Origin of the sequence: Pseudomonas chaetocerotis, from assembly GCF_015712105.2 — a bacterium.
GTDB classification, from domain to species: Bacteria; Pseudomonadota; Gammaproteobacteria; order Pseudomonadales; family Pseudomonadaceae; genus Aquipseudomonas; species Aquipseudomonas chaetocerotis.
The window spans coordinates 338,986-394,183 of sequence record NZ_JACFYX020000003.1 but is presented as its reverse complement, the minus strand read 5'-3'; the positions used below and the strand labels follow the sequence as shown (position 1 = coordinate 394,183).

Sequence of the window (55,198 nt, the reverse complement as noted above, 5' to 3'; positions counted from 1 at the left end):
TGCTGCAACTCCTGGAGTGCCGTCTGGACAACGTGGTTTACCGTATGGGTTTTGGCGCTACTCGTGCCGAGTCCCGTCAGCTGGTTTCGCACAAAGCGATCAGCGTCAACGGTCAGACCGTAAACGTACCGTCCTACCAAGTTAAGGCTGGCGACGTCGTTGCTGTTCGCGAGAAATCGCGCAATCAGCTGCGCATCGCTCAGGCTCTCGAGCTCTGCGCCCAGCGTGGCCGTGTTGAGTGGGTAGAAGTAGACGCCGAGAAGAAGTCTGGTGTGTTCAAGAACGTACCGGCTCGTGGCGATCTGTCCGCCGACATCAACGAGAGCCTGATTGTCGAGCTCTACTCCAAGTAAGGGCTAGAAAATAGGTGCATCCATGCAGATTTCGGTAAATGAGTTCCTGACCCCCCGTCACATCGATGTGCAGGAGGTCAGTCCGACCCGCGCCAAGATCACCCTCGAACCTCTCGAGCGTGGCTTTGGCCATACCCTGGGCAACGCGCTGCGTCGCATCCTGTTGTCCTCCATGCCTGGCTGTGCAGTAGTCGAGGCCGAGATCGATGGTGTACTCCATGAGTACTCCGCGATCGAAGGTGTGCAGGAAGATGTCATCGAGATCCTGCTCAACCTGAAAGGTCTGGCTATCAAGCTGCACGGCCGTGACGAAGTGACCCTGACTCTGGCTAAGAAGGGCCCGGGCGTAGTTACCGCTGCCGATATTCAGCTGGATCACGATGTCGAAATCGTCAATGGCGACCACGTAATCGCCAACCTGGCCTCCAATGGCGCGCTGAACATGAAGCTCACCGTGGCTCGTGGTCGCGGCTATGAGCCGGCTGACGCGCGTCAGAGCGACGAAGATGAAAGCCGCAGCATTGGTCGCTTGCAGCTGGATGCTTCGTTCAGCCCTGTGCGTCGGGTTGCTTACGTGGTGGAAAACGCCCGTGTCGAGCAGCGTACTAACCTGGACAAACTGGTTATCGACCTGGAAACCAACGGTACTCTGGACCCTGAAGAGGCTATCCGTCGTGCCGCGACCATCCTGCAGCAGCAGCTGGCCGCGTTCGTCGACCTCAAAGGTGACAGTGAGCCAGTGGTGGTCGAGCAGGAAGACGAGATTGATCCGATCCTGCTGCGTCCTGTCGATGACCTGGAACTGACCGTACGTTCGGCCAACTGCCTCAAGGCAGAGAACATCTACTACATCGGTGACCTGATTCAGCGCACCGAAGTAGAGCTGCTCAAAACCCCGAACCTGGGCAAGAAATCCCTGACCGAAATCAAGGATGTTCTGGCTTCTCGCGGTCTGTCCCTCGGTATGCGCCTCGACAACTGGCCGCCGGCAAGTCTGAAGAAAGACGATAAGGCCACTGCCTGATCGTCATCATCACCGAACGAACAAGTTTGGTAAGGAATTGAACCATGCGTCATCGTAAAAGTGGCCGTCACCTCAGCCGCACCAGCGCTCACCGCAAGGCCATGTTCCAGAACATGGCGGTCTCGCTGTTCGAGCACGAGCTGATCAAAACTACCCTGCCGAAAGCCAAGGAACTGCGTCGCGTTGCCGAGCCGCTGATCACCCTGGCCAAGGAAGACAGCGTTGCCAACCGTCGTCTGGCCTTCGACCGCACCCGTTCGAAAGCTATCGTAGGCAAGCTGTTCAACGATCTGGGCAAGCGCTACGCCACCCGTAACGGCGGCTACCTGCGCATCCTCAAGTGCGGTTTCCGCGCTGGCGACAACGCTCCGATGGCTTACGTTGAACTGGTCGACCGTCCGGTCGGCGGTTCGGTAGAAGCTGCCGAGTAAGTTGCTGGTTGTACAAGAAACCGGGCCTCGTGCCCGGTTTTTTGTTGCCTCTGATTCGCCGAGTCGGTGATGGGGCCTTTGTGGTGTGAATATTTTTCCGCACGTATTGTTTGATATTGTGTACGGCATGGTGCTCGGGTAAGGTGCGGCAGTCCCCGCTTCGCCGCTGCGCCGGCCCCAACAAGAACAATTGCTGATCATGTCCGAACCTACTGCTTTGAGTCTCATCCCTCCTGTCGTTGTCCTGACCCTCGCCATCTGGTTGCGTCGCCCTATCCTTGCCTTGCTGGTCGGTGCCTGCAGCGGTCTGTTGCTGCTCTCGCCCCAGGATGCGCTGGGTAGCTTCGCGGAAATCTCGCTGAAGGTTATGCAGGACGAAACCATCGGTTGGCTCATCCTGGTGTGCGGCAGCTTCGGTGCGTTGATCGCCCTGCTGGTGCGTACCGGTGGTGCCCTGGCCTTCGGTCGCAGCGCGCTGAAGCTGGCCAAGGGGCGTCGCTCCTCGCTGTTGATGACTTTCGTGCTCGGCGTGGTGATCTTCGTCGACGACTACCTCAATGCCTTGACGGTGGGCGAGACCATGAAACGCGTCACCGACCGTTTCAGTGTTTCGCGCGAAAAGCTGGCTTACGTGGTGGATTCCACCGCTGCACCGATTTGCGTACTGGTTCCGCTGTCCACCTGGGCGGTGTTCTTTGGCGGCCTGCTGGAGAACAATGGCATCGCCGAGAGTGGTCAGGGCATAAATGTCTATATCCAGGCCATTCCCTACATGCTTTACGCCTGGGCTGCGGTACTGCTGGTGTTGCTGGTGGCTGCTGGGTTGTTCCCGGATATCGGGCCCATGCGCAAGGCCGAGTTGCAGGCGCGCCACGGCTCCGCCGGTGCCATGCACGTTGGCGAGCTGAGCCCCGAGCACAATTACTCGATGAAATCACTGGAAGAGGAGTTCGAGGGGGCCGACAAGGAGGGGGGCAAGCTGCATAACTTCCTGGTGCCGCTGGCCATGCTGGTCGGCTTCACCGTGTATTTCGACATCGACGTGTGGATGGGCATGATCGCCACCATGTTGCTGACTCTGCCGTTCTATCTGGTACAGCGCTTGATGCCGCTTTCAGAGATGCTCGATCAGATGGTCGACGGCTTCAAGACGATGCTTCCGGCCATCGGCATCTGCGTGGCGGCTTTCGTCTTCAAGGATGTCTGCGATCAACTGATGCTGCCGCAGTACGTGGTCGAGACGCTCAAACCTTACATGACGCCGCAGATGCTACCGGCCATGGTGTTCCTGTGCATGGCGGTGCTGTCGTTCGCCACTGGCTCGTCCTGGGGCATCTTCGCCGTGACCATCCCGATCGTCATGCCCCTGGCCTATGCCCTGGGTGCGGACATTCCACTGGTGATCGGCGCACTGATGTCGGCCGCCGCCTTTGGCAGTCAGGCCTGCTTCTACAGCGACTCCACTGTTCTGGCGGCGCAGGGCTCGGGCTGCAACCTGATCAGCCATGCGATCACTCAGTTGCCTTATACGCTGGTCGCCGCCGCAGCGGCTTTTGTGGGCTTCATTATCGTCGCCTGAATCTCGTTGCTCATCCTTGGAAAAGCGGGCCCTGGTTGCCCGTTTTTTCATGGCGTGCTCGAAAGAAAATAACTATCGCGCCGTTACGCTTCATGAATTGGTTCGCTTGGCAAAGCGGGTCTAGGCTTGTCCCATTGTTGGTCGCACTCGCTGGGACCGACCCGATGAGGAGAAGGAGAGAACCATGTCGAACCAAGGTAAATGTCCGTTCAACCACGTCGCTGGTGGAGGCACGACCAACAAAGATTGGTGGCCGAATCAGCTGCGTGTGGATTTGCTCAATCAGCACTCCGACCGATCCAATCCACTGGGTGAAACATTCAACTACGCCGAAGCCTTCAAGAAGCTCGATTACAAGGCACTCAAGGCTGATCTGGTCAGGCTGATGACCGACAGCCAGGACTGGTGGCCCGCCGACTTCGGTCACTACGGGCCGCAGTTCATCCGCATGGCCTGGCACTCTGCCGGTACCTATCGCACCACCGATGGCCGTGGTGGTGGCGGCCGTGGCCAGCAGCGTTTCGCGCCGCTCAACTCCTGGCCGGACAACGTCAACATCGACAAGTCGCGTCGCCTGTTGTGGCCGATCAAGCAGAAGTATGGCCAGTCCATTTCCTGGGCCGACCTGTACATCCTCGCCGGTAACGTCGCACTGGAATCCATGGGTTTCCGCACCTTCGGCTTCGGTGCCGGTCGCGAAGACGTCTGGGAACCGGATCAGGACGTCAACTGGGGCGCCGAAGTCGCCTGGCTGGGTGTCGACCCCAAGCGCGTCAATGACGAACGCGAGCTGACCGCACCCTTCGGCGCCACCCACATGGGGCTGATCTACGTGAACCCGGAGGGCCCCAATGCCAGCGGCGACTACCTGGCCGCAGCCAAAGACATTCGTGCCACGTTCTATCGCATGGCGATGGACGACGAGGAAATCGTCGCGTTGATCGCTGGCGGCCACACCTTTGGCAAGGCACACGGCGCAGCGCCGGAGTCGCACAAGGGACCGGAGCCCGAGGCCGGACCTATCGAAGCCCAGGGCCTGGGTTGGACCAGCAACTTCGGCAGTGGCTTCGGCAAGGACACGGTTTCCAGTGGCCTGGAAGTGACCTGGACGAAGACGCCGGCACTGTGGAGCAACAACTTCTTCGAGAACCTGTTCAAGTTCGAATGGGAGCTGACCAAGTCGCCAGCTGGCGCAAAGCAGTGGGTGGCCAAGGATGCACCGGAGATCATCCCGGACGCGCACGTGCCGGGCAAATTCCACAAGCCGACCATGCTCACCACCGACCTGACCCTGCGCTTCGACCCTGAGTTCGGCAAGATCTCCAAGCACTTCTATGAAGATCCGCAGGCCTTCGCCGATGCCTTCGCGCGCGCCTGGTACAAGCTGACCCACCGCGACATGGGACCGAAAGCCCGTTACCTGGGCCCGGAAGTGCCGAAAGAGGACCTGATCTGGCAAGACCCGCTGCCTGCTGCCACCCACAACCCGAGCGCTGCCGATATTGCCGATCTGAAAGCGAAGATCGCTGCTTCCGGGCTGTCGGTGGGTGATCTGGTGTCCGTGGCCTGGGCTTCGGCCTCGACCTTCCGCGGTGGCGACAAGCGCGGCGGTGCCAACGGTGCGCGCCTGGCGCTGGCGCCGCAGAAGGATTGGGCTGCCAACCAGCGGGCGATCAAGGTGCTGCCGAAACTGGTGGAAATCCAGCAGGCATCCGGCAAGGCCTCCCTGGCTGACGTGATCGTGCTGGCCGGTAATGTCGGTGTCGAACTGGCCGCCAAGGCTGCCGGTGTAACGGTAGACGTGCCTTTCGCGCCGGGCCGTGTCGATGCGCGTCAGGATCAGACCGATGTCGACTCCTTCGATGTGCTGGAGTCTGCCGCCGATGGTTTCCGTAACTACAGCAAAGGCAACCTGGGCGTGCCCACCGAGACGATGCTGATCGACAAGGCGCAGATGTTGACACTGACCGCGCCGGAGATGACTGCACTGGTCGGCGGCCTGCGTGTGCTGGGTGCCAACCACGACGGCAGCCAGCATGGCGTGTTCACCGACAAGGTCGGCGTGCTGTCCAATGACTTCTTCGTCAACCTGCTGGATATGGGCACCGTATGGAAGGCAGCCGATGACAGCAATGAAGTATTCGAAGGACGTACACGCAAGGATGGGCAGGTGAAATACACTGCCACCCGCAACGACCTGGTGTTCGGTTCAAACTCGGTACTGCGTGCCTACGCCGAGGTCTATGCCAGTGCTGACGGCAAGGAGAAGCTGGTCAAGGACTTCGTCGCCGCCTGGACCAAAGTGATGAACCTGGATCGCTTCGATCTGGCCTGAGCCTGAGTGGCGCACCGACGGTGCGTCAGTGAACCGCAGCGCCTCCCTCGTGGAGGCGTTGTGCTTTTGCTTGACCGAACCGGGCCTCAGGCGGAGCATTGCCCTCTGCTCACGAACGCAACAAGGATTGCCGGCATGAAAGGCCATAGCGAAGTCATCGACTATCTCAAATACCTGCTCAAGGGCGAACTGGCTGCGCGCGACCAGTACTTCATCCATTCGCGGCTGTATGAGGATTGGGGCTTCAGCAAACTCTACGAGCGCATCAACCACGAGATGGAAGAGGAAACCCAGCACGCCGATGCCCTGCTCAAGCGCATCATCTTTCTTGAGGGCGTGCCGGACATGGCACCCAACCCCTTCAAGTACGGGCAGACCGTGCCCGAAGCGCTGAAGCTGGATCTGGCGCTGGAATACGAAGTGCGCGCTGCCCTGAGCAAGGGCATCGAGCTGTGCGAGAAACACCAGGATTATCAGACCCGCGACATCCTCATGGTCCAGCTCAAGGACACCGAGGAAGACCACGCCTACTGGCTGGAGATTCAGCTGCAGCTGATCGACAAACTGGGGCTGGAGAAGTACCTGCAGAGCCAGATGTAATGTAGGGTGCGCCGTGCGCACCGATACTTGGGTTGAGGTGCGCGCAGCGTACCCTACGGTGGGTTGTCCATCATGAAAGAGCCCCGCATGTGCGGGGCTCTTTCTTGTCAGGCGCGGTCGCGTTCCAGCAATGGCTTGAGGAAGTGCCCGGTATGCGATGCCGGGTTGTCGGCCACGTCTTCCGGTGTGCCGGTGGCGATGATCATGCCACCCTTGGAGCCGCCCTCAGGGCCAAGATCCACCAGCCAGTCTGCGGTCTTGATCACGTCCAGGTTGTGCTCGATCACCACCACGGTGTTGCCGTGGTCGCGAAGACGGTGCAGCACATCCAGCAGTTGCTGGATGTCCGCGAAGTGCAGGCCGGTGGTCGGTTCGTCGAGGATGTACAGGGTCTTGCCGGTATCGCGCTTGCTCAGCTCGCGACTCAGCTTGACCCGCTGCGCCTCGCCGCCGGACAGGGTGGTCGCGCTCTGGCCCAGCTTGATATAGGACAGGCCGACGTCCATCAGCGTCTGCAGCTTGCGGGCGATGGCTGGTACAGCGTCGAAGAAGGTGCGGGCCTCCTCGATGGTCATGTCCAGCACTTCGGTGATGCTCTTGCCCTTGTACTTCACTTCCAGGGTTTCGCGGTTGTAGCGCTTGCCCTTGCACACGTCGCACGGCACGTAGATGTCCGGCAGGAAGTGCATCTCCACCTTGATCACGCCATCGCCCTGGCACGCTTCGCAGCGCCCGCCCTTGACGTTGAAGGAAAAGCGGCCCGGGCCATAGCCGCGCGAGCGTGATTCCGGCACGCCAGCGAACAGCTCGCGAATCGGTGTGAACAGGCCGGTATAGGTGGCGGGGTTGGAACGCGGCGTGCGGCCGATCGGGCTCTGGTCGATGTCGACCACCTTGTCCAGATGCTGCAGGCCGTCGAAGGAGTCGTGCGGCGCCGCTTCCAGGGTGGTCGCACCGTTCAGTGCCGTGGCGGTCAGCGGGAACAGGGTGTTGTTGATCAGCGTCGACTTGCCCGAGCCGGACACGCCGGTGACGCAGGTAAGCAGACCTACCGGAATCTCAAGATCGACATTGCGCAGGTTGTTGCCCCGTGCGCCCTTGAGCTTGAGCAGTTTCTTTTTGTCGCGCGGGGTGCGCTGCGCTGGATAGCGGATCTTCTCGCGGCCGGACAGGTATTTGCCAGTCAGCGAGTCGGGGTGATTCATCACCTCGTCCGGCGTGCCTTCGGCCACGATGCGTCCGCCGTGCACGCCAGCGCCCGGGCCGATATCGACCACGTAATCGGCCATGCGGATGGCGTCTTCGTCGTGTTCGACCACGATCACCGTATTGCCCAGGTTGCGTAGATGGTTGAGGGTGCCCAGCAGGCGCTCGTTGTCGCGCTGGTGCAGTCCGATGGACGGCTCGTCGAGGATGTACATCACGCCCACCAGACCGGCACCGATCTGGCTGGCCAGGCGGATACGCTGCGCTTCGCCGCCGGACAGGGTGTCGGCGCTGCGGTCCAGGGTCAGGTAGTCGAGGCCGACGTTGACCAGGAACTGCAGACGCTCGCGGATTTCCTTGAGGATCTTCTCGGCGATCTCGCCGCGGCGGCCGGTCAGGTGCAGGTTGGCGACGTAATCGCAGGCATCGCCGACCGGCAGGCCGGTCACTGCCGGCAGGGTCTTCTCGCCGACCCACACATGCCGTGCTTCACGGCGTAGGCGCGTGCCACGGCAATCGGGGCAGGGCTGGGTGCTGAGGAACTTGGCCAGCTCCTCGCGCACGCTGGCCGACTCGGTCTCGCGGTAGCGCCGTTCGAGGTTGGGAATGATGCCCTCGAAGGGGTGCGAACGTTTGACGATGTCGCCGCGGTCGTTGAGGTACTTGAAATCGACACTCTGCGCACCGCTGCCGAACAGAATGACTTTCTGGTGTTCGGCGGCCAGCTCGTCAAAGGGCTCTTCCAGGCTGAAGCCGTAGTGCGCGGCCAGCGAACCGAGCATCTGGAAGTAGTAGACATTGCGCCGATCCCAGCCGCGTATGGCGCCTTCGGCCAGGGTCAGTTCGCCATTGACCAGGCGCTTGACGTCGAAGAACTGCTTCACGCCCAGGCCATCGCAGGTCGGACAGGCGCCGGCCGGGTTGTTGAAGGAGAACAGCTTGGGTTCCAGCTCGCTGATCGAGTGGCCGCAATGCGGGCAGGCGAAGCGCGCGGAGAAGATGATCTCTTCGCCAGGCTCATCATCCATGGGGGCGATCAGGGCGATACCGTCGGCCAGGCCGAGCGCGGTTTCGAAGGACTCGGCGAGGCGCTGCTGGAGGTCTTCACGGACCTTGAAACGGTCCACCACCACATCGATGGAGTGCTTCTTCTGCTTGTCCAGCTTGGGCAACTCGTCCAGTTCGAACAGCTTGCCGTTGACGCGTGCGCGGACGAAACCCTGGGCGCGCAGCTCCTCGAATACCGACAGGTGTTCGCCTTTGCGCTCGCGGATCACCGGCGCCAGCAGCATCAGCTTGCGACCTTCCGGCAGGGTCAGCACCTGGTCGACCATCTGGCTGACGGTCTGCGCTTCGAGTGGCACATCGTGATCCGGGCAGCGCGGAATGCCGGCGCGGGCATAGAGCAGGCGCAGGTAGTCGTAGATTTCGGTGATGGTACCGACGGTCGAGCGCGGGTTGTGCGAGGTGGATTTCTGTTCGATGGAAATCGCCGGTGACAGGCCTTCGATGGTGTCGACATCAGGCTTTTCCATCATCGACAGAAACTGCCGGGCGTAAGCCGACAGCGACTCGACGTAACGGCGCTGGCCTTCCGCGTAAAGGGTATCGAAAGCCAGAGAGGACTTGCCGGAGCCGGACAGACCGGTGATCACGATCAGTTTGTCGCGCGGCAGGGTCAGGTCGATGTTCTTGAGATTGTGGGTACGAGCCCCACGGATCAGAATCTTGTCCACTTAGGGAACCTCTAAAAGCTATCTGCGTTGCAAGCGCTGCGTTGAAAGTAGGCTCAGAATGCTCATTTACAGCTCGTAAACTGCGCTTCTTCGCCTACTTTCGCCTTGCGCTAGCTGCCTCGCTAACGCTTTTACAGGCTCCCTACAACGGCCTCGCTGGGCGGGCGGAAAACGGTCGAGTATAGGGCCTGGCGCTACCCTGCGGCAAAGTGTGCGCCTGTGCCGAAACGACGACGGCTGCTAGAATCGCCGGCTGATTTCCTCAGGGTTTATTCGATGCACGATCCGCACAGCGAGCGCATGAGTAGTAGCGAGACCCGCGCGGCCGGCGGCCTGGCTATGGTGTTCGCGTTTCGTATGCTGGGTATGTTCATGGTACTGCCGGTGCTGGCCACCTACGGCATGGATCTGGCGGGCAGCACGCCTGCGCTGATCGGCCTGGCCATCGGTGCCTATGGCCTGACCCAGGCTGTGCTGCAAATTCCCTTCGGCATGCTCAGTGACCGTATTGGCCGACGTCCGGTGATCTACGCCGGCTTGCTGATTTTTGCTGCAGGCAGCGTGCTGGCGGCCAATGCTGATTCGATCTGGGGCGTGATCGCCGGGCGTGTGCTGCAGGGCGCCGGTGCGATTTCTGCAGCGGTAATGGCGCTGTTGTCGGATCTGACCCGTGAGCAGCACCGGACCAAGGCCATGGCCATGATCGGCATGAGCATTGGCCTGTCGTTCGCTGTGGCCATGGTCGTTGGTCCGCTGCTGACTCGCGCCTTTGGTTTGTCCGGGCTGTTCTGGGCGACGGCGGTGATGGCGTTGCTCGGCATTCTGATCGTCGCCGGCATCGTGCCGAAAGACGCTGGCCCGCTGCAGCATCGTGAATCAGGCGTGGCGGCGCAGGCGCTGTGGCCGACCCTCAGGCACACCGACCTGCTGCGTCTGGACTTCGCCATCCTGGCTCTGCATGCGGTGCTCATGGCCAGTTTCGTCGCCCTGCCGCTGGCGCTGGTGGAGCAGGGCGGGTTGGTCAAGGAAGAGCACTGGTGGGTGTATCTCACCGCGCTGTTGATCGGTTTCTTCGGCATGGTGCCGTTCATCATCTATGGCGAGAAAAAGCGCCAGATGAAGCGCGTGCTGCTCGGTGCTGTCAGCGTGTTGTTGGCTTGCGAGCTCTACTTCGCCTTCTTCGGCAGCAGCCTCCGGGCGCTGGTACTGGGTATCGTGGCGTTCTTCACAGCCTTCAACCTGCTCGAAGCCTCGCTGCCGTCGCTGGTCAGCAAGGTGGCGCCGGCAGGCGGCAAGGGCACTGCGATGGGCGTCTATTCCACCAGCCAGTTCCTCGGCGCAGCCTTGGGCGGCATTCTCGGCGGCTGGCTTTACCAACACATAGGCCTGAGCGGTGTGTTCATCGGCTGCGCCGCGCTCTGTGCAATTTGGCTGGCTATTGCTGTTACTATGCGCGAACCGCCGTACGTGACCAGTTTGCGCCTGCCGCTCGATGCCGCGGCACTGGCCGATGTCGGACTGGTCGAACGCCTCAAGGCAACGCCGGGAGTGGCGGACGCCGTGGTGGTGGTCGACGAAGCGGCCATCTATATCAAAGTCGATACCCAACAAGTGGATCGCACGACGCTGGAAAGCCTGATCATATCGGCACCAGCGGCGTGCCGAGTCTAGGAGAACGTTATGGCCCGTGGGGTTAACAAAGTCATTCTGGTCGGTACCTGCGGCCAGGACCCGGAAACACGCTACCTGCCCAGCGGCAACGCGGTCACCAACCTGAGCCTGGCCACCAGCGAGCAGTGGACCGACAAGCAGACCGGGCAGAAGGTCGAGAAGACCGAATGGCACCGCGTCGCCCTGTTCGGCAAGGTCGCCGAGATCGCCGGCGAGTACCTGCGCAAGGGTTCGCAGGTGTACATCGAAGGCAAGCTGCAGACCCGCGAGTGGGAAAAGGACGGCATCAAGCGCTACACCACCGAGATCATCGTCGACATGCAGGGCACCATGCAGCTGCTGGGTGGACGTCCGAGCGGTGATGAAGGCGGCGCCCCGCGTCAGTCGCGTCCGGCCCCGCAGCGCGAGCAGCAACAGGCCCCGCGTCAGGAGCGTCCGGCTCCGCAGCAGGCCCAGCCAGCGCCTGACTACGACAGTTTCGATGACGATATCCCGTTCTAAGCGCGCTATCGAGCCGATACGAAAACCCCGAGCCAGGCTCGGGGTTTTCTTTTTTGTGTCAAATCAGGCCTTCGGCCTTCAGGGCTTCGATCACCTTCGGGCGGGTGCCAATACGCGAGCGGTATGCCTGCAGGCTCGGCCAAGGGGCGAGGGAGAAACCGACCGGCCCTGCCCAGCCCAGAACGGTGAACAGGTAGCCGTCGGCCACGGTGAAGCGATCACCGAGCAGAAACTCGCTCTCGCCGAGTTCGCCGACCAGCCAGTCGAGGCGCTTGTTGAGCAGGGCCTGCGCCGCCGCCTTCCAGTCTTGGCTCTGCGCCGGGTTGAACATGCTGGCGAGCGGTTTGTGCAGCTCGCTGGAGATGAAGCTCAGCCAGCTCTGCAGTTCGTAACGCGCTTCGCTGCCATTGGTCGGGGCGAGGCCGCTCTCGGGCTTGAGGTCGGCGATGTATTGCACGATCGCCGCGCCTTCGGTCAGCACCTTGCCATTGTCCAGTTGTAGGGCGGGGATGTAGCCCTTGCCATTTACCTGCATGAAGTTTGCGCCCGACTCTGTGTGCTTGGTCTGCAGATCGACGGCTTCCATCTCGAATTCGATACCGGCTTCGCGCAGGGCGATGTGTGGCGAGAGTGAGCAGGCGCCGGCTTTGTAGTAAAGCTTCATGCGAGATTCCTTGTGTTCATGGGTGGAGGATGGGCGCGAAAGAGCTTACTCTTTGCTTTCTTTTGAGCAAGTACCCACCTACTGGTAAGTATTGGAGTCGCTGCGATGCCCGATAACGTCCGCCTCGGCAATGTATTCAGTGGCGTTTGCCCGGCGCGTCATGTGCTCGCAGTGATCGCCGACAAGTGGTCGCTGCTGCTGATCCACGCGCTGGCGCATGGCGGCACCTTGCGCACCGCCGAGTTGCGTCGGCGTGTCGAGGGCATCTCGGAGAAGATGCTGATTCAGACGATTCGCCGCCTGGAGCGCTTTGGTCTAGTCGCACGCCAGGCCTACGCCGAGGTGCCACCTCGCGTGGAGTACTCGTTGACGCCGCTGGGGCATTCGCTCAGCGAGCCGATTCGCGCCATCGACCACTGGGTGGAGCGCAATGTCGCCGAGATCACCCGGGCGCAGCAAGCCTTCGATCAGGCCGGAGAACCTGCTACCGATCCACTGCAGCGCGTGATTGCAGGGTGACGACACCGGGTAAAACCAGCAGAATATCGGCCATCATCGCCGCCACACCGGCTGGCAGAACAATTCTGGAGTCACCCGAACCACCATGCGAATGCGCCTGATGCTGCTGGGCGGCGGTAGCGCCCTGGGGCAAGCGCTGATCCGTCTTGGCGCCGAGGAAGACATCGGCTTCCTCGCGCCACGCCCGCCGGAAGACGGTTGGGACGCCGCCAGTCTGACCGAGCTGCTCGACGAGACCCGCCCGGATGCACTGATCAACCTGGCCTACTACTTCGACTGGTTCCAGGCCGAGTCGGTGGTCGAGTCGCGCCTGCATACGCAGGAGCGCGCGGTGGAGCGTCTGGCAGAGCTGTGCCAGCACCATTCCATCGTGTTACTGCAGCCGTCCAGCTATCGGGTCTTCGATGGTTCGCGGGTTACTGCTTACAGTGAAAAGGAAGAGCCGATCCCCCTCGGGCTGCGTGGCCAGGCGCTATGGCGTCTGGAGCAGAGCGTGCGAGCGATCTGTCCGCGTCATGTGTTGCTGCGCTTTGGCTGGCTGCTCGATGACAGTCGTGAGGGACTACTGGGGCGCTTTCTGCTGCGCGCCGAGCGCGATGATGCCCTCTATCTCGCCGATGACCGGCGCGGTAATCCGACGCCGGTGGACGATGCTGCGCGGGTGATTCTGGCGGTGCTCAAGCAGCTCGATTGCGAGTCGCCCCTGTGGGGCACCTATCATTACGGAGGCCATGAAGCGAGTACGTCGCTGAGCCTGGGGCAGGCGCTACTGAGTGAGGCGCGTCACTATCGCAGCAATCTGGTCGAGGATATCGCGCCGCAAGCGCACGCCGCTCGTCCGGATGCAGTCGATGAGCCGCAACACGCCGTGCTGGCCTGCAAGAAGATTCTTCACACCTTCGGCATTAAGCCGCGCGCTTGGCGCTCTGCTCTGCCGACTTTACTGGATCGTTACTATCGCCATGGCTGAATTTCTCGTAACGGGTGGTGCGGGCTTTATCGGCTCGAACCTGGTCGACGCCTTGCTGGCCGCTGGGCACGGAGTGCGCGTGCTGGACAATCTGTCCATGGGCAAGCGCAGCAACCTGCCGCTGGACAACCCGCGTTTGCGCTTCATCGAGGGCGACGTCGCCGATGCCGAGGTGGTCGCGCAGGCGATCGCGGGTTGCGCAGGTGTGGCGCATCTGGCAGCGGTAGCGTCGGTGCAGGCCTCGGTGGATGATCCGGTGTCCACTCACCAGAGCAATTTCATCGGCACCCTGAATGTCTGCGAGGCCATGCGCCAGCATGGCGTGCGACGCGTGGTCTATGCCTCCAGCGCGGCCATCTATGGCAACAACGGCGAGGGCGTGGCCATCGACGAAGCGACCGCCAAGGCGCCGCTGACGCCCTATGCGGCCGACAAGCTGGCCGGCGAGCACTACCTGGATTTCTACCGCCGCCAGCATGCTCTGGAGCCGGCGGTGTTTCGTTTTTTCAATATCTTCGGGCCGCGCCAGGATCCATCATCGCCGTACTCCGGGGTGATCAGCATCTTCACCCAGCGCGCGCAGCAGAGGCTGCCGATCAGCGTCTTCGGTGATGGTGAGCAGACTCGCGATTTCTTTTATGTCGGTGATCTGGTCGTGCTGTTGATGCAGGGCTTGCTCAGTGAGCAGGTGATGAGTGATCCGCTCAATGTGGGGTGGAGCCAGGCGGTAAGCCTCAATCAATTGCTGGCTGAGATCGGCGTGCTTTGCGGCGGTTTGCCGCCGGTGACGCACTTACCGGCACGTGCTGGCGATATTCGCCATTCGCGTGCTGACAATACGCGCTTGCAGGCTAACTACCGCATGCCAGAGCAGACGCCGCTGCGTGAAGGATTGCGCCAACTGCTCGGGCTGTAAGCTGTCGGACACGTGAGGCGCCGCGACGGTTAGATCCCGTGGCTGGGCCGTTCCGCATGCGCTGTGCGCGGCGAAAAATGCGCCTTCATCGGTGCGCGCGGCGCACCCTACGCATAGCCGAGCTATCGGCGTGCTATCCGGAGCACGCACCGTAGGGTGCGCCGTGCGCACCAACGGTTGCTTGAGCTGCGCATCGGGGAAATGAAAAAGCCGGCATTTGCCGGCTTTTTCATTTCTGCGAGGGCTGTCAGAACTTGTAGCCCAGGCCGACCATGTAGATGAGGGGGTCGACGTCCACGTCGACCTTGGCCCGTACGCCAAGCGCAGTGTTGTCGACGTAAGCGGTGGTGTCGATATCGATATAGCGCACCTGTGCGTTGATCATCAGGCTGTCGGTCAGCATGTAGTCGGCGCCTACCTGCCAGGCGAGACCCCAGGAGTTCTTGGCGCGGAAGTTGTTGAAGCCATTGGCGCTGGCAGCGCTCCCGACGTGCTCGTCGAAGATCCAGGTGTAGTTGATACCGGCGCCAACATAGGGCTGGAAGGCCGATTTGGCGTCCAGCGGGTAGTACACCAGGCTCAGGGTCGGTGGCAGGTGCTTGAGAGAACCCAGCTTGCCATTGGCTGCATCGAGGACGGTGCCCTTGATCTTCACGTCGTGTTCGAACGGCGTTGCCGCCAGCAACTCGATGCCCAGATTGTCGGTGAGCATGTAGGCGAAGTTCAGGCCCAGCTGGGTGTCACTGCTCATGGTTGCCTTGCCGCCCAGGTCTGTGCCGGCGAGACCGCCACGATCGACCTTGACGCTGGACGAGTCGGCCTCCGGATTGACAGTGATAGCGCCTGCACGGATGAGGATATCGCCAGCCTGATGAGCTTGTGCGACAGGGGCGGCGATGGCCAAGGCCAGCAGTGAGGCAGTGAACAGTGATTTGTACATAGCGAGCTCCAGTTCGAGTCGGTTGTGTCTTTGGCTGAAATCAATGCTAAGCCAAGCAACGATCAACTTTTTGACCTGGCTCAATAGATCGGCGAGCTCTGCTGCGGTGTTTTGTCCATTGCTTCGAATGCGTCTGTAGATGATAATGTTTCTCTTTTTGAAGCAAGCCTGTCTGTCGAGGACCCTCTGCGCATGAATCGCTTCCCCCTCCGTTCCCTGGCCGTGGCACTGATGCTCAGCAGCGGCTCGCTGCTTGCCGCGCCGCTGGATGCTGCGCTTGACGAAAGCCAGCGCCTGGCCGCCGAGGCGAAAGCCTCTCAGGGCCGTGTCGAACAGCTGGATGACGCCAGCCGCGAGATGCTCAATGAGTACCGAAATGCCCTGCAGCAGGCTGAGGCTTTGAAAGGTTATAACAGTCAACTTCGTGGTCTGGTCGAAGCCCAGCGTCAGGAGTTGGCCAGTTACCAGAAGCAGCTCGATGGCATCGAGCGTACCCAGGAAGCGGTGAGCCCGCAGATGGTCAAGATGGTCGAGGTACTGGGCGAGTTCATTGCCGCGGATCTGCCGTTCCTGCCTGAAGAACGCGAGGATCGTCTGGCTCAGTTGCAGGATTTGTTGCCGCGTGCCGACGTCAGTCTGGCCGACAAATATCGCCGCATCCTCGAGGCCTACCAGATCGAAAGCGACTACGGTCGTACCCTGGAAGCCTGGCGTGGCGAGCTGAACCAGGCCGATGGCGGCTCGCGTAGCGTCGAGTTCCTGCGTCTGGGCCGCAGCATGCTCTATTACCAGACCCTCGATGCCCACGAGAGCGGCTGGTGGAACCCGCAGGCCAAGGCCTGGGAAGTGCTCGACGGCAGCGCGCGTCGTCCGCTGACCCAGGCCATCGCCATTGCCCGTCAGCAGCAGGCGCCCGCCGTGCTGTCCCTGCCGATCAAGACCCTGGCCGAGGAGGCCGCACAATGAGTCGTCGTGTTGTAGCCGTACTGGCGCTCAGCCTGTTGCCGGCACTGGCCGCAGTGGCCGAAACCCTCAACCCCGATCAACTGCTGCAGCGCATTCGCAGCGAGCGCGCTGCCGAAGTCAGCGCCATGCAGGAGCGCGAGCAGGCGTTTCTCGCCAAGCGCAGTGAGCAAGCGCAACTGCTAGCCGCTGCCCGCTCTGCGCTGAATACCCAGAAAGCCGAAAGCGAGCGCCTGAAAGCCGAGTTCGATCGTCAGGAGGCCGAATTGGCCGAGCAGGAAAAACTGCTGGCGCAGCGTGTCGGTCACCTCGGTGAACTGTTCGGTGTGGTGCGCCAGAGTGCCGGTGATGTTGCCGGGCAATGGCAGGATAGCCTGCTCAACGCTCAGTATCCGGAGCGCCTGAAGCGCCTCAAGGCATTGGCTGAAAGCCGCTCGCTGCCGTCCGCCGAAGACCTCGACGGCTATTGGATGCTGCTGCTCGAAGACCTGGCTGCCAGCGGTCGTATCGAGCGCCTGCAGTTGCCGGTGGTGAATGCCGATGGTTCGCGCCAGGAGCAGCAGGTGCTGCGTGTCGGCGCGTTCGCCGTATATGGCGAAGATGCCTTCCTGCGCTACGACGCCGATGCCGGGCAACTGGTGGCGCCGCCGCGTCAGCCATCTGGCCTGGGCCAGGTCAAGGACTACCTGAGCAGCACCGATGCACTCGCCACGCTGCCCATCGACCCGAGCCGTGGCAGCCTGCTGGCGCAACTGCAACAACAGCCGACCCTGTGGGATCGCCTGCAGCAGGGCGGTCTGGTCGGCTGGGTGATCGTCGTGCTGGGTGCTTTCGGCCTGCTTCTGGCTGTGTGGCGCATGGTCTATCTGGGACGTGTTGGCAGTGGCGTCAAGGCGCAGATGCATGACCTCAGCGCGCCACGCAATGACAATCCATTGGGCCGCGTGATCGGCGTGCTGGGTAACAAGCCGCAGCTGGCTGATCTGGAGACCCTGGAGCTGAAGCTGGACGAAGCGATCCTGCAGGAGACGCCACCGCTGGAGAAAGGCCAGGGTCTGCTCAAGCTGCTCGCCGCCGTTGCACCGTTGCTCGGCCTGCTGGGCACCGTGACCGGCATGATCGTGACTTTCCAGGCCATCACCCAGAGTGGTGGCGGCGATTCACGCCTGATGGCTGATGGTATTTCCCAGGCGCTGGTGACCACCGTGCTCGGTCTGGTGGTGGCCATCCCGCTGCTGTTCCTGCACAGCTTGCTGGCCAGTCGCAGCAAGGGCCTGATCCAGATTCTGGAGCAGCAGAGCGCCGGTCTGATTGCACTGCACCTGTCAGGAGCGCCGCGCCGTGACTGATCTGTTCGCCTTCTGGCTGCGTGCAGTCGACAGTGGCTATGCACTGCTCGACTTCATGGGGGCCGGCGGCGTGGTGATGTGGGCGCTGGCGGTGCTCTGCGTGGTGTTCTGGACGCTGGTGTTCGAGCGTTTCTGGTACATGCGCAAAATCTTCCCGCGCTGGGTGCAGGAGCGCCGCGAGGCCTGGCAACAGGTGCTGGCCGATGACAACGGCAACTGGCAGCGCGCCGTGCGCCTGGCCTGGCTGGCGCAGGCGCGCCAGCAACTGGCGGCGCCGCTGCGCCTGGGCAAGACCCTGGTGGCGTTGTATCCGCTACTGGGCCTGCTCGGCACCGTGCTGGGCATGATCGCCGTGTTCGATGTGCTCGCGCTCAACGGCACCGGTAACCCACGCGGCATGGCCGCAGGCGTGTGGCAGGCGACCCTGCCGACCATGGCCGGCATGGTTCTGGCCATTCCTGGATTGTTCAGCCTGGCGCGTCTCGAACGCGAAGCCAGCCAGGCCATCGAGCGGCTGGCCGACCAGCTGCGTCACGACTGAGATCGCCCAACATGAGAATGCGTCGTCACCACCAGCAGGACGAAGACACCGGTATCGACCTCACGCCGATGCTCGACGTGGTCTTCATCATGCTGATCTTCTTCATCGTCACCAGCTCCTTCATTCGTGAGTCAGGGGTCGAGGTGCAGCGCCCGCAGGCGGAAACCGCCAGCCCGCAGGACAAGGGCAACATCCTCATTGCCGTGACTGCTGACGGGCAGATCTGGATGGACAAGCAGCCAGTGGACATTCGCAGCGTGCGCGCTCACGTCGAGCGCATGCGCGTCGATCAGCCGGAAGGCGCTGTGGTGGTGCAGGCCGATCAGGATGCGCGTACCGGCCTGGTCGTCCAGGTGATGGATCAGGCGCGTCTGGCCGGCGTGCAGGATGTCGCCCTGGCTGCCGGTAGCGGAGTCAACTGATGCGCCTGCCGCTGTCTTTCCTCGGCGCCTGCCTGATGGCCTTGGGTCTGTTCGCCCTGATGCTCTATATGGTCGCGCCACCGAGCGCCAAGGTGAATCAGGACCCGGTCAGCGTGGCCAACTTTGTGCGCATGGATGGTAACGCCAGCGAGACGGCCAGCCGTACCCGTCAGCAGGCACCGCAGCCGCCGCAGCCGCAAACGCCGCAGCCGCCCACGCCGCCGACCCCGCAAACGGCCACGCCGAATGCCAACCTGCCAGCGCTGGATATCCAACTGCCCAGCCTGGCCAGTGGTATTGCCGTCAACAGCGCGCCGGCACCAAGCCTTTCCGGCCTTGCGCCGGGTGCTCCGGCTCCGACGCCGCCGAGCGAGGCCGCCGAATCCGGCGGGCAGATGGGCGGCATGGAGAGCGAAGTCATGCCGCTCAACGACGTGCGCCCGGAATACCCGCGTTATGCGCTGCAGCGTGGCATCGAAGGTTTCGTCAAACTGGCTTTCACCATCAACCGCTCCGGCAACGTGGAGAACATCCGCGTGCTGGAGGCCAACCCGCGTAACGTTTTCGAGCGCGAAGCGCGCCGTGCCGCATCTCGCTGGCGCTTCGCGCCGCGTACCGAGGGTGGCCTGGCGGTGGACCGCGAAGCGGTTAAAACCCTCTACTTCCGTCTGGAAAGGAGCTGACATGTACCGTTGGTTGTTGCTCGTGTTGCTCAGTGCTGCGGCCGTGCCAGGCATGGCCCAGCAGACCGTCGACCCGGCCGTGTTCAAGGCACTGAACACGGCGCAGGCCGCGCAGCAGAAGGGTGACTATGCCGCCGCAAGGCACGCGCTCGATGGCGTCCAGGCCAAGAGTGGCAGTTTCGAGGAAGCGCTGGTCTGGCGCAGCAAGGCCTATGTGGCCTGGTCCGCCGGCAACAACGGTCAGGCCATCGACTGGTTGGACAAGGCCGTGCGCAGCGGCAAGCTGGACGCCGAGATGCTGGCCGGCGAGCGTCTCAATCTGGCCAAGCTCAATCTGGGCGAGCGCCGCTACGCCAAGGTCGTCGAGCTGCTGGCGCCGAATCAGGCCAGCGCCTCCGAAGAGGTGTTGCAGATGCTGGTGCAGGCCTACCAGGGCATGAGCCAGCCGGCCAAGGCGTTGCCGCTGGCCGAGCGCTACGTGCAGGCCAATCCCAATGCGGCGGACATCTGGCTGCAGTTTCTGGTGGGGGCCAACGCCGATCTGAAACGCTACGCCCAGGCTGAGCGCTGGCAACGTCAACTGCTGGTGCGCCAGCCGAATGATGCCAAGGGCTGGCGCCAACTGGCCGGTCTGCAGCAGATGGCTGGCAGCAACGACAAGGCGCTGGCGACCTTGCGTGCGGCGCACAGCAAAGGCCTGCGCTTCAGCGAGTCGGAGCTGGACAATCTGGTGTTGCTCGCCGGTGCTGCGGATCAGCCCTGGCAGGGCGCCAAGCTGCTCGCCGGGATGCTCGACAGCCGCCTGCTGACCAACACCGCTGCGCGCCAGGAGCGCCTGGGTCTGTTCTGGTGGCAGGCGCGTGATCGCTCCGCTGCAGTGCGCGTGCTGCGGCCGTTGGCCGAGCGAAGCGGTAACGGCAAGCACTGGCTTTACGTCGCTCAACTGGAGCTGGAGCAGTCGCGCTGGCAGGCCGGGCTGGATGCGCTGGCGCGCGCCGAACGTGGCGGCGCCGAGCGAGCCAAGGTGCGTTCGTGGCGGCAATGGGCCGAAAGCGAGTTACGTTTCGAGCAGGAGAACCGGGTCGCCAGTCGCAGTTGAGTCGTTCGTCGGTGCGCACGGCTCATCCTACGTGGAGCCACCATCCGTAGGGTGCGCCGCGCGCACCAAGTAAAAAGCCAGACCCGGTGTCTGGCTTTTTCTTGGGTGGCGTATCGGTAGGAGCGGCGGGCGGCGTTCCGATTTATCCGCTAATCATTTCGCGGCTGAAGCTGCTCCTACAGCCACACCTACGAATGCCCCGGCAGGACTCAGTTATCGGGCAGTTCGTAGGCGTAGATCTTGTTCGCTTCCATCTGGTAACCGACCTCGGCCAGCTCGCTGCTGACGTGTTCGGTCTTCAGCGGGCCTTCCACCCAGAACGGCTGGTACAGCGCGTCGAGCAGCACGCCGAGTTCGCTGGTGACATGCACGATCTGGTTCGAAGGCGGTGGCGGCACGTGGATGCAGGCCCCGAAGTAGGGCACCAGCAGAAACTCCACCACCCGGCCTTCATCAGTCACGTCCAGCGGCACGATATAGCCGGGCAGCTTCACCTGCTGACCGTTGAGTTCCTTGACCACCGGGGCGGCTGGCGATTGCTGCATAGCGGCCGGACCGGACTCGGCCAGCGCGTCAGCCAACTGTGAGAGATCATGGATCGGCGCGGGGTCGATGACCTGCGGCGGAGCATCCGGCGGAATCAGCTCGGACCAGGTGAGTTCGCGCACATCAGCGGCGGCCAGCGGCAGTGCCAGGGTCAGCAGCAGGGTGGCGAGCAGGGGGCGGGACATGAGGAACCTCGTAGTAAGAGCGCCTGCGCAGTGTACGACAGGCGCTCTCAACTTTCCCTCAGAGCCTGATCGACAGCCCATCGGCCAACGACTGCCGATAGGCGCGCCAGGCCGGTACGCTGCCCATCGCCACGGCTGCGGCAAGAATGCCTCCCAGCAGTTTCCACTCGTAACCCGACGGCGCATTGAGTGCCAGATACAAGCCGTAGTTGGCCTGCACAAAGCTCTGGCTGCCGGCGATGCCCAGATAGAGCAGTGCGACACCGAAGGCCACGCCGGCCAGCGCCAGGGCGAAGGCTTCCAGCACCAGCAGGCTGGCGATATGCCAGGGGCGCGCTCCAACGGAACGCAGGATGGCCATCTCCCGACGACGCTCGTTGAGGCTGGTGAGGATCGCCGTGAGCATGCCGATCAGGCCGGTCAGCACGACGAACAGCGAGACCACGAACAGGGCCTGCTCGGCAGTGCCCATCAGGCTCCACAGCTCCTGCAGGGCAACGCCGGGCAGGATCGCCAGCAGCGGCTCGCCGCGGAACTCGTTGATCTCGCGTTGCAGGCTGAAGGTGGCGATCTTGCTGTTCAGACCCAGCATGAAGGCGGTGATCTGCTTGGGTTGCAGGTCCATGGTGCGCACCTGATCCGCGCTGATCTGCGCAGCACCGCGTGCCGGCATGCCGTTCTGCCAGTCGATGTGCAGCGCCTCCATCCCGGCCAGGGAGATATGCAGCGTGCGGTCGACCGGCGTGCCGGTGCGTTCGAGGATACCGACCACGGTGAAGGGCTTGTCGTCATGCTTGACCAGGCTGATGGTGGCGACGCCGTGCGCCAGGACGATCTTCTCGCCGAGGCCGTAGCCCAACGCCTGCGCCACTTCCGCGCCGAGCACCACTTCGAAGGGATCGTCGGCAAACTCACGGCCCTGTGCCAGCTTCAGCGCCTGGCTGCGGGCGTAGCGGTAATGCTCGAAATAGGCGGTGCTGGTGCCCATCACTCGGTAGCCGCGGTGCGAATCGCCGAGGGAAATGGGAATGGCCCACTTCACCTGACGGTGCTCGGCAAAGTGCTCGAAGCTGTCCCAGCGAATGTTGTTGGTGGCGTTGCCGATGCGAAACACCGAGTACAGCAGCAGGTTCACGCTGCCCGAGCGGGCGCCGACGATCAGGTCGGTGCCGCTGATGGTGTTGGCGAAGCTGGCGCGGGCCTCGGTACGTACGCGTTCGACGGCCAGCAGCAAGCACACCGAGAGGGCGATGGCGAACACCGTGAGCAGGGCGGTGAAACGGCGGTTGGCCAGGCTGGCCAGGGCGATGCGGATCAGATGCATCTCAGGCCTCCTGTGGGCGCGTGGCGCGGTTGAGCTCGGCCAGCGACAGGCTGCGGTCGAACAGCGAAGCCAGGCTCTGGTCGTGGCTGACGAACAGCAGGCTGGCGCCGGCAGCGCGGCATTCGGCGAAGAGCAATTGCAGGAAGGCCTCGCGGGCGTCGAAGTCCAGTGCCGAGGTCGGTTCGTCGGCGATCACCAACTCCGGCTGGCCGATCAGTGCACGCGCAGCGGCGACGCGCTGTTGCTGGCCGATGGACAGTTCGTCGGCGCGACGGCCGAGCAAGTCGGCGCGCAGGCCAAGGTGGTCGAGCAGCGCCGCAGCAGCGGTATCGATGCTGCCGTGGCGCTGGCGCGCGCGTTCAGCGCGCAGTCGCGAGAAGCGGCAGGGCAGCTCGACGTTCTCGCGCACGGAAAGAAACGGCAGCAGGTTGAACTGCTGGAAGATGTAGCCGGTGTGATCGACGCGAAAACGGTCTCGGGCGCCGGCCGAAAGCTGGCCCAGGTCCTGGCCGAGCAGGCGGATATGGCCGTTCTGTGCTCGTTGCACGCCGCCGAGCAGACCGAGCAGGGTGGTCTTGCCGCTGCCGCTGGGGCCCTTGAGAAACAGGCTCTCGCCACGCGCCAGGGTGAAATGGGGAATATCCAGCAACTGCGCCTGGCCGGGCCAGGCGAAGCCGAGATCGGCGAGTTCGATCAGAGGTTGGGTCATGTTTTTTTTTGAATCGTCGTTCATGAAAAGCCGGGTAGGGTGGCCTGATTGTCTGAGCCGAGCTCGCGGAAGGCATTCATGCCTGCGGAGCAGGTTGTGCAGGAGGCGCTTTGGTGGCGAGCTTTTTTGCGGCTAAAGCAGGTCGCCACCTGGCCCTCCACAACGCTGGCGCGGAGGGTGAAAAGAGCGTCAGCTGCGCGCCCCGATCCACCCTGCGGCATCAGAAAGACAGACGTGGCTGGGTTGGAGTCAGCTCCACACCCTGCTGGCCGTTCGGGCCGATCAGTTGTACCTGAATCTTCTCGGTGGCGGGGAAGCGTTTGAACAGCTCGGCCAGATCCAGTTGTTTCAATTCGTTGGCCCTGGCGCATTCGAAGCGAAAGTGCGCGTGGATATCGCTGTGTTCGCTCTCATGATCATGATGGTCGTGGTCGTGGTCGTGGTCGTGGTCTGCGTCGCCGAACAGTGGGCTTTCCAGTTCGACCTGAGTGGCCTTGCAGTCGCCAGTGGTCAGGGCGAACAGGCTGATGGGCTGCTCCAGTTCACGTTTGGCTGCCGCGACCTTGGCCTTGTCTGCATCGCTCTTGGCGGCATGTTCGAAGCCGACCAGGTTCATCGCCGGACTTTCGAGTTGCAGCTCCAGCAGGTTGCCGTCCAGCACGGCATTGAGGCTGGCAACGCCGTGCTCGTGAGCACCCAGGCTGTCGTGGGAATGTTCATGGTCGTGATCGTGGCCGTGCTCTTGCGCCTGGGCGGCGACCAGGGGCAGCAGGGCGAAGGGCAGGGCGAGCAGCAGGTGGCGCATGGTTATCTCCAGCGTAGGTACGATTCAATTGTTACGTTATAACAACTTTCGTGGCGAACTGGCCAGTCTGCCGCTGTCATGGGAGCATGCAGGATCATGACTGGAGGTTGAACATGGTGCGAATACGTGGGCGCATTGGCGACTGGCCGGTGGACCTGACGCTGGAGCTGGATGCCGAGGACTGGGCGCAACTGGCGCAGCAGGTGGCGGTTACGCCGGTCGCCAATGTGATGGCCGCGACTCCCATGACGGATGCGGGGGATGCGCTCTGGCAGACCGCGTTGCAGCTGGTGCGTGAGGCGGGACAGGTCGAGGGGCCACGACTGATGGCGCAGCTGGCTGCGCTGGCGGGGGGCGAAGCTGCAGGCAAGCGCCTGCTGGTGCGCCTGCGTCATTGCGAGCAGATCCGCATGGAAACCGGTGCGGATGCGCCGATCTATCACTGGGTGACGGAGTAGGGCGCCCCGGTTCGTGCTGGCTCCTCGCAGGGTGCGCTGCGCGCACCCTGCGGCGAGTGCAATCTAAAATCCGAGCGGTCAGTAGATCGCCTGATACAGCTTGCGGCGGTAGGTGGTGACCAGCGGGTGGTCGCCGCCGAGCAGGTCGAACACCTGCAGCAGGGTCTTGTGCGGCAAGCCGTCGCTGTAGGCGCGATTGCGCACGAACAGCTTGAGTAGGCCGTCCAGTGCGGCCTCGTACTGCTGGCGCGCCAGCTGTTGCACGGCCAGCTGATACACCGCTTCGTCGTCCTCGGCGTTCTGTGCCAGACGGCTTTTCAGTGTGGCGGCGTCAGGCAGGTCGACGGCCTGACGCAGGAAGGTCAGTTGCGCCTTGGCGCCGGCCAGCGCCTGTTTGTGTTCGTCGCCCTTGACCGCATTGAGGACGGTTTCCGCTTCGCCCAACTCGCCGCGTTCGGCCAGGCAGCGCGCGTAGAGAATCAGCGCGGCCGCATGCTCGTTGTCTTCCGTCAGTACCTGTTTGAGCAGCGCTTCGGTTTCGGCAAAACGTCCTTCGGCGAACAGTGCCTGGGCGGCTTCCATCGGATCGGCTGCAGCGGGAACCGGTTCGGCGACATGGGGTTTGAGCATCTCGCGGATCGCCGCTTCCGGTTGCGCGCCGGCGAAACCGTCCACTGGCTGGCCGTTCTTGAACAGCACCACGGTCGGCAGGCTGCGAATGCCGAAGCGCATGACGATATCCTGCTCGATATCGCAGTTGACCTTTGCCAGCAGCAATTCACCGGCGTACTCCTCAGTGATCTTCGCCAGCATCGGCATCAGCGCCTTGCACGGTGCGCACCACTCGGCCCAGAAGTCCACCAGCACCGGTTTGTGGAAGGAGTTCTCGATCACCAGTTGCTCGAAGCTGGCGGCGCCGGCGATGTCGAAGATGTAAGGGGAGTCGCTCATGATCGGTCTCGAAAAAGTAAGGGCAATGGCTTATTAATGCGGGCGGGTGGCTGGCGAAACAAGGGGGCGCCGATATTGCCTGTAGCCCGGATGCAATCCGTGGATGGCCGGCCCCCTGTCTCCCGGATTACATCCGAGCTATGTCGGTCGTCGCGCATGATACAGGCTGACTTCGCGGAATTGCGCCGGCTCGGCCAGGTCCGGCCAGGTGCAGCCATCCAGCACTGTCAGGTGCTGGTAGAGCGGATGCTGGAAGTCCTTGACCCGTGAATCGGCCACCAGCGCCTGGCGCCCGCGGCTTAAAAAGTGATCGAGCAGTGGAAGGTTGGCACGATCGTAAAGCACGTCGGCCACCAGGATCAGGTCGTAGCGATCCGCTTCGGCGAAGAAATCTGCCGAGTAGTTCAGCGTCACGCCATTGAGTTCGGCATTGGCACGGCAGGCGGCCAGCGCCACGGGGTCGAGGTCGCAGGCTACCACCTCGGCGGCACCGGCCTTGGCTGCGGCGATGGCTGCCACACCGGAACCTGCGCCGAAATCCAGCACGCGTTTGCCGCGCACCCACTCGGGGCGCTCGGCCAGCCAGCGCGCCAGCACCAGGCCGCTGGCCCAGCAGAAGCACCAGTAGGGCGGCTCTTCGAGGATGCGCCGGGTTTCCTCGGGGTTGAAAGCGCGATCCATGTTGCTGGCATCGATCAGCCACAGGGCGATATCGGTACCTGGCAGGGTTTCGGCCACCAGGCGGGCGTCGCCGAGCAGTTCGCTCAGTGCCTGCGTTAAGGGGGCGGGTGGCCTCATGGCGCCGGCACCAGATGCAGCGCGCCGAGGTCCTGATCGCTCAGATCGGCGATGCTGCGCGCCGGCAGACGTTGCACCAGCCGCCCGGCTTGACTGACGCGGCCGCGCAGTTCCAGGCGCAGATTCTGAGGCGCCTGCTGCGTGTTCAGCGGCAGATGGAACGGCAGCGCTTCGCCGTTGCCACGCAGATGAACCTGGCCGAACAGGGCACGTGGCCTGCCGCGCATATCCACGCCCAACAGTGCCAGGTCGACATCGGCGCCAGCGGCGACGCCAAGCAACTCGCCGCGCAGGCCAGGGCCCAGCGTCAGCGCAGCGCTGGGTGCTACCGGTGCAGGTGCTGGCATAGGCGGCGCAGTGTTCGTGGGCTCGCTGGCGCAGGCGGCAAGCAGGCCGCTCAGGGCCAGTGGCAGGAGGGGCAGGTATCGGTTCATGGCATGTACGGCTCTTGGAGGTGCGTCCCCATAGCTTAATTTGTCTTGCTGCCTCTATGCGCTACCATGACGCCTTTGCCGCCACTAGCCCGCGCCTGCCATGCATTGTCCCTTCTGCGCCGCCAACGACACCAAGGTCATCGATTCCCGCCTGGTCGCCGAGGGCGATCAGGTCCGCCGCCGCCGTGAATGCGTGGCCTGCGGCGAGCGTTTCACCACGTTCGAAACCGCCGAGCTGGTGATGCCGCGCCTGATCAAACAGGATGGCAGCCGTCAGCCCTTCGATGAAGAGAAGCTGCGCGCTGGCATGCAGCGTGCGCTGGAAAAGCGTCCGGTAAGTGTCGAGCGCCTGGAAGAGGCCATCGCCCGCATCAAGCAGCAACTGCGTGCCACCGGCGAGCGCGAGGTGAAGTCGCTGGTGCTCGGCGAGCTGGTGATGACCGAGCTGAGCAAGCTCGACGAGGTGGCGTACATCCGTTTCGCCTCGGTCTACCGACGTTTCCAGGACCTCAACGAATTCCGCGAGGAAATCGAGCGCCTAGCCCGCGAACCGTCGAAAAGCCGATGAGCGAACGCGATCACTTGTTCATGGCGCGTGCCCTGAAGCTGGCGCGCAAAGGCCTCTACTCCACTCATCCCAATCCGCGGGTCGGCTGCGTCATCGTGCGTGATGGCGAGATCGTCGGCGAGGGCTGGCATGCCCGTGCCGGTGAGCCGCACGCCGAGGTGCACGCCCTGCGCCAGGCCGGCGAACGGGCACGTGGGGCCACTGCCTACGTCACTCTGGAACCCTGCAGCCACCACGGGCGTACGCCGCCCTGCGCCGATGCGCTGGTCGCCGCCGGTGTTGGCCGGGTGGTCGCGGCGATGCAGGACCCCAATCCGCAGGTGGCTGGTCGCGGCCTGTTGCGCCTGGCCAATGCCGGTATCGACGTGCTGTCCGGCGTGCTGGAGGCCGAGGCGCGAGCACTCAATGCCGGTTTCATCAAACGTATGGAGAGCGGGTTGCCGTTGGTGCGGGTCAAGTCGGCGATGAGTCTGGATGGTCGCACGGCCATGGCCAGCGGTGAGAGTCAGTGGATCACCGGCCCGGCGGCGCGCGCCGAGGTGCAGCGCTTGCGCGCGCAGTCCAGCGTGGTGCTCAGCGGCGCCGACACCGTGCTGGCGGACGATGCCCGGCTGACTGTACGTCCCGACGAACTGGGCCTGGGCGTCGAAGCCACTTTCATGGCGGCTTCTCGGCCGCCGTTGAGGGTGTTGGTCGATGGCCGTCTGCGCGTGCCGCTGAGCAAGGCCTTCTTCCAGGTCGGCCCGGCGCTGGTGGCCACCTGCGCTGCCGCCGTTGCGCGTGATCGCTATCTGGCCGATGGCCACGAACTGCTCGCGGTGCCGGGCAGCAATGGCCATGTCGACCTGCGCAAGCTCTTGCTGGAGCTGGCTGGCCGGGGCGTCAACGACGTACTGGTCGAGGCCGGGCCGCGTCTGGCCGGCGCCTTTGCCCGTGCCGGGTTGGTGGACGAGTACCGGATCTTCATCGCGCCCAAGCTGCTGGGCTCCAGTGCGCGGCCGCTGTTCGAGCTGCCGCTCAACCGCATGGCCGAGGCGCCGGAACTGCAGATTCTCGATATTCGCGCCGTCGGCGACGATTGGCAGATCACTGCAGTACCCAAGGCCAGGTAGGGTGCGCCGCAGTTTTCTCCAAGTCCTCCCTGCCTGGTGGCAGCGACTCGAACGGGCACGGGAGCAGGCGCTGGCCTGGCAAATAGGCGGTTAGCCCCGGTGCGCACAGCGCACCCTACGGGACTGAAATTACCGCTTTTCGTAGGGTGCGCCGTGCGCACCGCGGTTGCCGCAGTTTTCCCACATGCTCCTTGTCAGGTGGCAACGATTCGAGCTTGCACGAGACCAGGCGCTGGCCTGGCATATTGGCGGATGACCCTGGTGCGCGCAGCGCAACCTACAGGCCATGCAGCGCAGCGATAAATATGGTAAAACGCCACGCGGTCATTTCAGATGACCGCAACGTTCTCAGGGCGGGGTGAAATTCCCCACCGGCGGTAATGGTTCGCAGAACCTAGCCCGCGAGCGCTCGCCACGGCACCTGCCGTGCGAGGTCCAGCAGACCCGGTGTGATTCCGGGGCCGACGGTATAGTCCGGATAAAGAGAGAGCGGGATTCCCTCCACGGGCGCCTCGTGCGTGTCCGCGAAATCCCTATCGATCGGCATTGCCCTGTTTTTGACCAAAACAGGAGTTCGTCCATGCTGTTCAGAAATACCTTCAACGTGAAACCGGAGGGCTTATGTTCACCGGCATAATCGAAGCCATCGGCAGCATTCGCGCCATGACGCCCAAGGGGGGCGACGTGCGTGTCTACGTGGCCACCGGCAAGCTTGATCTGGGTGACGTCAAACTCGGCGATAGCATCGCCGTCAACGGCGTGTGCCTGACCGCTGTGGAACTGCCTGGCGACGGCTTCTGGGCCGACGTCAGCCGCGAGACGCTGGCGCGCACCGCCTTCGTCGATCTCAAGCCCGGCAGTGCGGTGAACCTGGAAAAGGCGCTGACGCCCACCAGCCGCCTCGGCGGGCATCTGGTCAGTGGCCACGTCGACGGCGTTGGCGAAATCGTCTCGCGCGCCGAAAACGCCCGTGCCGTGCAGTTCACGGTGCGCGCCCCGCGTGAGCTGGCCAAGTACATCGCGCACAAGGGGTCGATCACTGTCGACGGCACCAGCCTGACCGTCAACGCGGTCGATGGCGCCGAATTCGAATTGACCATCGTGCCGCACACCCTGGCCGAGACCATCATGGTCGACTACCAGGCCGGGCGTAAGGTCAACCTCGAGGTCGACCTGCTTGCGCGTTATCTGGAGCGCCTGCTGCTCGGCGACAAGGCCGCAGAATCCAAAGCCTCGGGCCTGACCGAGAGCTTTCTCGCCGAACACGGCTACCTGAAGAATTGAGGAGACGCCCCGATGGCGCTCAATACCGCTGAAGAACTGATCGAAGACATCCGCGCCGGCAAGATGGTCATCCTCATGGATGACGAGGACCGTGAGAACGAAGGCGACATCATCATCGCCTCCGAATGCGTCACCGCCGAGCACATCAACTTCATGGCCCGCTTCGCCCGTGGCCTGATCTGCATGCCGATGACCCGTGAGCGCTGCGAACTGCTCAAGCTGCCGCTGATGGCACCGCGCAACGGCTCCGGCTTCGGCACCAAGTTCACCGTCTCCATCGAGGCGGCCGAGGGCGTGACCACCGGCATCTCCGCCGCCGACCGCGCGCGCACCGTACAGGCTGCCGTGGCACGCAACGCCGTGGCCGAGGACATCGTCAGCCCGGGTCATATTTTCCCGTTGATGGCTCAGCCCGGCGGTGTATTGGCGCGTGCTGGTCACACCGAAGCGGCCTGCGACCTGGCGCGCATGGGCGGTTTCGAACCGAGCGGGGTGATCTGCGAGATCATGAACGACGACGGCACCATGGCGCGTCGCCCGGAGCTGGAGAAGTTCGCCGAAGAGCACGGTCTGAAGATCGGCACCATCGCCGACCTGATCCACTACCGTCTGATCCACGAGCGCACCGTCGAGCGCATCAGCGAACAGCCGCTGGACACCGAACTGGGCCAGTTCAACCTGGTGACCTACCGCGATGGCGTGGAGAACACCGCGCACATGGCGCTGACCCTGGGCACCATCTGCGCCGAAGAGCCGACTCTGGTGCGCGTGCACAACATGGACCCGCTGCGCGACCTGTTCATGGTCAACCAGCCGGGGCGCTGGAGCATGCGTGCAGCGATGGCGGAAGTGGCCAAGGCTGGCAGCGGCGTGGTGCTGCTGCTGGGCAATCCTCTGACCGGGCCGGAGTTGCTGGCGCTGATCAGCCGCCAGCAGCCGGCCAATCCGGCGACCTACAGCACGGTGGGCGCCGGCTCGCAGATTCTGCGCGACCTTGGCGTACGCAAGATGCGCCTGATGAGTTCGCCGATGAAGTTCAACGCGATATCCGGCTTCGACCTTGAGGTTGTAGAATACCTGCCTTCTAAATAAGAAGTGGCTCGACAGAGCCGCATCTGATGACCCTCTCCCTCCGGGAGAGGGTGTCCGCAGGGTGGGAGAGGGAATTGTGGCCAACGCCGAACCCTCTCCCCCGGCCCCTCTCCCACAAGGGGGAGGGGAGCAAAAAAACGCTCCCCAAGGAGCACGAATTTTATTTTCGGAGCGCACCGCCGCTCCGGCTCTTTAACCCATGTGAGACCCGTCATGACCCTGAAGACCATCGAAGGTACCTTCATCGCCCCGAAGGGCAAATACGCCCTGGTGGTAGGCCGTTTCAACAGCTTCGTCGTCGAGAGCCTGGTCAGTGGCGCCATCGACGCCCTGGTTCGCCACGGCGTGAGCGAGAGCGATATCACCATCATCCGCGCGCCGGGTGCCTTCGAGATTCCGCTGGTTACCCAGAAGGTCGCTCAGCGTGGCGAGTTCGCGGCAATCATTGCCCTGGGCGCGGTCATTCGTGGCGGCACTCCGCACTTCGAGTACGTCGCAGGCGAATGCACCAAGGGCCTGGCCCAGGTTTCCATGGAATACGGCGTACCGGTCGCCTTCGGCGTCCTGACTGTTGACTCCATCGAACAAGCCATCGAACGTTCCGGCACCAAGGCGGGTAACAAGGGTGCCGAAGCTGCGCTGTCTGCCCTGGAAATGGTCAGCCTGCTGGCGCAGTTGGAGGCCAAGTGAGCAACTCCGGTAACGGCCAGCCGGCCAAGAAAGGCCCCAGCGGCAAGATCCTCGCGCGCCGTGAGGCCCGCACCCTGGCCATGCAGGCCCTGTACTCCTGGCACATCGCCGGGCAGCCGCTGAACGAGATCGAAGCGCAGTTCCGCGTCGACAACGATTTCAGCAAGGTCGACGGCGCCTATTTCCACGAGATCCTGCACGGCGTGCCGCGGCAGAAGACCGAGCTGGACGAGGCCTTCACGCCCTTGCTCGATCGTCCGCTGGGAGAGATTGATCCGGTCGAGCTGGCCATCCTGCGCCTGTCCACCTACGAGCTGAAGAACCGCGTCGACGTCCCCTACAAGGTGGTGATCAACGAAGGTATCGAGCTGGCCAAGGTGTTCGGTGCCACCGACGGACACAAGTTCGTCAACGGCATCCTCGACAAGCTCGCGCCCAAGCTGCGTGCCGCCGAAGTCAACGCCAACAAGCGGTGAATGAGTTCGAGCTGATCCGTCGCTACTTCGCCGCCGCCCGTTGTGCTCAGGGTGGCGACGGCGTGGTTCTCGGTATTGGTGATGACTGCGCACTGCTGGCGTTGCCCGCCGGTGAACAGCTGGCGGTTTCCACCGACACCTTGGTCGCCGGGGTGCATTTCCCCGAAGCCTGCGATGCCTTTCTTCTCGGTCAGCGCGCGCTGGCTGTTTCCGCCAGTGATCTGGCCGCCATGGGCGCTACGCCGCTGGCCTTTACCCTCGCCCTGACCCTGCCGAGCGCCAATGAAACCTGGCTGGCCGAGTTCGCTCGCGGCCTGCAACTGATGGCGCAGAACTGCTCACTGGCGCTGGTCGGTGGCGATACCACGCGTGGCCCGTTGAGCCTGACGCTGACCGTGTTTGGCCGCGTGCCGTCCGGGCAGGCGCTGTTGCGTAGCGGCGCCCGTGTCGGCGATCTGCTCTGCGTCGGTGGCGAGCTGGGTGACGCCGCTGGCGCGTTGCCGCTGGTGTTGGGTCAACGTGAGGCAGCTCCTGAAGTCGCCGAGCCCTTGCTGGCGCGTTACTGGTCACCGCAGCCGCAACTGGCCCTGGGCCAGGCCTTGCGCGGGCGGGCCACGGCCGCGCTGGATATTTCCGACGGCCTGTTGGCCGACTGCGGGCATATCGCCAAGGCCTCACAGGTCGCCCTTGAGATCGAGATGGAGCAAGTTCCGCTGTCTGCAGCGCTGCGCGCTTTCGCGGGTGAAGAACAGGCTCGGATCTGCGCATTGGGCGGTGGCGACGACTACCGCCTGGCCTTTACCCTGCCGCCAGCCCTGCTCGCCGACCTGCAGGCCGATTGGCCTGATGTACGGGTTATCGGCCGTGTGCTGGCCGGCTCTGGGGTACAGTTGCTGGATGCTGCCGACCAGCCCATCGATCCGCCGCGTGGCGGCTACCAACATTTCTGACAGGACGGAGTGCGCGTGACCGATCACCCCAACCAGGTTCCCGCCGAATACGTACCGCCCTCGGTGTGGCGCAATCCCTGGCACTTCATCGCCTTCGGCTTCGGCTCCGGCACCCTGCCCAAGGCGCCCGGCACCTGGGGTTCGCTGGTCGCGCTGCCGTTCGTACCGCTATGGCAGATGTTGCCGGACTGGGGCTACTGGTTGATGCTCGGCGTGACCATGCTGTTCGGCTTCTGGCTGTGCGGCAAGGTTGCCGACGACCTGCGCGTGCACGACCACGAAGGCATCGTCTGGGATGAAATGGTCGGTATGTGGATCACCCTGTGGCTGGTGCCCGAGGGGTGGGTCTGGTTGCTGCTAGGCTTTCTCATGTTTCGTCTGTTCGACATCGTCAAACCCTGGCCGATTCACTGGATCGACCGCCACGTACATGGTGGTGTCGGCATCATGCTCGATGATGTCATTGCCGGGGTCTTCGCCTGGTTGGCGATGCAAGGATTGGTCTGGGGCTGGGCCAATTATGGAGCCGGGCTGGGTTTCTAAGGAGTGCGCATGCGCATGAGGCAAGTCTGGCTGGGGATGCTCCTGATGCTCTCTGCCTTGTCTGGTGCCCAGGCACAGAGCGAGCTGCCAGGTGAAATACGCCTGGCCAGTGAGGTCTGGGAGGCCTATACCGAAGCCGATGGTAGCGGTCTGGGCTGGGATGTGATGCGCGAGGTGTTCGAGCCGGCAGGCGTCCGTCTGGATATTCACAGCGTGCCATACACCCGTTCTGTCGGGTTGGTGCAGCGTGGCGAAGCCGATGCCTGGGTCGGTTCCTATCGTGACGAGGTCGAGGGACCGGTGTTCTACCCCAAGCACCCCTATGATCGTGATCAGATCGTCGCACTTGGCCTCAAGGACAAGCCGGTGCCGACTCTCGACAGCTTGGGCAAGTACCGGCTGGTCTGGGTGCGAGGCTACGGTTACGAGGAATATCTGCCGAATGTGCGCGACTACCGGGAAGTACAGCGGCGCGACGGTATCCTCGGCATGCTCGAACTGGGCCACGCGGATTTCTATATCGATGCCCGTCCCGAGGTCGACTACGTGCTGAGCCGGGCCGCCAAGCCGCAGCAATACCGGGTGACGAATCTGACGCAGTTGCCGCTGTATCTAGGTTTTGCCGATACGCCACGTGGTCATGCCCTGGCCGAACTCTTCGATCAGCGTATGACGCAGCTGATCGCCAGCGGTGAGCTGCGGCCGATCTTCGAGCGCTGGCAGCAACCCTATCCCTTCGACTGAGCCGGGAGGCCTTCATACATGCAACCTCGTCACTGTCTCGTCGCGCTGGCGCTGCTATGTGCGAGTTCTTCCTGGGCGGCCTCTCAGGTTCAGGTGGTCGGCCTGTTTCCCGGCGCGGCGGTGGTCAATGTCGATGGTCAGCGCAAGCTGGTGCGGATCGGACAGACCGGTCCGGGCGGGGTAGAAGTAGTCAGCGTCGACAAGCAGGGCGCAGTGCTGCGTGTCGATGGCGTCGAGCGCGTCTATCCACTGAGTCGCGAATACAGTGCCGGTTTCGCCGAGCCGGTAAGGAAACGCTTGAGCATCGCCAAGGGCATCGGTGGACATTACTGGGTAGCCGGTTCGGTCAACGGCCAGACGGTGCAGTTTCTGGTCGATACCGGCGCCACCTCGGTGGCGCTCAACGATGCGCATGCCAAGCGTCTGGGTATCGATTACCGGGTCAGTGGTCGGCCTTTGCAGGTCAATACTGCCAGCGGCGTGGCCCGTGGCTGGCGAGTGATGCTGGATCGGGTCAAAGTCGGCGATCTCGAGGTGCTCGGCGTCGAAGCTGTGGTGCTAGAGGGAAATGCACCGCATGAAGCCCTGCTGGGCATGAGCTTCCTCGGCCGGGTTGGCTGGCGCGAGGAGCAGGGCATGCTGGTGCTCGAGTCCAAGCTTTGAAATTGCCATTGACCGTTTCGATACTGATGATCGGCAATTCTGACTGACCCGCCAGCGAGGGCTGCTGATACAATGCCGGCCCTGTTTCGTACTCATTGCCAGGAGTATCCGGTGTCCGTCGTGTTCGTCGCCGCCTCCCAACTGCCCACCCCCTTCGGTGTGTTCACCATGCACGGTTTCCTCGACGAGGCCACCGGCAAGGAACATGTCGCCCTGACCTTCGGCAACGTCGCCGACGGTGCCCCGGTGCTTGGCCGTCTGCATTCCGAATGCCTGACCGGCGACGCGCTGTTCAGCCTGCGTTGCGACTGCGGTGCGCAGTTGCAGGCGGCGCTGCAGGCCATCGCCAACGAAGGCCGTGGCGTGCTGCTGTATCTGCGTCAGGAGGGCCGTGGCATTGGCCTGCTGAACAAGATCCGCGCCTATGAGCTGCAGGACGGCGGTGCCGATACGGTGGAAGCCAACGAGCGCCTGGGTTTCGGCGCCGACCAGCGTGATTACGCCATCTGCCTGCCGATGCTCGAGCACCTGGGTATCGACAGTCTCAAGCTGATGACCAATAACCCGCGCAAGGTCAAGGCGCTGGGCGACATGGGCATCGCCGTGGATCATCGTGTTCCGCTGCAGATTGCGCACAACCCCTACAACAAGCGCTACCTCGCCACCAAGGCCGGCAAGCTCGGCCATATGCTGGGCAATCAGCACCAGGGCGAGACCGAGGAAAGCCTGTGACCCGAGGCCAGGTAAAGCGCCGTCTGGCGCTGGCCTGGTGGCGTCAGCTGGGCGTGGCGCTGGCGCCCCTGTTTGTGTTCAACCTGCTGTTTGGCGGCGGCGGTCCCACGGTGCTGGCCATGCCGCTGTTCATCGCCGGTATGGCTGCGATGTTCGTCAGCCTGCCGTTGTTCTCCGCCTACAAGCGCGCACTGATCGCCACTGAAAAAGCACTCGACAGCGACGACGAGCCCGCCGCCTGGCTGGAGCTGGATCGTGTGCGTTTGCGCGCCCTGCTTGGCGCTGCCCTGCCGGCGTGGATCGCGGCGCTGGCGGTGCTGGCTGGCCTCGAGGCGATCCCGCTGGTATTGCTGGCGCTGTCGTCCATCGTGTTGCACGGTCTCTACCGCATACCTCGCCAGTTGGGCTGATGCGCACGCTGCTGCTCGCGCTTTGCCTGCTGGCGCTGCCGCTGACAGCCGCCGAGCGGGTGATCAGCCTGGCCCCCTCGCTCAGTGAAATCATGCTCGATCTGGATGCCGCCGACTTGCTGGTTGGCGTGCTCGAAGGTGATCAGCATCCTGCCGCGCTGGCGCATCTGCCAACGGTTGGCCGTTATGGCCAGCTGGAATTCGAGCGGCTGTTGCAGCTGGCGCCGGATCTGATCCTCATCGCGCCTGGCAGCGTGCCATCGGCGCAGCACGCGCAGTTGCAGCGCTTTGGCATCGACCTGCTGATCGTCGAGCCGCAGCGCCTCGAGCAGCTCGGGGAAGCTTTCGTGCGGATTGGCGAGCGGGTGGGCCGGGCAGAGCAGGGGCAGCGCTTGGCGGCCGAATTTCGCGCTGAGCTTGATACGCTGCGCCAGCGCTACCGGCGCGAGCAGCCCCTGACGGTGTTCTACCAGGTCTGGCACCAACCGCTTTACACCATCGGTGGCGAGCAATTGATCGGTGACGCCTTGCAGGTCTGCGGCGCGCGCAACCTGTTTGACGATCTAGCGCAGCCGGCGCCGCAGGTCAGCGTCGAGGCGGTGTTGGCGCGTGATCCGGACGTGATTCTTGGCGGCAGCAATGCCGAACTCACAGCCTGGCAGGCCTGGCCGCAGCTGCATGCAGTGCGGCTGGGACAGGTCTGGGCGGTACCGGACAAGGGCCTGGAACGGCCTAGCCGGCAGATGTTGGGGGCCATCGAGCAGTTGTGTGAGCGGATGGCGGGGGCGCGGTAGCCCGAAGCCCTTGGTGCGCACGGCGCCCCCTACAGCGGTCGTAGGGGGCGCCGTGCGCACCGAGGTCAGAGTTGCGGCGTCCAGGTTACGGCGAAGAGCGCAGTGCGGCCGGCGCTGTTGTAGCCGAAACGGCCATTGGGTGTGCTGTAGGTCGCTTCTGCGTAATCCTTGTCCAGCAGGTTATCCAGCTTCAGGCTCAGGCCCAGTTCCTCGTTGGCCTGCCAGGCGGCGCGTAGGCTGAGCAGGCCGTAGCCGCTCATGTCGCGCTGGTTTTCGGCATCATCGTAGCGACCACTGATCGCACGCCAGCCAGCACCGAGTGAGACATCGCCGAAGCGGCGGTCGACATCCAGGCTCAGCGTGCGTTTGGCCCGGCGCTGCAAGGTATGGCCGCTGTTGCGGTCACGTGGGTCGATCAAGGCCAGAGCGAGATTGGCCTGCCAGCCGAACAGCTCCTGCTGCACGGCCGCTTCGAAGCCATTGATCCGCGCAGTCTGGACGTTCTGCGGAATGAAATTTTCGTCCAGGACGATGGCATCTTCGATTTCGGTTCGATACAAGGACGCCTGCAATGAACCTGTGTCGCTGTAGCGGCTGCGCCATTGCAGCTCGTAGCTTTCGGAGCGCTCGGCTTGCAGGTCGGGGTTGCCGTACCACTGATCGTAGAGGTCATTGAAAGTCGGCGCACGGAAGCCTTCGCTATAGGACAGGATCAGGTCGTTGGCGCTGTTCAGGGGCAGGGTCAATGCCGCGTTCCAGGTGTTCTCGCTGCCGAACTGCTGGTTGTCGTCGTGACGAAGCCCCAGCTCGGTAGAAAATGTTTCGCCGGTGTAACGATGCTGGACGAAGGCCGCTCGGTTCCAGCGTGAGTCCTCGGCGAAGGCCGCGCTGCTGTGCAGGCGATCCTCGTACCAGTCGGCACCGACCAGCAGTTGCTGGTTATCGCTGAGCGTCAGGGTATTTACCCAGCTCACAGCGTCTCGATAGGTGGTGTAGGTAAAGAATGAATAGTCTGGCGCTGCCGGCGAGTCATCACCGCTATCGCGCTGGTCTTTGCTGTGGCCTATTTCCAGACGGCTGTTCCAGCGCTCGTTGAGCTGGCCATCGATGAAACCGGAAAGGCTGCTGACCTGAAAGTCCGTTGTCGGAAGCAGGCCGGTAAAGACGTCGTCGTATTCCACCTGTCCGCGCTGATCGAGTGCGCTGAAGCCAGCCTGTAGATCATCATTGAAGTGGTGCGACAGATTCAGGCTGAGCGAGCGGTTGCGGTAGGCGTCGTCGTCGCCATTGGTGCCGAAACCGTCGCGGGTCGCGTCAATGCCGGCTGTCTCGTCCAGGGCGGCGCCGAGGTGAAAGCGAGTGTGCTCGTCACCGCCGGAGAGGCCAAGGCTGCGCTGGTAGGTGCTGTCGCTGCCAGCCGCCAGGCGCGCGTAGGGCTTGAGGCCAGGGCCGTCGCCCTGGCGAGTGAAGATCTGAATCACCCCGCCAATGGCGTCGGAGCCGTAGAGTGCCGAACGGGCGCCACGGACCACTTCGATGCGTTCGATCTGTTCGGGAGCGAGAAACTCCAGGCTGCTGGTGCCGCTGGAGGCCGCCGCGATGCGTTGACCGTCGACCAGGACCAGGGTTTGTGCCGTGCTGGTGCCACGCAGGAACACGCCAGTCTGGCTGCCGGCACCGCCAGTGCGGACCACGCTGAGGCCTGGCACGCGTTCCAGCAGTTCGACAACGCTGCTGACTTGCAGGCGTTCGATATCCTGGCGAGTAAATACACTGGTTGCTGCTGTGGCCTGCGTTTGCGGCTCGGCCAGGCGGCCCGAAGTGATAACCAGAGGCTCGCTTAGATACGGCTCGGCAGCCAGCAGGGCAGCAGGCATGAAGCTGATGGCCAGAGCCAGACGAGACAGTTTCATTATTTTTCCTCAACGGTCGGCAGACGTTCGAGGAAGGCAGGCGCAAGCGCGGGCAGGGCAGCGCTTGACCGTGTCGCCCTCCGCAACACCAGTCGCACCGCCTTGGCCGGTCTCCGGGCTCTCGACCCGCGTCCGCCTTCCCAGGCCTGGCCCAGTGGCTGTTGGACGCGGCGCAAGCTCAGCGCTTGCTGTCGATTACCGTTGCGGGGGCAGCGTCGGCATCGCACCGACTTCCCGTTTAACGCCGCTTGCGCAGCACACCCTGGCGGAACATGAATGGCGCGCACCTTAGTGCGCGCGAGTATGAATGACAAGCAAGCCGCGCTCATTCAGCGATGAGCGGGCTTCATGCTCAGGCCTAGAGCAGGCTCAGGCGCTCGCGTACCGCGCGTTCGATACCCGCGTCGTCGAGACCGCATTCGGCGAGCATCTGGCTGGGCTTGGCGTGCTCGACGTAGTAGTCCGGCAGGCCCAGGTGCAGCACCGGTACCTGGCGATTTTCTGCAGCGAAGAATTCGCTGACCGCGCTGCCGGCGCCGCCCATGATGCTGTTTTCCTCGAGGGTCACCAGCAGCTCATGGTTGCCTGCCAGTTCGCGTAGCAGGGTTTCGTCCAGGGGTTTTACGAAGCGCATGTCGACTACAGTGGCATCCAGCGTTTCACCCACGCGCAGGGCTTCGGCCAGTTGCACGCCGAAGGCCAGCAGGGCGACGCCCTTGCCCCAGCGGCGCACGACCGCCTTGCCGATTTCCAGCGGCTCCAGGCCTGCATCGAGCGCTGCGTTGGGGCCGGTGCCGCGCGGGTAGCGCACGGCGGCCGGGCCGTCGAACAGGTGGCCGGTGGTGAGCATGCGGCGCAACTCGTTTTCGTCGCTCGGAGTCATCACCAGCATGCCGGGAATGCAGCGCAGGTAGGACAGGTCGAAGCTGCCGGCGTGGGTCGGACCGTCTTCGCCGACCAAGCCGGCGCGGTCGATGGCGAACAGCACGTCGAGGTGCTGCACGGCAACGTCGTGGATCAGTTGGTCATAGGCACGCTGGAGGAAGGTGGAATAGATCGCCACCACCGGCTTGGCGCCTTCACAGGCCATGCCGGCCGCGAGGGTCACGGCGTGCTGCTCGGCAATCGCCACGTCGAAGTAGCGCTGGGGGAAGCGCTCGCTGAAGGCCACCAGATCGGAACCTTCCTTCATCGCCGGGGTGATGCCGACCAGACGGTTGTCTGCCGCAGCCATGTCGCACAGCCACTGGCCGAACACGTTGGAGTATTTCGGGCCAGCCGGCTTTTTGGGGGCCGCGCTGGGGGTGACGGGTTCGAGCTTGGTAATGGCGTGGTAGCCGATGGGGTCGACCTCGGCCGGGGCGAAACCCTTGCCTTTCTTGGTCACCACATGGAGGAACTGCGGGCCGTCGAGGTCGCGCATGTTACGCAGGGTGGCGAGCAGGGTGGGCAAATCGTGGCCGTCGATGGGGCCGACGTAGTTCCAGCCCAGTTCCTCGAACAGGGTGCCGGGCACCAGCATGCCCTTGGCGTGTTCCTCGACCTTGCGCGCGATTTCCCAGGCACCGGGCAGGCGCGAGAGGATCTTCTTGCTGCCTTCACGCATGCTGGCGTAGGTGCGGCTGGAGATGATCTTGGCCAGGTAGTTGGACAGGCCGCCGACGTTCTTGGAGATCGACATGTCGTTGTCGTTGAGGATCACCAGCATGTTGGCGCCGACGTCGGTGGCGTGGTTCAGCGCCTCGAAGGCCATGCCGGCGGTCAGCGCGCCGTCGCCGATCACCGCCACGCTCTTGCGCTTCTCGCCCTTCAGACGGGCGGCGATGGCCATGCCCAGGGCGGCGCTGATGCTGGTGCTGGAGTGGCCGACACCGAAGGTGTCGTACTCGCTCTCGCTGCGGCGCGGGAAGGCGGCCAGGCCATCCTTCTGGCGCAGCGTGCCCATGCGCTCGCGACGGCCGGTGAGAATCTTGTGTGGGTAGGCCTGATGGCCGACGTCCCACACCAGGCGGTCATCGGGGGTGTCGAAGACATAGTGCAGGGCGATGGTCAGTTCGATCACGCCTAGGCCGGCACCGAAGTGCCCGCCGCTCTGGCCGACGCTGTAGAGCAGGTACTGGCGCAGTTCGTCGGCGAGGGTTTCCAGGTCCGCTTCGGCCAGGCGGCGCAGCTCGTCCGGCGTGTTGGCGCTGTCCAGCAGCGGCGTCAGCGGGCGCTCGCGGGGGATCTCGTGGAAAGTGGTCGGCATCAGGCGAATCGTTATAGGTGTAAAAAGATGCGGCAGTTTACCCGAAAAAGGTGGCTGCAAGCTTCACGCCCCGTGCGACAAGCCAGCCTCCTCGCACGGGGCCCCTACCAGGTATCGACGAACGGCCGCTTGCGACGCTCGCGCCGCACCTGGCGCGGTGTGGCTGCCAGCCCGCGCAACAGCCAGGCGCGGCTGTCAGCCGGGTCGATCACGGCGTCGATCTCAAGATAACTGGCCATGTTCAGCGCCTTGCCGTTTTCGTAGGCCTTGGCCACCAGTTTGTCGAACAGCGCCTGGCGTGCGACGTCGTCCGATTGGGCCGCCAGCTCCTTGGCGAAGCCCAGGCGCACCGCGCCTTCGAGGCCCATGGCGCCGAATTCGCCACTGGGCCAGGCGGCGGTGAACAGCGGCGAATGGAAGCTGCCGGCAGCCATGGCCTGGGCACCGAGGCCATAGCCCTTGCGCAGCACCAGGGTAAAGAAGGGCACCGTGAGGCTGGCGGCGGTGACGAACAGACGCGAGACGTGACGCACCGTGGCCTGCTTCTCTGCCTCCGGGCCGACCATGAAACCGGGGGTATCGCACAGTGAAACGATGGGCAAATCGTGTGCCTCGCACAGCTGCAAAAAGCGTGCAGCCTTGTCGCCGGCCACCGCATCGATGGCACCGCCCAGGTGTGCGGGGTTATTGGCGATCAGGCCGAAGGGCTTGCCCTCGATGCGGATCAGCGCGGTGATCAGGCCGGGTGCGAACTGACGGCGCAGCTCCAGCACGCTGCGGTGATCGGCCAGCAGTTCGATCACCTTGCGCATGTCGTATACGCGCAGGCGATTCTCCGGGATCACCTGGCGCAGTTCGAGGGTATCGCTGCACTGCCAGTCGCTGAGCGGGCCCTGGAAATAACCCAGGTACTGCTTGGCTATGGCGACCGCTGCGGCCTCGTCTTCGACCAGCACGTCGATCACGCCATTTGGGCCCTGAACACTGGTCGGGCCGACCTGCTCGGGTTTGAAGCTGCCGAGGCCGCCACCTTCGATCATCGCTGGGCCGGCCATGCCAATGCTGGCGTTACGGGTGGCAATGATCACGTCGCAGCAGCCGAGCAGCGCCGCGTTGCCGGCGAAGCAGCGACCGGAGACGACACCCACCGTCGGTACCAGGCCGGAGAGCTTGGCCATCGCGACGAAGGTGTGGCAATCCAGCCCGGCCACGCCGACGAAATCGGTATCGCCCGGCCGCCCGCCGCCGCCTTCGGCGAACAGCACCACGGGCAGGCGCCATTGTTCGGCCAGGGCCAGCATGCGGTCGGTCTTCTTGTGGTTCATCACGCCCTGGGTGCCGGCGAATACCGTGTAGTCGTAGGCGATGGCCATGCAGCGCGCGGCCTCGGCGCCGAACTGCGCAGCGCATACCGTGCCGATAACGGCGACCAGGCCATCGGCCGGACTCAGCTCCTGCAGTTCCTCGGGCGAGCGCCGACGGCGCTGGGCGGCCAGGGCCATGGCGCCGTATTCGATAAGGCTGCCTTCATCGAGCAGGTCCGCGAGGTTCTCCCGGACAGTGCGCTGGCCGGTCTTGCGCCGCTTGGCCACGGCTTCGGGGCGGCGCGCGTCGGTCAGGCGCGCGTGGCGTTCCAGCACCTCGGCCAGATCGGCCCGGATATGCGCCAGGTCAACCGCCTGCTCACCGTAGGCGTCGAGGCCGTCCACCTCGGCTGGCTCAACGAACAGCAGCGCCTGGCCTTCGCCGATGGCGTCACCCGGCGCCACGGTCAGCGCGCGGACGATGCCGCTGTGCTCGGCCTTGACCTCGAACTCCATTTTCATCGCTTCCAGCACGGCGATGGGCTGGCCGGCGGCTATGGCATCGCCCTCGGCCACCGTCAGGCTGACCAGCACGCCGGCGCTGGGCGCGTTCAGCGCCAGGGTGCCGGGCGGGGCGTCGACAGTATCCTTGGCGCTTTGTGCAGATGCGTCGCCGGCGAAGTAATGGTGTGGATGCGCCTGTTCGCGGGCGGCGAGCAGCTTGCCCAAGTGACGCTCGACGTAGGTGGTATCGACTCGGTTGGCGATCACCTCGTCGCGCTGCAGCAGGTTCTGCAGCAGGTGCAGGTTGCTCGCCACGCCTTCGATGCGGAACTCGCACAGTGCCCGGTAGGCACGGCGCAGAGCGCCGGGGTAGTCGCCGGCGCTGGCGATCAGCTTGGCCACCAGCGAGTCGTAGGCCGGGCTGACGGCGTAGCCAGCATAGCCACAACCATCCACACGCAGGCCGGGGCCACAGGGCGGTTGGTAGGCGGCGAGCACACCGGCAGCCGGGCGCGCGGTACCGTCGGCGAGCAGGGTTTCCAGGTTCAGGCGCAGCTGCACGGCACAGCCTTTCGGCGCGGCCGGAGTGAGCAGGCCCAGCTCGTACAGGCTTTTACCGGCGGCCAGGTGCAATTGCGTGTGTAGCAGGTCGACACCGGTGACCTGCTCGGTAACGGTGTGCTCCACCTGCACGCGCGGGTTGGCTTCCATGAAGTAGAAGTGCCCCGGCTGGTCGAGGTCGAGCAGGAACTCGAAGGTTCCGATGCCGCGATACTGCACCTCGGCCGCCAGGCGCAGTGCGCTGGTGATGATCGCGTCACGGGTGGGCACATCCAGATCCGGACTGGGTGCAATCTCTACCAGCTTCTGGTGGCGGCGCTGCAGGCTGCAGTCGCGTTCCCACAGGTGGCTGACCGCGCCGCTGCCGTCGCCGAGCACCTGCACTTCGATATGCCGGACGCGGCGCACGCGCTTCTCCACGTACAGTGCGCCGCTGCCGAAGGCCCCCTGGGCCTCTGAGGTGCAGCGGGCGAAAGCCTCGGCCAGTTGCGCGGCATCGTCCACCGCTCGCATGCCGCGTCCGCCGCCACCGGCCAGGGCCTTGAGCATCACGCTGCCGTGCTCGGCGAGAAAGTCTGCGGCCTGCTCCAGCGTCACCGCCTGGTTGATGCCGGGCACCAGCGGCACCGAACAGCGTTCGGCCAGGTCGCGGGCGGCGGCCTTGTCGCCGAACAACTGCAGGGTTTCTGGCGAAGGGCCAATGAAGGTCAACCCGGCTGCCTGGCAGCGACGGGCGAACTCGGCGTTCTCGGCGAGAAAGCCATAGCCGGGATGGACGGCGGTGCAGCCCTGCTCGCGGGCAATGGCGATCAGCTGGTCCATGTCCAGATACGCGGCCACGCCTCGCCCTGCGAGCGGCACTGCCAGATCCGCCTTGCGTGTGTGCAGGCAGGCACCGTCATCTTCGGCATACACCGCGACACTGCGGATGCCGAGATCGGCACAGGCCTGGGTGATGCGAATGGCGATCTCGCCGCGGTTGGCGATCAGCAGGGCGGGGAAGGGCATGGCGGCTCCAGACGTCTTGTCGTTATGGAGCCATCTTAGGCGGTCGGAGAGAGGGGTAAAGCAAGCCTCATGTGGCGATCATGCGGCCATAGATGGCAATGATGACGCGGTCGTAGGGGGCGCCGTGCGCACCGGTCAGATTCTAGCTGCGTCGTTCGACGATGTAGCGCGCCAGCTCGCGCAGCGGTTCGGCGCTGTTGTCGAACGGGCGCAGCACGTGCAGGGCCTGGTCGCGCAGCTCCAGGGCATAGTCCTTGGCCGCGTCGAGGCCGAGCAGTGCAGGGTAAGTGGGTTTGTCGTGGGCTTCGTCCTTGCCCTGGGTCTTGCCCAGGGTGGCGGTGTCGCTCTCCACGTCGAGGATGTCGTCCTGCACCTGGAAGGCCAGGCCGATGGCGCGGGCGTATTGCCGCAGGGCCTTGTGCGCGAGCTCGTCGGTGTTGCCACTGGCCAGGGCGCCGAGCGCCACGCTGGCCTCGATCAGCGCGCCAGTCTTGTGCCGGTGCATCACTTCCAGCGCCTGCTGGTCGAGCCTCTGGCCGACCGAGCCGAGGTCGATGGCCTGGCCGCCGACCATGCCGGCCGGGCCAGCAGCCTGGCTCAGCAATTCGATCATCTGCAGTCGCGTCTCGGCATCCTGCGGATTGCGCCGGCGGTCGGCGAGCACTTCAAAGGCCAGGCTTTGCAGACCATCGCCGGCAAGGATGGCACTGGCTTCGTCGAAGGCCTTGTGGGTGGTCGGCTGGCCGCGACGCAGATCGTCGTCGTCCATCGCCGGCAGATCGTCATGCACCAGCGAGTAGGCGTGAATCAGTTCCACCGCACAGGCGGCACCATCGGCCCGTTCGAGATCACCGTCGAGAGCCTCGCAAGCGGCATAGACCAGCAGCGGGCGCACACGCTTGCCACCGTTCATCACGCTGTAGCGCATGGCCTGGTAGAGGCGCTCGAGTTCCGTGCGTGGTGCTTGAAACAGCGTTTCCAGTGCCGTGTCGACGCGGGTCTGGCAGCGTTTCTGATACGCCGCAATCATGCGGGCTCGTCCGTGTCGAAGGGCGCGGGCTGCAACTCGCCGTCGCGCTCGAGCAGGATCTGCACTTTCTGCTCGGCCTGGGCCAGGGCGGCCTGGCATTCGCGGGTCAGGCCGATGCCCTGTTCGAAGGCGGTCAGCGAGTCTTCCAGCGACAGCTCGCCGCTCTCCATGCGCTCGACCAGCGTCTGCAGTTCGGCGAGGGAGTGTTCGAAGTCAGGGGCGGCTTTCTTGCGGGCCATGGCGGCGGGTCTCGGGCAACGTATAAACGGGCGCGACACTAGCAGAGGCTTGCTGCTCGGGCAAATCAGCGGGGCAGCAGGTGTGCTGGCCGAGGGCGCAGTCCGGGATTGGGATCTGAGTAGAGTGCGCCGCGCGCACCGTCGTGGAACCCTGGTGCGCACGGCGCACCCTACGGCCCGAGCACGCTGCGGCGGCAATGGCTTGTACCACGATGTCCCCGGTAGGGTGCGTCGTGCACATCGGCTCTACCTCGGATGCGGTTTTTGGTGCGCATGGCGCATCCCACGGTCTATCCCAGATAGGTGCTCCAGAAGTAGTACAGCGTCATCGCGCTGCCGACCAGGATGACGAAGCTGCGCAGCAGTGCCGGTGGCAGTTTTTCGCCCAGTGCGCCGCCGGCATAACCACCCAGGGTGGCGCCGGTGAGCAGGATCGCCAGCTCGTACCAGCTGACTCGGCCGGCGATGACGAAGGTCAGCGTGGCGATGCTGTAGATCACTGCCGAGATCAGGTTTTTCAGTGCGTTGGCGCGGGCCAGCGGGTGACCTTCGATGGAAAACGCAGCCAGCTGCAGGATACCCATGCCGGCGCCGAAATAGCCCCCGTAGATCGATACGCCAATGTGTGCACTCAGCGACAACGGCGTGTGCGGTGGATGCTCGGCTGCCTTGCGTCGTGCCGCCAGCGCACGGCCCAGCCAGGGGCTGGCAGCGAACAGAGCAGTGGCCGCCAGCAACAGCCAGGGAATCAGCACGCGGAACACGTCATCGCCGCCGGCCAGCAGCAACAGGCCACCGAGCAGGCCGCCAGCCAGGCCGGCCAGCAGCAGCGGAATCAGGTAACGGCCCAGTGGGCGCAGCGAGGCACGTGCAGCCCAGGCGCCGGCCAGGCTGGCCGGCCACAGCGCCACGGCGTTGGTGGCATTGGCCGTCACCGGCGGCAGGCCGGCGGCGAGCAGGGCCGGGAAGGAGAAAAAGGTGCCGCCGCCGGCCAGGGCATTCATGCCCCCAGCGGCGAAACCGGCGAGGGCCAACAGCAGCAGATCGAACAGAGTCATCAGGCAGGCTCGCACGAAAAGGTGCAGCATAAGACCTGAGGTATTACTCAGCCAGCCCGACCATTGGCTCAGGGCGTATCGTCGCCCATGCTGTTCTTCGTCGAAGAGCAGTCCGGTGATTCGAGCAGGGCCTGGCAGGACTGTAGTCAGCGAGGCGACCATGAGGCATGGTCAATATGCAATGCATGGGCGCATGCAAGGATATCCCCTTCACTCTGACGCCAGCGCCACGGGTCATGGCAGTGGTGCAACTGTCATGACGGTGGAGAGCTTCACGTTTTTCCTTGCTTACCCCTGATACTCGGCAATCACGAGCAGTTGCAAGGACTGCGAGTTTTCGACTCTCTTCCCTCTCCGCGGGCTTCTTCTTTTGCTGTGCCGTCGGCTCTGGCGCGCGACAGCTCGTCGACCAGAGTCAGGCAGTGATCGAGCGCCGGCGAGGCGTCGCCGATACGCCGGCTGATGATGATCGGCGAGGTGGCTTGCGCATCCTGCAGCGGCGCGTAGTCGATGTCGGCGCGGTGCAGTACCTGCACCGAGGCCGGTACCAGGGTGATGCCGATGCCGGCGGCGACCAGGCCGATGGCTGTCTGCAGCTCGTTAGTCCACTGCGCCACGCGAATCTGCAGGCCATGGGTGGCAAACAGCGTCAGCACATGGTCGGCGTAGCTCGGGCGCGGGTTGCCCGGGTACAGCACGAACGGCTCGCGGGCCAGCTCGGCCAGGCTCACCGGTCCCGGCAGCAGCGGATGCCCGGCGGGCAGCGCGGCGACCAGGGGATCGAGCCTCAGCACCTGCTGCGAGATGGCCGCATCGTCGATGTGGATACGGCCAAAGCCGACGTCGATACGCCCAGTCTTGAGTGCTTCCACCTGTTGCAGCGTGGTCATTTCCGACAGCCCCAGTTCCAGGCCGGCGTCACTGCGCAGACGGCGAATCAGTTCCGGCAGCACGCCGTAGAGGGTGGACGGGGCGAAGCCGATACCGAGCCAGGCCTTCTCGCCCGAACCGATGCGCCGGGTGCTATCGCAGACCTTGGCCAGTTGCTCGAGCAGGGCATTGGAGTGCTCGTGGAAGAAGCGCCCGGCTTCGGTCAGGCGCAGCGGCCGGCCGCGTTCGAGCAGGGCCACACCGAGTTCGTCCTCTAGCTGCTGGATTTGCCGGCTCAGTGGTGGCTGGGCGATGTGCAGGCGCTCGGCGGCGCGGGTGAAGTTGAGGGTTTCGGCGAGCGCCTGGAAATAGCGCAGGTGGCGAAGCTCCATGGGCGACTGTCCTCTGAGGTTGACGATACCTTCAGGGTATTGTTGCAGACAAAATCAATATTGGAACCTCTCAAAAGGCAGGATCAATATCAGTCCATAGATATGAGCAACCTGATGGGTATTGAAATGAGCCACGCCGCGATCGAGTCGCTCGAAGCGATCATCGTTGACCTGCCGACCATCCGCCCGCACAAGCTGGCGATGCACACCATGCAGAACCAGACCCTGGTGATCCTGCGCCTGCGCTGCGCCGACGGTATCGAGGGCATCGGTGAGGCCACCACCATCGGTGGCCTGTCCTATGGCAACGAGAGCCCGGACAGCATCAAGGTCAATCTGGATCGTCATTTCGCGCCGCTCTTGATCGGCCAGGACGCCAGCAATATCAACGCCTGCATGCAGCGCATCGACCGCGTGGTGAAGGGCAACACCTTCGCCCGCTCGGCCGTGGAAACCGCGCTGCTCGATGCCCAGGGCAAGCGTCTCGGCCTGCCAGTCAGCGAGATCCTCGGCGGCCGCGTGCGCGACAGCCTGGAAGTGGCCTGGACCCTGGCCAGCGGCGACACCCGCAAGGACATCGCTGAAGGCGAACAGATGCTCGAAGCTCGTCGCCACCGCATCTTCAAACTGAAGATCGGCGCCGGTGAGGTGAGCAAGGACCTGGCTCACGTCATCGCCATCAAACAGGCCCTCGGTGAGCGCGCCAGCGTGCGTGTCGACGTCAACCAGGCCTGGGACGAGGCGGTGGCCCTGCGTGCCTGCCGCATACTCGGCGACAACGGCATCGACCTGATCGAGCAGCCGATCTCGCGTCACAACCGCGGTGGCCAGGTGCGCCTGAATCAGTCCAGCCCGGCGCCAATCATGGCCGACGAATCCATCGAATGCGTGGAGGACGCCTTCAACCTTGCACGTGACGGTGCTGCTCCGGTGTTCGCCCTGAAGATCGCCAAGAACGGTGGTCCGCGCGCCGTGTTGCGTACTGCCAGCATCGCCGAGGCAGCCGGCATCGGCCTGTACGGCGGCACCATGCTCGAGGGCAGCGTCGGCACCCTGGCTTCGGCCCATGCCTTCATCACCCTGAACAAGCTGGCCTGGGATACCGAACTGTTCGGCCCGCTGTTGCTGACCGAAGACATCGTCACCGAGGCGCCGCTGTACCGCGACTTCCACCTGCACGTGCCGCGCCTGCCCGGCATTGGCCTGACCCTCGACGAGGAGCGCCTGGCGCGCTTCCGCCGTTCCTGACCCTGCGTGAAGGAGGAGAGCTCTCATGCTGTTCCACGTGAAGATGACCGTGAAGTTGCCGGTCGACATGGACCCCGCTAAGGCGGCCAAGCTCAAGGCCGACGAGAAAGAACTGGCGCAGCGCCTGCAGCGCGAGGGCAAATGGCGCCACCTGTGGCGCATCGCCGGCCACTATGCCAACTACAGCGTCTTCGACCTGGCCAGCGTCGAGGAACTGCACGATACCCTCATGCAGTTGCCGCTGTTTCCCTACATGGAGATCGAGGTGAACGGCCTGTGTCGTCACCCGTCTTCGATCCACCAGGACGATCGCTGATCAATCTTCCAGTCGATAAAAACAAGATGAGGAAATAATCATGAGCATCAAACTGTCGCATACCGAAAGCGTCCAGAACTTCTTCAAGGAAGTCAGCGGCCTGACCAACGATCAAGGCAGCCCGCGTATGAAGGCGCTGATCAATCGCATCCTGCACGACAGCATCCGCATCATCGAGGACATGGAGGTCACCACCGAAGAGTTCTGGACGGCGGTGGACTATCTCAACCGCATGGGTGCTCGCAGCGAAGCCGGCCTGTTGGTCGCCGGTCTGGGGCTGGAGCACTACCTGGATCTGCTGCTCGATGCCAAGGACGAGGCGGCCGGCCTCACTGGCGGCACCCCGCGCACCATCGAAGGCCCGCTGTACGTGGCCGGTGCGCCGATGACCGAAGGCGAAGCACGGATGGACGACGGCACCGACCCGGGTACGCCGATGTACCTGCATGGCCGCGTGGTCGATAGCCACGGCAAGCCGGTTGCTGGCGCCATCGTCGATGTCTGGCATGCCAATACCAAGGGGACCTATTCCTACTTCGATTCGAGCCAGAGCGATTACAACCTGCGTCGACGTATCGTCACCGATGCCGATGGCCGCTACCGCGCGCGCAGTATCGTGCCGTCCGGTTACGGCTGCCCACCCGAAGGCACCACGCAGGAGCTGCTCAACCAGCTTGGTCGCCACGGCAACCGCCCAGCGCACATCCACTTCTTCATCTCCGCGCCTGGCTATCGTCACCTGACCACGCAGATCAACCTGGCGGGCGACGAGTACCTGTGGGACGACTTCGCCTACGCCACCCGTGAAGGCCTGATCGGCGACGTGACCTTCGTCGAGGGTGAAGCCGCTGCACGCGACCGTGGCTTTCAGGGCAATCGCTTCGCTGAAGTGAAATTCGACTTCCAGCTGCAGAGTGCACCCGTACCGGATGCCGAACAGCGCAACGCGCGCCCCCGTGCCTTGCAGTAAGACCGGATCGCCAACCACCCCGATTAATAGCCGGCCTTCGTGCCGGCTTTTTTTATTCCGTCTCACCCTAGGGACGGGGCGAGGAATCGGACTGGGAGCCTGGCGGGCTTTGCGGCATCATCGCAGGTATCCGCCTTTGGTGCTCCCGATGAACATCGACACCCGTATCAAGTTCCGCCACCTGCTGTGCTTTCTCGAAATCGCTCGTCAGCGCAGCTTCGCCAAGGCGGCCGATGCCCTGGCGGTCAGCCAGCCGGCGATTTCCAAGACGCTCAAGGAACTGGAGGAGATCCTCGAGGCCAGCCTGTTCGAGCGGGGCAGGAACGGGGTGAGTCTGACCGCTGCTGGCGTGGCCTTCATGCGTTACGCCGGCCCTTGCGTGCAGGCGCTGCGCGATGGGGTGAACAGTCTTCGCGAGGGTGAGCACGAGGCCGGCCAGGTGCGAGTCGGTGTGCTTTCTACTGTAGAGAGCCTGCTGATTCCCGAGGTGGTGCGACGCCTACATCAACGTCACTCGGCGTTGGTGGTCAGCGTGGCCACCGGGCCGGGTGCCTACCTGCTCGGTCAGTTACGCGTTGGCGAGCTGGACCTGGTGGTCGGACGCATGACCGACAGCCCGGACATCCAGGGCCTGACCTTCGAGCATCTGTACAGCGAGTCGATGAGCCTGGTGGTGCGCCCCGGTCACCCGCTGCTGACCGCAGGCGCCGCCACACTGGGGCGGCTCGGCGATTACCCGCTGGTGTTGCCGACGGCGGGCACCACCATCCGCAAGCACGCCGACAGCCTGTTCGTGCAGTGCGGGGTGACGCCGTCGCGGCAGCGCCTGGAGACCCTGTCGCCGGCGTTGAGTCGGCGCTACGTGCTGTCCGGCGATGCGCTGTGGGTGGCGCCGCAGGACGCGGTGTGCCTGGACGTGCAGCGTGGCGAGCTGGTCGAGCTGCAGCTGGGCGTACAGGAACCAGGCGGCTCGGTGGGCATCTGTCGCAACAGCGCGCTGGCCCTGCCGCTGGCTGCCGAGCAGTTCTGCGCGGCGCTGCGTGAGGTGGCCGAAGCCTATCGTGAAGGGTTGTTTGTATAACCATATGGTTATGGTTTGGCGGCGTCTTTTCAATATTCCCCGCGTCTGCTTTGTCGGAAACTGTGCTTCAGCCTGATCCCAGGTCGACTCCACAATACTCACAACAGGAGCGCACCATGCCTGCCGAGGACAACCGCCGTTTCGTCATTCGTGACCGCAACTGGCACCCCAAAGCCCTGACGCCCGATTACAAGACCTCCATCGCCCGTTCGCCGCGCCAGGCGCTGGTGAGCATCCCGCAGTCGATCTCCGAGACCACCGGCCCGGACTTCTCGCACCTGAAGTTCGCCGAGCACGACAACGACCTGCTGCTCAACTTCAACAACGGTGGCCTGCCCATCGGCGAGCGCATCATCGTTTCCGGCCGGGTGATGGATCAGTACGGCAAGCCGATCCCGCATACCCTGGTGGAGATGTGGCAGGCCAACGCCGGCGGCCGCTACCGGCACAAGAACGATCGCTATCTGGCGCCGCTCGACCCCAACTTCGGCGGTGTCGGCCGGGCACTGACCGACAGCGAAGGTCGCTATATCTTCCGCACCATCAAGCCCGGACCCTATCCGTGGCGCAACAACCCCAACGACTGGCGCCCGGCGCATATCCACTTCTCGCTCAATGGCCCATCGATTTCCACTCGCCTGATCACCCAGCTGTATTTCGAGGGTGATCCGTTGATTCCGCTGTGCCCGATCGTCAAGTCCATCGCCAACCCGGACGCGGTACAGACGCTGATAGCCAAGCTCGACATGAGCACGGCCAACCCGATGGATTGCCTGGCCTACCGCTTCGATATCGTGTTGCGTGGCCAGCGGATGACCCATTTCGAGAACAAATGAGGAGGATGCCCCATGCCTGTTGAATTGCTGCCGGAAACCCCCTCGCAGACCGCCGGCCCCTACGTCCATATCGGTCTGGCCCTGGCCGCCGCCGGCAACCCGATCCGTGAGCAGGAAATCTGGAATCAGATGGCGAGGCCCGAAGCCCCGGGCGAGCACATCGTGCTGGTCGGCCATGTCTATGACGGCAACGGCCATCTGGTGCGCGATGCCTTCCTCGAACTGTGGCAGGCCGACCACCAGGGCCAGTACGACGAGGATTATGACCCGTCCAAAGCGTTCAACGGTTTCGCTCGTACCGCCACCACCTTCGACGCCGGCAGTGAGTGGACCGCTTACACGGTCAAGCCGGGCGTGGTGAACAACGCTGCCGGCGTGCCGATGGCGCCGCACGTGAACGTCGCGCTGTTCGCCCGCGGCATCAACATTCACCTCAACACCCGCCTGTACTTCGACGACGAGGCCGAGGCCAACGCCAAGGATCCGGTGCTGAACCTGATCGAGCAGCCACAGCGCCGCGAGACGCTGATCGCCAAGCGCTGCGAAGTGGACGGCAAGCCGGCGTACCGTTTCGACATCCGCATTCAGGGTGAGGGCGAGACGGTCTTCTTTGATTTCTGAGTTGTGCTCGCAGGCCTTGCGCTTCATCGAAGCGCAAGGCCTGCATCTGGACGATGCCCAGCAACGGACGCTCGCCCGCCTGACCGATTGGTTGCAGGCGCGCATTCGGCCGTCTGGCTGGCGGCGCCGGCCTGCGGCTGGCGCTTATCTGTGGGGCGGTGTCGGGCGTGGCAAGAGCCTGTTGCTGGCGGCCTTGTTCGAGGCCGCGCCAGTGGCCAGCAAGCGCCGTATGCATGTCCATGCGCTGCTGCAGGACGTGCAGCGCCGTCTGCTGGCGCATGCCGGCCAGGCTGATCCGCTGCAGCGCGTGGCCGACGAACTGGCCCGCGAGGCACGACTGCTGTATCTCGATGAATGCCATGTCCATGACATCGGCGATGCAATCCTGCTCGGGCGTCTGTTGCAGACCCTGATCGAGCGCGACTGCATCCTCCTGTTCAGCTCCAACTACACCCCGGCGCAGTTGTGTCCCAACCCGCTGTATCACAGTCGTTTCAAGCCGTTCGCCGAGCTGCTGCAGCGCCGCTGCCTGGTGCTGCAGATGGAGGCCGGCCCTGACTACCGTGCCCACAGCACGCGGCACTGGGGACTTTACCTGCAAGGCCCTGCCAGATTGCTGGAGGCGCGGCTGGCGCATCTGCCGGCCACGTCTCAGTTGCTTGTGCAGCGCCGCACTCTGGCACTGCGCGGCATGGATGAACGAACGATCTGGCTGGACTTCGCCGCACTGTGCAGGCAGCCGCTGGCCAGCAGTGACTACCTGCAGCTATGCCAGCGTTTCGCGCACATCGCCATTGGTGAGTTGCCCGCACTGGGGCGTTGCACGCTGGACGAGCAGCAGCGTCTGATCAACTTCATCGACATCGCTTACGACCGTGCGTGTGAACTCTGGATGCAAGGCGAGCGCCCTCTCGATGTGCTGTGTGAAGGCGTCTCGCACGGCGACTTTTCCCGTACTCGCAGTCGCTTTGCGCAACTGCGCCAAGAACAAGCGGAGAGCCTGGCATGCTAGCGGTTCTGAGCATTACCGCACCGATCTTCATCCTCATTGGTCTGGGCTTTCTCTCGGCTCGCGTCGGGCTCGTCAATCGGGAACAGGTGCGCGGCATGGGTACCTTCGTCATCTACTTCGCGCTGCCTGCGCTGGTGTTCAAGGCGCTGGCCGAGCGCAGCCTGAGCGAGGTGCTCAACGGGCCTTATCTGGCAGCTTATGCGATGGCCTCGCTGAGCCTGTTCGGCATTGGCCTGCTGGTGGCGCGACGTTGGCGCGGTCTGAATCTTTCCAGCAGTGCGATCCTGGCCATGGGCATGGCCGTGCCCAATAGCGGCTTCGTTGGTTACCCCATTGCGGTGATGGTGATCGGCCCCACGGCGGCGCTGGCCATGGCGCTGGGCATGCTGGTGGAAAACCTGCTGATGGTCCCTCTGGCTCTGGCGCTTGCCGAAGCCGGCCAGCAGGGCGGGCGCGGCTGGACGGTGGTGCGTGAAACGGCGCTGCGCCTGCTGCGCAATCCACTGATCATCGCCATCGTGCTGGGTCTGGTCATGTCGATGCTGGGGCTGCGTCTGCCGACGGTTCCGGCACGTGTCATCGACATGCTGGCCGCAGCCTCGGCCCCGGTGGCACTGTTCGTTATCGGCGCCACGCTCAACGGTATGAAAGTCGGCGGCATGGCGGCGGATCTGGCCCAGACCTCCATCGGCAAATTGATCCTGCATCCGCTGCTGATGTTCGCGGCTTTGGCGCTGGTGCCAGGCATCGACCCGACGCTGATGGTGGCCGGCCTGCTGTTCGCCAGCGCGCCCATGATGAGCGTGTTCCCGATTCTCGGCCAACGCTTCGGCCTGGAGGAGCGCTGCGCGGCCTCGCTGGTCGGTTGCACCGTACTCGCCTTCTTCAGCGTCAGCATCCTGCTGGTGTTGCTGCGCTGGCAGGGCCTGTTGCCGGGCTGAGAGTTGGTGGTGCGCATGGCGGACCTTGCGTTCAGGCATGGCGCCAGTGGGAGGCGCTTCAGCGGCGAGGCGTCGCCGATACGCCGGCTGATGATCGGCGAAGTGGCCTGCGCCTCCTGCAGCGGCGCGTAGTCGATGTGCGGAACGGACGATGTGCGCGTGTGCGCAGGTGCGCCAGTCGAGGATTCGGGAACGCGGATTCGCAGGAAGACAGCTCCGCTTCGACGCAGGTGTGCGGTTCTCGCAGAGCTGTATTGCGATTGTCAGCTATTGCTC

The 55,198-nt window shown here is 63.9% G+C and carries 56 protein-coding genes, 1 pseudogene and 2 riboswitches (2 of these 59 running past the window's edge); of the genes and pseudogenes, 39 read left to right on the top strand and 18 right to left on the bottom strand.

The features are described 5' to 3' along the window. The 6 genes from rpsD to bfr form a co-directional block, all read left to right on the top strand. A protein-coding gene (rpsD, locus tag H3221_RS08120) for a 30S ribosomal protein S4 (protein ID WP_017675608.1) crosses the window boundary here: on the top strand, positions 1-353 show its 3' portion. Its footprint begins 268 nt before the window's first position; 353 of the gene's 621 nt are visible here — the last part of the coding sequence; the start codon falls outside the window, past its left edge; its stop codon occupies positions 351-353. 22 nt (positions 354-375) lie between these two features. After that, positions 376-1,377: a DNA-directed RNA polymerase subunit alpha gene (locus H3221_RS08115; protein ID WP_003463273.1), complete on the top strand. Its 1,002-nt coding sequence runs from the start codon at positions 376-378 to the stop codon at positions 1,375-1,377. 44 nt (positions 1,378-1,421) lie between these two features. Further along, positions 1,422-1,808, top strand: coding sequence for a 50S ribosomal protein L17 (rplQ, locus tag H3221_RS08110; protein WP_003243945.1), 387 nt, complete (start codon positions 1,422-1,424; stop codon positions 1,806-1,808). Between the two features lie 199 nt (positions 1,809-2,007). Beyond that, positions 2,008-3,387, top strand: a complete 1,380-nt coding sequence (locus H3221_RS08105) for a Na+/H+ antiporter NhaC family protein (protein WP_196473351.1) — start codon at positions 2,008-2,010, stop codon at positions 3,385-3,387. 184 nt (positions 3,388-3,571) lie between these two features. Further along, positions 3,572-5,722, top strand: coding sequence for a catalase/peroxidase HPI (katG, locus tag H3221_RS08100; protein WP_196473352.1), 2,151 nt, complete (start codon positions 3,572-3,574; stop codon positions 5,720-5,722). Between the two features lie 135 nt (positions 5,723-5,857). Beyond that, positions 5,858-6,322, top strand: coding sequence for a bacterioferritin (bfr, locus tag H3221_RS08095; protein WP_196473353.1), 465 nt, complete (start codon positions 5,858-5,860; stop codon positions 6,320-6,322). A 107-nt stretch (positions 6,323-6,429) separates the two neighbouring features. Here bfr and uvrA read toward each other — a convergent pair whose 3' ends face one another. Further along, positions 6,430-9,264 (bottom strand): excinuclease ABC subunit UvrA, encoded by a 2,835-nt coding sequence (uvrA, locus tag H3221_RS08090; RefSeq protein WP_192980430.1) that lies wholly within the window; start codon positions 9,262-9,264, stop codon positions 6,430-6,432. A 276-nt stretch (positions 9,265-9,540) separates the two neighbouring features. Between uvrA and H3221_RS08085 the strand changes: the two genes are divergently transcribed. Together H3221_RS08085 and H3221_RS08080 are read left to right on the top strand one after the other, a co-directional pair. Beyond that, complete coding sequence (locus H3221_RS08085) at positions 9,541-10,935, top strand: MFS transporter (protein ID WP_196473354.1); 1,395 nt, start codon at positions 9,541-9,543, stop codon at positions 10,933-10,935. A 9-nt stretch (positions 10,936-10,944) separates the two neighbouring features. After that, positions 10,945-11,436: a single-stranded DNA-binding protein gene (locus H3221_RS08080; RefSeq protein ID WP_036999696.1), complete on the top strand. Its 492-nt coding sequence runs from the start codon at positions 10,945-10,947 to the stop codon at positions 11,434-11,436. Positions 11,437-11,494: 58 nt separating this feature from the next. On the opposite strand, the gene gstA is transcribed toward H3221_RS08080, so the two are convergent. Next, complete coding sequence (gstA, locus tag H3221_RS08075) at positions 11,495-12,100, bottom strand: glutathione transferase GstA (protein ID WP_196473355.1); 606 nt, start codon at positions 12,098-12,100, stop codon at positions 11,495-11,497. 105 nt (positions 12,101-12,205) lie between these two features. Here gstA and H3221_RS08070 point away from each other — a divergent pair, with 105 nt between their 5' ends. The 3 genes from H3221_RS08070 to H3221_RS08060 all read left to right on the top strand — a co-directional run bounded on the left by H3221_RS08070 (position 12,206) and on the right by H3221_RS08060 (position 14,505). Then, a complete protein-coding gene (locus tag H3221_RS08070) occupies positions 12,206-12,619 on the top strand; it encodes a winged helix-turn-helix transcriptional regulator (RefSeq protein WP_196473356.1) in 414 nt (137 codons plus the stop codon). 85 nt (positions 12,620-12,704) lie between these two features. Beyond that, a complete protein-coding gene (locus H3221_RS08065; protein WP_196473357.1) occupies positions 12,705-13,589 on the top strand; it encodes a sugar nucleotide-binding protein in 885 nt (294 codons plus the stop codon). After that, positions 13,582-14,505 carry an NAD-dependent epimerase/dehydratase family protein gene (locus H3221_RS08060; RefSeq protein WP_196473358.1) on the top strand — a complete coding sequence of 308 codons (924 nt, stop codon included), beginning with the start codon at positions 13,582-13,584 and terminating at the stop codon, positions 14,503-14,505. The genes H3221_RS08065 and H3221_RS08060 overlap by 8 nt, the downstream gene beginning before the upstream one ends. Positions 14,506-14,752: 247 nt before the next feature. Here H3221_RS08060 and H3221_RS08055 read toward each other — a convergent pair whose 3' ends face one another. After that, positions 14,753-15,445: an OmpW/AlkL family protein gene (locus tag H3221_RS08055; protein ID WP_196473359.1), complete on the bottom strand. Its 693-nt coding sequence runs from the start codon at positions 15,443-15,445 to the stop codon at positions 14,753-14,755. A gap of 192 nt (positions 15,446-15,637) precedes the next feature. On the opposite strand from H3221_RS08055, the gene H3221_RS08050 reads away from it, so the two are divergent. Genes H3221_RS08050 through H3221_RS08025 form a run of 6 tightly spaced genes read left to right on the top strand, consistent with a single transcriptional unit; the run spans position 15,638 to position 20,502 of the window. Further along, positions 15,638-16,411 (top strand): DUF3450 domain-containing protein, encoded by a 774-nt coding sequence (locus H3221_RS08050; RefSeq protein WP_196473360.1) that lies wholly within the window; start codon positions 15,638-15,640, stop codon positions 16,409-16,411. Then, positions 16,408-17,757 (top strand): MotA/TolQ/ExbB proton channel family protein, encoded by a 1,350-nt coding sequence (locus tag H3221_RS08045; RefSeq protein ID WP_196473361.1) that lies wholly within the window; start codon positions 16,408-16,410, stop codon positions 17,755-17,757. The genes H3221_RS08050 and H3221_RS08045 overlap by 4 nt, the downstream gene beginning before the upstream one ends. Further along, positions 17,750-18,298, top strand: coding sequence for a MotA/TolQ/ExbB proton channel family protein (locus H3221_RS08040; RefSeq protein ID WP_196473362.1), 549 nt, complete (start codon positions 17,750-17,752; stop codon positions 18,296-18,298). The genes H3221_RS08045 and H3221_RS08040 overlap by 8 nt, the downstream gene beginning before the upstream one ends. Before the next feature lie 11 nt (positions 18,299-18,309). Further along, positions 18,310-18,720, top strand: coding sequence for an ExbD/TolR family protein (locus H3221_RS08035; RefSeq protein WP_021489595.1), 411 nt, complete (start codon positions 18,310-18,312; stop codon positions 18,718-18,720). Then, complete coding sequence (locus tag H3221_RS08030) at positions 18,720-19,403, top strand: energy transducer TonB (RefSeq protein WP_017675596.1); 684 nt, start codon at positions 18,720-18,722, stop codon at positions 19,401-19,403. Before H3221_RS08035 ends, H3221_RS08030 begins: the two co-directional genes overlap by 1 nt. Before the next feature lies 1 nt (position 19,404). Then, positions 19,405-20,502, top strand: coding sequence for a tetratricopeptide repeat protein (locus tag H3221_RS08025; RefSeq protein ID WP_196473363.1), 1,098 nt, complete (start codon positions 19,405-19,407; stop codon positions 20,500-20,502). A gap of 209 nt (positions 20,503-20,711) precedes the next feature. Here H3221_RS08025 and H3221_RS08020 read toward each other — a convergent pair whose 3' ends face one another. From H3221_RS08020 to H3221_RS08005, 4 genes are all read right to left on the bottom strand, one after another. Then, positions 20,712-21,233: a DUF3299 domain-containing protein gene (locus H3221_RS08020; protein ID WP_196473364.1), complete on the bottom strand. Its 522-nt coding sequence runs from the start codon at positions 21,231-21,233 to the stop codon at positions 20,712-20,714. Between the two features lie 58 nt (positions 21,234-21,291). After that, the gene (locus H3221_RS08015; protein WP_196473365.1) at positions 21,292-22,557 is read right to left on the bottom strand and encodes an ABC transporter permease; all 1,266 of its coding nucleotides are present in this window, start codon (positions 22,555-22,557) and stop codon (positions 21,292-21,294) included. Position 22,558: 1 nt separating this feature from the next. Beyond that, positions 22,559-23,266, bottom strand: a complete 708-nt coding sequence (locus tag H3221_RS08010) for an ABC transporter ATP-binding protein (protein WP_196473366.1) — start codon at positions 23,264-23,266, stop codon at positions 22,559-22,561. Positions 23,267-23,486: 220 nt separating this feature from the next. Further along, the gene (locus H3221_RS08005; RefSeq protein WP_196473367.1) at positions 23,487-24,071 is read right to left on the bottom strand and encodes a DUF2796 domain-containing protein; all 585 of its coding nucleotides are present in this window, start codon (positions 24,069-24,071) and stop codon (positions 23,487-23,489) included. A 113-nt stretch (positions 24,072-24,184) separates the two neighbouring features. Here H3221_RS08005 and H3221_RS08000 point away from each other — a divergent pair, with 113 nt between their 5' ends. After that, a complete protein-coding gene (locus tag H3221_RS08000; protein ID WP_196473368.1) occupies positions 24,185-24,529 on the top strand; it encodes a hypothetical protein in 345 nt (114 codons plus the stop codon). Positions 24,530-24,607: 78 nt separating this feature from the next. Here the strand turns inward: H3221_RS08000 and trxA are convergent, their stop codons facing one another. From trxA to H3221_RS07985, 3 genes are all read right to left on the bottom strand, one after another. Beyond that, entirely contained in the window at positions 24,608-25,480 is an 873-nt protein-coding gene (gene trxA, locus H3221_RS07995) for a thioredoxin (RefSeq protein WP_196473369.1), read from the bottom strand. A gap of 138 nt (positions 25,481-25,618) precedes the next feature. Further along, positions 25,619-26,278: a class I SAM-dependent methyltransferase gene (locus H3221_RS07990; protein WP_196473370.1), complete on the bottom strand. Its 660-nt coding sequence runs from the start codon at positions 26,276-26,278 to the stop codon at positions 25,619-25,621. Beyond that, positions 26,275-26,712, bottom strand: a complete 438-nt coding sequence (locus H3221_RS07985; RefSeq protein WP_196473371.1) for a hypothetical protein — start codon at positions 26,710-26,712, stop codon at positions 26,275-26,277. Before H3221_RS07985 ends, H3221_RS07990 begins: the two co-directional genes overlap by 4 nt. A gap of 100 nt (positions 26,713-26,812) precedes the next feature. Between H3221_RS07985 and nrdR the strand changes: the two genes are divergently transcribed. From nrdR to H3221_RS07920, 13 genes are all read left to right on the top strand, one after another. After that, entirely contained in the window at positions 26,813-27,280 is a 468-nt protein-coding gene (gene nrdR, locus H3221_RS07980) for a transcriptional regulator NrdR (protein WP_003243991.1), read from the top strand. Beyond that, the gene (gene ribD, locus H3221_RS07975; protein WP_196473372.1) at positions 27,277-28,392 is read left to right on the top strand and encodes a bifunctional diaminohydroxyphosphoribosylaminopyrimidine deaminase/5-amino-6-(5-phosphoribosylamino)uracil reductase RibD; all 1,116 of its coding nucleotides are present in this window, start codon (positions 27,277-27,279) and stop codon (positions 28,390-28,392) included. Before nrdR ends, ribD begins: the two co-directional genes overlap by 4 nt. A gap of 340 nt (positions 28,393-28,732) precedes the next feature. Next, a riboswitch (FMN riboswitch) is annotated at positions 28,733-28,887 on the top strand. A gap of 126 nt (positions 28,888-29,013) precedes the next feature. Next, positions 29,014-29,676, top strand: coding sequence for a riboflavin synthase (locus tag H3221_RS07970; protein WP_196473373.1), 663 nt, complete (start codon positions 29,014-29,016; stop codon positions 29,674-29,676). A gap of 12 nt (positions 29,677-29,688) precedes the next feature. After that, positions 29,689-30,768: a bifunctional 3,4-dihydroxy-2-butanone-4-phosphate synthase/GTP cyclohydrolase II gene (ribBA, locus tag H3221_RS07965; RefSeq protein WP_160016992.1), complete on the top strand. Its 1,080-nt coding sequence runs from the start codon at positions 29,689-29,691 to the stop codon at positions 30,766-30,768. A 213-nt stretch (positions 30,769-30,981) separates the two neighbouring features. Further along, positions 30,982-31,458, top strand: a complete 477-nt coding sequence (ribH, locus tag H3221_RS07960) for a 6,7-dimethyl-8-ribityllumazine synthase (RefSeq protein WP_003243999.1) — start codon at positions 30,982-30,984, stop codon at positions 31,456-31,458. Then, entirely contained in the window at positions 31,455-31,934 is a 480-nt protein-coding gene (gene nusB / locus H3221_RS07955; protein WP_160016993.1) for a transcription antitermination factor NusB, read from the top strand. Before ribH ends, nusB begins: the two co-directional genes overlap by 4 nt. Beyond that, positions 31,931-32,884, top strand: a complete 954-nt coding sequence (gene thiL / locus H3221_RS07950; protein WP_196473374.1) for a thiamine-phosphate kinase — start codon at positions 31,931-31,933, stop codon at positions 32,882-32,884. Before nusB ends, thiL begins: the two co-directional genes overlap by 4 nt. Before the next feature lie 15 nt (positions 32,885-32,899). Then, positions 32,900-33,427 carry a phosphatidylglycerophosphatase A family protein gene (locus H3221_RS07945; RefSeq protein WP_143509410.1) on the top strand — a complete coding sequence of 176 codons (528 nt, stop codon included), beginning with the start codon at positions 32,900-32,902 and terminating at the stop codon, positions 33,425-33,427. 9 nt (positions 33,428-33,436) lie between these two features. After that, positions 33,437-34,171: a substrate-binding periplasmic protein gene (locus tag H3221_RS07940; protein WP_196473375.1), complete on the top strand. Its 735-nt coding sequence runs from the start codon at positions 33,437-33,439 to the stop codon at positions 34,169-34,171. An 18-nt stretch (positions 34,172-34,189) separates the two neighbouring features. Continuing rightward, positions 34,190-34,834 (top strand): retropepsin-like aspartic protease family protein, encoded by a 645-nt coding sequence (locus H3221_RS07935; RefSeq protein ID WP_196473376.1) that lies wholly within the window; start codon positions 34,190-34,192, stop codon positions 34,832-34,834. 111 nt (positions 34,835-34,945) lie between these two features. Beyond that, on the top strand, positions 34,946-35,566 hold the full coding sequence (gene ribA, locus H3221_RS07930) for a GTP cyclohydrolase II (protein WP_017675575.1): 621 nt from the start codon (positions 34,946-34,948) through the stop codon (positions 35,564-35,566). After that, positions 35,563-35,976, top strand: a complete 414-nt coding sequence (locus tag H3221_RS07925; protein WP_160016999.1) for an MFS transporter — start codon at positions 35,563-35,565, stop codon at positions 35,974-35,976. The genes ribA and H3221_RS07925 overlap by 4 nt, the downstream gene beginning before the upstream one ends. Further along, positions 35,976-36,770, top strand: coding sequence for a cobalamin-binding protein (locus H3221_RS07920; protein ID WP_196473377.1), 795 nt, complete (start codon positions 35,976-35,978; stop codon positions 36,768-36,770). Before H3221_RS07925 ends, H3221_RS07920 begins: the two co-directional genes overlap by 1 nt. Before the next feature lie 65 nt (positions 36,771-36,835). Here H3221_RS07920 and H3221_RS07915 read toward each other — a convergent pair whose 3' ends face one another. The 7 genes and pseudogenes from H3221_RS07915 to H3221_RS07885 all read right to left on the bottom strand — a co-directional run. Next, the gene (locus H3221_RS07915) at positions 36,836-38,683 is read right to left on the bottom strand and encodes a TonB-dependent receptor domain-containing protein (RefSeq protein ID WP_196473378.1); all 1,848 of its coding nucleotides are present in this window, start codon (positions 38,681-38,683) and stop codon (positions 36,836-36,838) included. 87 nt (positions 38,684-38,770) lie between these two features. After that, a riboswitch (cobalamin riboswitch) is annotated at positions 38,771-38,963 on the bottom strand. A 78-nt stretch (positions 38,964-39,041) separates the two neighbouring features. Next, positions 39,042-40,931 (bottom strand): 1-deoxy-D-xylulose-5-phosphate synthase, encoded by a 1,890-nt coding sequence (gene dxs, locus H3221_RS07910; RefSeq protein WP_196473379.1) that lies wholly within the window; start codon positions 40,929-40,931, stop codon positions 39,042-39,044. A 104-nt stretch (positions 40,932-41,035) separates the two neighbouring features. After that, on the bottom strand, positions 41,036-44,308 hold the full coding sequence (locus H3221_RS07905; protein ID WP_196473380.1) for an acetyl-CoA carboxylase family protein: 3,273 nt from the start codon (positions 44,306-44,308) through the stop codon (positions 41,036-41,038). 142 nt (positions 44,309-44,450) lie between these two features. Then, a complete protein-coding gene (locus tag H3221_RS07900; RefSeq protein WP_196473381.1) occupies positions 44,451-45,338 on the bottom strand; it encodes a polyprenyl synthetase family protein in 888 nt (295 codons plus the stop codon). After that, on the bottom strand, positions 45,335-45,577 hold the full coding sequence (locus H3221_RS07895) for an exodeoxyribonuclease VII small subunit (RefSeq protein ID WP_024309614.1): 243 nt from the start codon (positions 45,575-45,577) through the stop codon (positions 45,335-45,337). The genes H3221_RS07900 and H3221_RS07895 overlap by 4 nt, the downstream gene beginning before the upstream one ends. A gap of 290 nt (positions 45,578-45,867) precedes the next feature. Further along, positions 45,868-46,635: a sulfite exporter TauE/SafE family protein gene (locus tag H3221_RS07890; protein ID WP_196473382.1), complete on the bottom strand. Its 768-nt coding sequence runs from the start codon at positions 46,633-46,635 to the stop codon at positions 45,868-45,870. Positions 46,636-47,042: 407 nt separating this feature from the next. Then, a pseudogene (locus H3221_RS07885) lies at positions 47,043-47,897 on the bottom strand (LysR family transcriptional regulator); the annotation flags it as partial. 126 nt (positions 47,898-48,023) lie between these two features. Here H3221_RS07885 and H3221_RS07880 point away from each other — a divergent pair. From H3221_RS07880 to H3221_RS07845, 8 genes are all read left to right on the top strand, one after another. Then, positions 48,024-49,145 (top strand): muconate cycloisomerase family protein, encoded by a 1,122-nt coding sequence (locus H3221_RS07880; protein WP_196473629.1) that lies wholly within the window; start codon positions 48,024-48,026, stop codon positions 49,143-49,145. A 25-nt stretch (positions 49,146-49,170) separates the two neighbouring features. Beyond that, positions 49,171-49,461 (top strand): muconolactone Delta-isomerase, encoded by a 291-nt coding sequence (catC, locus tag H3221_RS07875; RefSeq protein WP_196473383.1) that lies wholly within the window; start codon positions 49,171-49,173, stop codon positions 49,459-49,461. A gap of 40 nt (positions 49,462-49,501) precedes the next feature. Beyond that, positions 49,502-50,431 (top strand): catechol 1,2-dioxygenase, encoded by a 930-nt coding sequence (catA, locus tag H3221_RS07870; RefSeq protein WP_196473384.1) that lies wholly within the window; start codon positions 49,502-49,504, stop codon positions 50,429-50,431. A gap of 148 nt (positions 50,432-50,579) precedes the next feature. Beyond that, positions 50,580-51,512: a pca operon transcription factor PcaQ gene (pcaQ, locus tag H3221_RS07865; protein ID WP_196473385.1), complete on the top strand. Its 933-nt coding sequence runs from the start codon at positions 50,580-50,582 to the stop codon at positions 51,510-51,512. A gap of 116 nt (positions 51,513-51,628) precedes the next feature. Then, the gene (gene pcaH, locus H3221_RS07860; protein ID WP_196473386.1) at positions 51,629-52,348 is read left to right on the top strand and encodes a protocatechuate 3,4-dioxygenase subunit beta; all 720 of its coding nucleotides are present in this window, start codon (positions 51,629-51,631) and stop codon (positions 52,346-52,348) included. Positions 52,349-52,360: 12 nt separating this feature from the next. Continuing rightward, positions 52,361-52,969, top strand: a complete 609-nt coding sequence (gene pcaG / locus H3221_RS07855) for a protocatechuate 3,4-dioxygenase subunit alpha (protein WP_196473387.1) — start codon at positions 52,361-52,363, stop codon at positions 52,967-52,969. Continuing rightward, positions 52,959-53,981 (top strand): cell division protein ZapE, encoded by a 1,023-nt coding sequence (zapE, locus tag H3221_RS07850; protein ID WP_224490526.1) that lies wholly within the window; start codon positions 52,959-52,961, stop codon positions 53,979-53,981. The genes pcaG and zapE overlap by 11 nt, the downstream gene beginning before the upstream one ends. After that, positions 53,975-54,922 (top strand): AEC family transporter, encoded by a 948-nt coding sequence (locus H3221_RS07845; RefSeq protein ID WP_196473388.1) that lies wholly within the window; start codon positions 53,975-53,977, stop codon positions 54,920-54,922. Before zapE ends, H3221_RS07845 begins: the two co-directional genes overlap by 7 nt. 263 nt (positions 54,923-55,185) lie before the next feature. Here the strand turns inward: H3221_RS07845 and antC are convergent, their stop codons facing one another. Next, on the bottom strand, positions 55,186-55,198 hold the end of the coding sequence (antC, locus tag H3221_RS07840; RefSeq protein WP_196473389.1) for an anthranilate 1,2-dioxygenase electron transfer component AntC. It continues 1,010 nt past the right edge of the window; the window shows 13 of its 1,023 coding nt (coding positions 1,011-1,023); the start codon falls outside the window, past its right edge — the gene reads right to left on this strand; its stop codon occupies positions 55,186-55,188.

Bases quoted from the DNA above. Each gene is read 5' to 3' on its own strand.
- H3221_RS08055 (WP_196473359.1), bottom strand. From the start codon at position 15,445: ATGTACAAATCACTGTTCACTGCCTCACTGCTGGCCTTGGCCATCGCC.
- H3221_RS08020 (WP_196473364.1), bottom strand. From the start codon at position 21,233: ATGTCCCGCCCCCTGCTCGCCACCCTGCTGCTGACCCTGGCACTGCCG.
- H3221_RS08080 (WP_036999696.1), top strand. From the start codon at position 10,945: ATGGCCCGTGGGGTTAACAAAGTCATTCTGGTCGGTACCTGCGGCCAG.
- H3221_RS07970 (WP_196473373.1), top strand. From the start codon at position 29,014: ATGTTCACCGGCATAATCGAAGCCATCGGCAGCATTCGCGCCATGACG.
- H3221_RS07940 (WP_196473375.1), top strand. From the start codon at position 33,437: ATGCGCATGAGGCAAGTCTGGCTGGGGATGCTCCTGATGCTCTCTGCC.
- H3221_RS08060 (WP_196473358.1), top strand. From the start codon at position 13,582: ATGGCTGAATTTCTCGTAACGGGTGGTGCGGGCTTTATCGGCTCGAAC.
- H3221_RS08050 (WP_196473360.1), top strand. From the start codon at position 15,638: ATGAATCGCTTCCCCCTCCGTTCCCTGGCCGTGGCACTGATGCTCAGC.
- pcaQ (WP_196473385.1), top strand. From the start codon at position 50,580: ATGAACATCGACACCCGTATCAAGTTCCGCCACCTGCTGTGCTTTCTC.
- H3221_RS08035 (WP_021489595.1), top strand. From the start codon at position 18,310: ATGAGAATGCGTCGTCACCACCAGCAGGACGAAGACACCGGTATCGAC.
- H3221_RS08070 (WP_196473356.1), top strand. From the start codon at position 12,206: ATGCCCGATAACGTCCGCCTCGGCAATGTATTCAGTGGCGTTTGCCCG.
- H3221_RS07845 (WP_196473388.1), top strand. From the start codon at position 53,975: ATGCTAGCGGTTCTGAGCATTACCGCACCGATCTTCATCCTCATTGGT.
- H3221_RS07985 (WP_196473371.1), bottom strand. From the start codon at position 26,712: ATGAACCGATACCTGCCCCTCCTGCCACTGGCCCTGAGCGGCCTGCTT.
- bfr (WP_196473353.1), top strand. From the start codon at position 5,858: ATGAAAGGCCATAGCGAAGTCATCGACTATCTCAAATACCTGCTCAAG.
- H3221_RS07895 (WP_024309614.1), bottom strand. From the start codon at position 45,577: ATGGCCCGCAAGAAAGCCGCCCCTGACTTCGAACACTCCCTCGCCGAA.
- H3221_RS07935 (WP_196473376.1), top strand. From the start codon at position 34,190: ATGCAACCTCGTCACTGTCTCGTCGCGCTGGCGCTGCTATGTGCGAGT.
- ribD (WP_196473372.1), top strand. From the start codon at position 27,277: ATGAGCGAACGCGATCACTTGTTCATGGCGCGTGCCCTGAAGCTGGCG.
- pcaH (WP_196473386.1), top strand. From the start codon at position 51,629: ATGCCTGCCGAGGACAACCGCCGTTTCGTCATTCGTGACCGCAACTGG.
- H3221_RS08105 (WP_196473351.1), top strand. From the start codon at position 2,008: ATGTCCGAACCTACTGCTTTGAGTCTCATCCCTCCTGTCGTTGTCCTG.
- H3221_RS07890 (WP_196473382.1), bottom strand. From the start codon at position 46,635: ATGACTCTGTTCGATCTGCTGCTGTTGGCCCTCGCCGGTTTCGCCGCT.
- nrdR (WP_003243991.1), top strand. From the start codon at position 26,813: ATGCATTGTCCCTTCTGCGCCGCCAACGACACCAAGGTCATCGATTCC.
- rplQ (WP_003243945.1), top strand. From the start codon at position 1,422: ATGCGTCATCGTAAAAGTGGCCGTCACCTCAGCCGCACCAGCGCTCAC.
- catA (WP_196473384.1), top strand. From the start codon at position 49,502: ATGAGCATCAAACTGTCGCATACCGAAAGCGTCCAGAACTTCTTCAAG.
- ribBA (WP_160016992.1), top strand. From the start codon at position 29,689: ATGGCGCTCAATACCGCTGAAGAACTGATCGAAGACATCCGCGCCGGC.
- H3221_RS07990 (WP_196473370.1), bottom strand. From the start codon at position 26,278: ATGAGGCCACCCGCCCCCTTAACGCAGGCACTGAGCGAACTGCTCGGC.
- H3221_RS08045 (WP_196473361.1), top strand. From the start codon at position 16,408: ATGAGTCGTCGTGTTGTAGCCGTACTGGCGCTCAGCCTGTTGCCGGCA.
- H3221_RS07905 (WP_196473380.1), bottom strand. From the start codon at position 44,308: ATGCCCTTCCCCGCCCTGCTGATCGCCAACCGCGGCGAGATCGCCATT.
- H3221_RS07900 (WP_196473381.1), bottom strand. From the start codon at position 45,338: ATGATTGCGGCGTATCAGAAACGCTGCCAGACCCGCGTCGACACGGCA.
- H3221_RS07920 (WP_196473377.1), top strand. From the start codon at position 35,976: ATGCGCACGCTGCTGCTCGCGCTTTGCCTGCTGGCGCTGCCGCTGACA.
- H3221_RS08030 (WP_017675596.1), top strand. From the start codon at position 18,720: ATGCGCCTGCCGCTGTCTTTCCTCGGCGCCTGCCTGATGGCCTTGGGT.
- katG (WP_196473352.1), top strand. From the start codon at position 3,572: ATGTCGAACCAAGGTAAATGTCCGTTCAACCACGTCGCTGGTGGAGGC.
- catC (WP_196473383.1), top strand. From the start codon at position 49,171: ATGCTGTTCCACGTGAAGATGACCGTGAAGTTGCCGGTCGACATGGAC.
- H3221_RS08000 (WP_196473368.1), top strand. From the start codon at position 24,185: ATGGTGCGAATACGTGGGCGCATTGGCGACTGGCCGGTGGACCTGACG.
- H3221_RS08010 (WP_196473366.1), bottom strand. From the start codon at position 23,266: ATGACCCAACCTCTGATCGAACTCGCCGATCTCGGCTTCGCCTGGCCC.
- pcaG (WP_196473387.1), top strand. From the start codon at position 52,361: ATGCCTGTTGAATTGCTGCCGGAAACCCCCTCGCAGACCGCCGGCCCC.
- H3221_RS07915 (WP_196473378.1), bottom strand. From the start codon at position 38,683: ATGAAACTGTCTCGTCTGGCTCTGGCCATCAGCTTCATGCCTGCTGCC.
- gstA (WP_196473355.1), bottom strand. From the start codon at position 12,100: ATGAAGCTTTACTACAAAGCCGGCGCCTGCTCACTCTCGCCACACATC.
- H3221_RS08005 (WP_196473367.1), bottom strand. From the start codon at position 24,071: ATGCGCCACCTGCTGCTCGCCCTGCCCTTCGCCCTGCTGCCCCTGGTC.
- ribH (WP_003243999.1), top strand. From the start codon at position 30,982: ATGACCCTGAAGACCATCGAAGGTACCTTCATCGCCCCGAAGGGCAAA.
- H3221_RS08065 (WP_196473357.1), top strand. From the start codon at position 12,705: ATGCGAATGCGCCTGATGCTGCTGGGCGGCGGTAGCGCCCTGGGGCAA.
- H3221_RS07880 (WP_196473629.1), top strand. From the start codon at position 48,024: ATGAGCCACGCCGCGATCGAGTCGCTCGAAGCGATCATCGTTGACCTG.
- dxs (WP_196473379.1), bottom strand. From the start codon at position 40,931: ATGCCGACCACTTTCCACGAGATCCCCCGCGAGCGCCCGCTGACGCCG.
- H3221_RS08115 (WP_003463273.1), top strand. From the start codon at position 376: ATGCAGATTTCGGTAAATGAGTTCCTGACCCCCCGTCACATCGATGTG.
- H3221_RS08015 (WP_196473365.1), bottom strand. From the start codon at position 22,557: ATGCATCTGATCCGCATCGCCCTGGCCAGCCTGGCCAACCGCCGTTTC.
- H3221_RS08085 (WP_196473354.1), top strand. From the start codon at position 9,541: ATGCACGATCCGCACAGCGAGCGCATGAGTAGTAGCGAGACCCGCGCG.
- trxA (WP_196473369.1), bottom strand. From the start codon at position 25,480: ATGAGCGACTCCCCTTACATCTTCGACATCGCCGGCGCCGCCAGCTTC.
- H3221_RS08025 (WP_196473363.1), top strand. From the start codon at position 19,405: ATGTACCGTTGGTTGTTGCTCGTGTTGCTCAGTGCTGCGGCCGTGCCA.